Origin of the sequence: Dysgonomonas sp. Marseille-P4677, from assembly GCF_016652235.1 — a bacterium.
Lineage (GTDB): Bacteria > Bacteroidota > Bacteroidia > Bacteroidales > Dysgonomonadaceae > Dysgonomonas.
Genome location: NZ_JAEPKU010000003.1, coordinates 57,672 through 115,342, shown reverse-complemented (window position 1 = coordinate 115,342; position 57,671 = coordinate 57,672). Strand labels below are relative to the sequence as shown.

At 36.8% G+C, this 57,671-nt stretch carries 48 protein-coding genes and 1 tRNA gene (2 of these 49 cut by a window edge); 29 read left to right on the top strand and 20 right to left on the bottom strand.

Annotated elements, in window-relative coordinates; translation table 11 throughout:
- From JGH11_RS01875 to JGH11_RS01860, 4 genes are all read left to right on the top strand, one after another.
- A protein-coding gene (locus JGH11_RS01875; RefSeq protein ID WP_201109865.1) for a RagB/SusD family nutrient uptake outer membrane protein crosses the window boundary here: on the top strand, positions 1-1,364 show its 3' portion. The gene continues 202 nt to the left of window position 1, outside the view; 1,364 of the gene's 1,566 nt are visible here — the last part of the coding sequence; its start codon lies beyond the left edge, outside the window; the stop codon is at positions 1,362-1,364.
- Positions 1,365-1,436: 72 nt separating this feature from the next.
- Positions 1,437-3,611, top strand: coding sequence for an alpha-galactosidase (locus JGH11_RS01870; protein ID WP_201109864.1), 2,175 nt, complete (start codon positions 1,437-1,439; stop codon positions 3,609-3,611).
- A 90-nt stretch (positions 3,612-3,701) separates the two neighbouring features.
- A complete protein-coding gene (locus JGH11_RS01865) occupies positions 3,702-8,381 on the top strand; it encodes an FG-GAP-like repeat-containing protein (RefSeq protein ID WP_201109863.1) in 4,680 nt (1,559 codons plus the stop codon).
- A gap of 17 nt (positions 8,382-8,398) precedes the next feature.
- Positions 8,399-9,265, top strand: a complete 867-nt coding sequence (locus tag JGH11_RS01860; protein ID WP_201109862.1) for an outer membrane beta-barrel protein — start codon at positions 8,399-8,401, stop codon at positions 9,263-9,265.
- A gap of 84 nt (positions 9,266-9,349) precedes the next feature.
- On the opposite strand, the gene JGH11_RS01855 is transcribed toward JGH11_RS01860, so the two are convergent.
- Positions 9,350-10,948, bottom strand: a complete 1,599-nt coding sequence (locus JGH11_RS01855) for an ATP-binding cassette domain-containing protein (RefSeq protein ID WP_201109861.1) — start codon at positions 10,946-10,948, stop codon at positions 9,350-9,352.
- Positions 10,941-12,584, bottom strand: coding sequence for an ATP-binding cassette domain-containing protein (locus tag JGH11_RS01850; protein ID WP_201109860.1), 1,644 nt, complete (start codon positions 12,582-12,584; stop codon positions 10,941-10,943). The genes JGH11_RS01855 and JGH11_RS01850 overlap by 8 nt, the downstream gene beginning before the upstream one ends.
- Positions 12,585-12,869: 285 nt before the next feature.
- Here JGH11_RS01850 and JGH11_RS01845 point away from each other — a divergent pair, with 285 nt between their 5' ends.
- Positions 12,870-14,636 (top strand): alpha-L-rhamnosidase C-terminal domain-containing protein, encoded by a 1,767-nt coding sequence (locus JGH11_RS01845; protein ID WP_201109859.1) that lies wholly within the window; start codon positions 12,870-12,872, stop codon positions 14,634-14,636.
- A 185-nt stretch (positions 14,637-14,821) separates the two neighbouring features.
- Here JGH11_RS01845 and JGH11_RS01840 read toward each other — a convergent pair whose 3' ends face one another.
- The 6 genes from JGH11_RS01840 to JGH11_RS01815 all read right to left on the bottom strand — a co-directional run bounded on the left by JGH11_RS01840 (position 14,822) and on the right by JGH11_RS01815 (position 21,411).
- Complete coding sequence (locus JGH11_RS01840; RefSeq protein WP_201109858.1) at positions 14,822-15,355, bottom strand: DUF2179 domain-containing protein; 534 nt, start codon at positions 15,353-15,355, stop codon at positions 14,822-14,824.
- Positions 15,356-15,524: 169 nt separating this feature from the next.
- Entirely contained in the window at positions 15,525-16,334 is an 810-nt protein-coding gene (gene rhaD / locus JGH11_RS01835) for a rhamnulose-1-phosphate aldolase (protein ID WP_201109857.1), read from the bottom strand.
- Positions 16,335-16,392: 58 nt separating this feature from the next.
- On the bottom strand, positions 16,393-17,424 hold the full coding sequence (rhaT, locus tag JGH11_RS01830; RefSeq protein ID WP_201109856.1) for an L-rhamnose/proton symporter RhaT: 1,032 nt from the start codon (positions 17,422-17,424) through the stop codon (positions 16,393-16,395).
- Positions 17,425-17,526: 102 nt separating this feature from the next.
- Positions 17,527-18,786 (bottom strand): L-rhamnose isomerase, encoded by a 1,260-nt coding sequence (locus tag JGH11_RS01825; RefSeq protein WP_201109855.1) that lies wholly within the window; start codon positions 18,784-18,786, stop codon positions 17,527-17,529.
- Positions 18,787-18,807: 21 nt separating this feature from the next.
- Entirely contained in the window at positions 18,808-20,292 is a 1,485-nt protein-coding gene (locus JGH11_RS01820; RefSeq protein ID WP_201109854.1) for a rhamnulokinase family protein, read from the bottom strand.
- Positions 20,293-20,493: 201 nt separating this feature from the next.
- Positions 20,494-21,411 carry a helix-turn-helix domain-containing protein gene (locus tag JGH11_RS01815; protein ID WP_201109853.1) on the bottom strand — a complete coding sequence of 306 codons (918 nt, stop codon included), beginning with the start codon at positions 21,409-21,411 and terminating at the stop codon, positions 20,494-20,496.
- Between the two features lie 308 nt (positions 21,412-21,719).
- On the opposite strand from JGH11_RS01815, the gene gltX reads away from it, so the two are divergent.
- From gltX to trxA, 9 genes are all read left to right on the top strand, one after another.
- A complete protein-coding gene (gene gltX, locus JGH11_RS01810; RefSeq protein ID WP_201109852.1) occupies positions 21,720-23,240 on the top strand; it encodes a glutamate--tRNA ligase in 1,521 nt (506 codons plus the stop codon).
- Position 23,241: 1 nt separating this feature from the next.
- Positions 23,242-24,480, top strand: a complete 1,239-nt coding sequence (locus JGH11_RS01805; RefSeq protein ID WP_201109851.1) for a 3-deoxy-D-manno-octulosonic acid transferase — start codon at positions 23,242-23,244, stop codon at positions 24,478-24,480.
- A 75-nt stretch (positions 24,481-24,555) separates the two neighbouring features.
- Positions 24,556-26,643: an HD family phosphohydrolase gene (locus tag JGH11_RS01800; protein WP_201109850.1), complete on the top strand. Its 2,088-nt coding sequence runs from the start codon at positions 24,556-24,558 to the stop codon at positions 26,641-26,643.
- A gap of 30 nt (positions 26,644-26,673) precedes the next feature.
- On the top strand, positions 26,674-27,861 hold the full coding sequence (locus JGH11_RS01795) for an aminopeptidase C (RefSeq protein WP_201109849.1): 1,188 nt from the start codon (positions 26,674-26,676) through the stop codon (positions 27,859-27,861).
- A 1-nt stretch (position 27,862) separates the two neighbouring features.
- Positions 27,863-28,288, top strand: coding sequence for a Dabb family protein (locus JGH11_RS01790; protein ID WP_201109848.1), 426 nt, complete (start codon positions 27,863-27,865; stop codon positions 28,286-28,288).
- Positions 28,289-28,684: 396 nt separating this feature from the next.
- Positions 28,685-29,044 (top strand): MarR family winged helix-turn-helix transcriptional regulator, encoded by a 360-nt coding sequence (locus JGH11_RS01785; protein WP_201109847.1) that lies wholly within the window; start codon positions 28,685-28,687, stop codon positions 29,042-29,044.
- Positions 29,045-29,101: 57 nt separating this feature from the next.
- On the top strand, positions 29,102-31,543 hold the full coding sequence (locus JGH11_RS01780) for an FAD-dependent oxidoreductase (RefSeq protein ID WP_201109846.1): 2,442 nt from the start codon (positions 29,102-29,104) through the stop codon (positions 31,541-31,543).
- 63 nt (positions 31,544-31,606) lie between these two features.
- Positions 31,607-31,819 (top strand): hypothetical protein, encoded by a 213-nt coding sequence (locus tag JGH11_RS01775; protein WP_201109845.1) that lies wholly within the window; start codon positions 31,607-31,609, stop codon positions 31,817-31,819.
- Positions 31,820-31,975: 156 nt separating this feature from the next.
- Positions 31,976-32,449: a thioredoxin gene (trxA, locus tag JGH11_RS01770; protein ID WP_201109844.1), complete on the top strand. Its 474-nt coding sequence runs from the start codon at positions 31,976-31,978 to the stop codon at positions 32,447-32,449.
- A 95-nt stretch (positions 32,450-32,544) separates the two neighbouring features.
- Here trxA and JGH11_RS01765 read toward each other — a convergent pair whose 3' ends face one another.
- The 5 genes from JGH11_RS01765 to JGH11_RS01745 all read right to left on the bottom strand — a co-directional run bounded on the left by JGH11_RS01765 (position 32,545) and on the right by JGH11_RS01745 (position 38,333).
- Positions 32,545-34,125, bottom strand: coding sequence for a hypothetical protein (locus JGH11_RS01765; protein ID WP_201109843.1), 1,581 nt, complete (start codon positions 34,123-34,125; stop codon positions 32,545-32,547).
- Positions 34,126-34,142: 17 nt separating this feature from the next.
- Positions 34,143-34,838, bottom strand: a complete 696-nt coding sequence (locus tag JGH11_RS01760) for a hypothetical protein (protein WP_201109842.1) — start codon at positions 34,836-34,838, stop codon at positions 34,143-34,145.
- 263 nt (positions 34,839-35,101) lie between these two features.
- Positions 35,102-36,796: a glycoside hydrolase domain-containing protein gene (locus JGH11_RS01755; protein WP_236263825.1), complete on the bottom strand. Its 1,695-nt coding sequence runs from the start codon at positions 36,794-36,796 to the stop codon at positions 35,102-35,104.
- A gap of 288 nt (positions 36,797-37,084) precedes the next feature.
- On the bottom strand, positions 37,085-37,909 hold the full coding sequence (locus JGH11_RS01750) for an MBL fold metallo-hydrolase (RefSeq protein WP_201109841.1): 825 nt from the start codon (positions 37,907-37,909) through the stop codon (positions 37,085-37,087).
- Between the two features lie 91 nt (positions 37,910-38,000).
- Positions 38,001-38,333 carry a zinc ribbon domain-containing protein YjdM gene (locus tag JGH11_RS01745; protein WP_201109840.1) on the bottom strand — a complete coding sequence of 111 codons (333 nt, stop codon included), beginning with the start codon at positions 38,331-38,333 and terminating at the stop codon, positions 38,001-38,003.
- Between the two features lie 180 nt (positions 38,334-38,513).
- Here JGH11_RS01745 and guaA point away from each other — a divergent pair, with 180 nt between their 5' ends.
- The gene (gene guaA, locus JGH11_RS01740) at positions 38,514-40,034 is read left to right on the top strand and encodes a glutamine-hydrolyzing GMP synthase (RefSeq protein ID WP_201109839.1); all 1,521 of its coding nucleotides are present in this window, start codon (positions 38,514-38,516) and stop codon (positions 40,032-40,034) included.
- A 77-nt stretch (positions 40,035-40,111) separates the two neighbouring features.
- On the opposite strand, the gene JGH11_RS01735 is transcribed toward guaA, so the two are convergent.
- Positions 40,112-42,007: an amidophosphoribosyltransferase gene (locus tag JGH11_RS01735; protein WP_201109838.1), complete on the bottom strand. Its 1,896-nt coding sequence runs from the start codon at positions 42,005-42,007 to the stop codon at positions 40,112-40,114.
- A 286-nt stretch (positions 42,008-42,293) separates the two neighbouring features.
- Between JGH11_RS01735 and JGH11_RS01730 the strand changes: the two genes are divergently transcribed.
- Positions 42,294-43,898, top strand: coding sequence for a hypothetical protein (locus tag JGH11_RS01730; protein ID WP_201109837.1), 1,605 nt, complete (start codon positions 42,294-42,296; stop codon positions 43,896-43,898).
- A gap of 74 nt (positions 43,899-43,972) precedes the next feature.
- Here the strand turns inward: JGH11_RS01730 and JGH11_RS01725 are convergent, their stop codons facing one another.
- On the bottom strand, positions 43,973-45,718 hold the full coding sequence (locus JGH11_RS01725) for a DNA polymerase III subunit gamma/tau (protein ID WP_201109836.1): 1,746 nt from the start codon (positions 45,716-45,718) through the stop codon (positions 43,973-43,975).
- 135 nt (positions 45,719-45,853) lie between these two features.
- Here JGH11_RS01725 and JGH11_RS01720 point away from each other — a divergent pair, with 135 nt between their 5' ends.
- The 12 genes from JGH11_RS01720 to JGH11_RS01665 all read left to right on the top strand — a co-directional run bounded on the left by JGH11_RS01720 (position 45,854) and on the right by JGH11_RS01665 (position 54,389).
- The gene (locus JGH11_RS01720; protein ID WP_201109835.1) at positions 45,854-46,045 is read left to right on the top strand and encodes a CDGSH iron-sulfur domain-containing protein; all 192 of its coding nucleotides are present in this window, start codon (positions 45,854-45,856) and stop codon (positions 46,043-46,045) included.
- A gap of 107 nt (positions 46,046-46,152) precedes the next feature.
- A complete protein-coding gene (locus JGH11_RS01715) occupies positions 46,153-46,929 on the top strand; it encodes a hypothetical protein (RefSeq protein ID WP_201109834.1) in 777 nt (258 codons plus the stop codon).
- A gap of 292 nt (positions 46,930-47,221) precedes the next feature.
- Complete coding sequence (locus tag JGH11_RS01710) at positions 47,222-47,797, top strand: DUF5063 domain-containing protein (RefSeq protein WP_201109833.1); 576 nt, start codon at positions 47,222-47,224, stop codon at positions 47,795-47,797.
- Positions 47,791-48,375, top strand: a complete 585-nt coding sequence (locus tag JGH11_RS01705; RefSeq protein ID WP_201109832.1) for a 3'-5' exonuclease — start codon at positions 47,791-47,793, stop codon at positions 48,373-48,375. Before JGH11_RS01710 ends, JGH11_RS01705 begins: the two co-directional genes overlap by 7 nt.
- Before the next feature lie 4 nt (positions 48,376-48,379).
- Complete coding sequence (locus tag JGH11_RS01700; protein WP_201109831.1) at positions 48,380-49,291, top strand: DnaJ C-terminal domain-containing protein; 912 nt, start codon at positions 48,380-48,382, stop codon at positions 49,289-49,291.
- 18 nt (positions 49,292-49,309) lie between these two features.
- Positions 49,310-49,597 carry a chaperone modulator CbpM gene (locus tag JGH11_RS01695; protein WP_201109830.1) on the top strand — a complete coding sequence of 96 codons (288 nt, stop codon included), beginning with the start codon at positions 49,310-49,312 and terminating at the stop codon, positions 49,595-49,597.
- A 6-nt stretch (positions 49,598-49,603) separates the two neighbouring features.
- Positions 49,604-50,509 (top strand): class A beta-lactamase, subclass A2, encoded by a 906-nt coding sequence (bla, locus tag JGH11_RS01690; RefSeq protein ID WP_236263824.1) that lies wholly within the window; start codon positions 49,604-49,606, stop codon positions 50,507-50,509.
- Positions 50,510-50,548: 39 nt separating this feature from the next.
- Positions 50,549-51,589 (top strand): thiamine-phosphate kinase, encoded by a 1,041-nt coding sequence (gene thiL, locus JGH11_RS01685; RefSeq protein WP_201109828.1) that lies wholly within the window; start codon positions 50,549-50,551, stop codon positions 51,587-51,589.
- Between the two features lie 77 nt (positions 51,590-51,666).
- Positions 51,667-51,739: transfer RNA gene (locus tag JGH11_RS01680), tRNA-Phe, on the top strand.
- Positions 51,740-51,979: 240 nt separating this feature from the next.
- The gene (locus tag JGH11_RS01675; protein WP_201109827.1) at positions 51,980-53,221 is read left to right on the top strand and encodes a site-specific integrase; all 1,242 of its coding nucleotides are present in this window, start codon (positions 51,980-51,982) and stop codon (positions 53,219-53,221) included.
- A complete protein-coding gene (locus tag JGH11_RS01670) occupies positions 53,218-53,619 on the top strand; it encodes a hypothetical protein (protein ID WP_201109826.1) in 402 nt (133 codons plus the stop codon). Before JGH11_RS01675 ends, JGH11_RS01670 begins: the two co-directional genes overlap by 4 nt.
- Before the next feature lie 236 nt (positions 53,620-53,855).
- Complete coding sequence (locus JGH11_RS01665) at positions 53,856-54,389, top strand: dihydrofolate reductase family protein (RefSeq protein ID WP_201109825.1); 534 nt, start codon at positions 53,856-53,858, stop codon at positions 54,387-54,389.
- A 74-nt stretch (positions 54,390-54,463) separates the two neighbouring features.
- Here the strand turns inward: JGH11_RS01665 and JGH11_RS01660 are convergent, their stop codons facing one another.
- Both JGH11_RS01660 and JGH11_RS01655 read right to left on the bottom strand, forming a co-directional pair.
- Entirely contained in the window at positions 54,464-54,808 is a 345-nt protein-coding gene (locus tag JGH11_RS01660; RefSeq protein WP_201109824.1) for an iron chaperone, read from the bottom strand.
- A gap of 43 nt (positions 54,809-54,851) precedes the next feature.
- A complete protein-coding gene (locus JGH11_RS01655) occupies positions 54,852-55,325 on the bottom strand; it encodes a VOC family protein (protein WP_201109823.1) in 474 nt (157 codons plus the stop codon).
- A 436-nt stretch (positions 55,326-55,761) separates the two neighbouring features.
- Between JGH11_RS01655 and JGH11_RS01650 the strand changes: the two genes are divergently transcribed.
- Positions 55,762-56,169 carry a hypothetical protein gene (locus JGH11_RS01650; protein ID WP_201109822.1) on the top strand — a complete coding sequence of 136 codons (408 nt, stop codon included), beginning with the start codon at positions 55,762-55,764 and terminating at the stop codon, positions 56,167-56,169.
- A 171-nt stretch (positions 56,170-56,340) separates the two neighbouring features.
- Here the strand turns inward: JGH11_RS01650 and JGH11_RS01645 are convergent, their stop codons facing one another.
- The 3 genes from JGH11_RS01645 to traN all read right to left on the bottom strand — a co-directional run.
- Complete coding sequence (locus JGH11_RS01645; protein WP_236263823.1) at positions 56,341-56,760, bottom strand: DUF3872 domain-containing protein; 420 nt, start codon at positions 56,758-56,760, stop codon at positions 56,341-56,343.
- A gap of 61 nt (positions 56,761-56,821) precedes the next feature.
- A complete protein-coding gene (locus tag JGH11_RS01640) occupies positions 56,822-57,376 on the bottom strand; it encodes a conjugal transfer protein TraO (protein ID WP_236263826.1) in 555 nt (184 codons plus the stop codon).
- An 89-nt stretch (positions 57,377-57,465) separates the two neighbouring features.
- Positions 57,466-57,671 carry the final stretch of a conjugative transposon protein TraN gene (gene traN / locus JGH11_RS01635; RefSeq protein ID WP_201109819.1) on the bottom strand. The gene runs 784 nt beyond the window's last position, so 206 of the gene's 990 nt are visible here — the last part of the coding sequence; the start codon falls outside the window, past its right edge; the stop codon is at positions 57,466-57,468.

Here is a 57,671-nt window from a genome sequence, read left to right as displayed (position 1 = left end):
TGATGGGAACTGACGAAGTACAGCAAGGTGCTTTTCAAATGAAGGATAATGCGCAACGGGGTAGTTTTGACCGTTTCGATGGGAATCTAAATGCTGACCTAAATATTGTTTCATCACAATGGGATGCAAGATGGCCGATGATAAATGAAGCCGCCAAAGTTATTCGGGGAATAGAATACAATTATGATTTGACAGAAGGTTCTAAAGCTGCGGAAATCTATGGAGAAGCCAGCTTTCTGAGGGCTTTTTTCACCTTCGAAATGACTATGTATTGGGGTGAAATTCCTATTAAAGATAAGTCCCGGGAAGCGGAACTAGGGGATGGACGTCAACCTTTGACCGATATTTGGAATTTTATAATCGCCGATTTGAATAATGCGGCTAAATTTCTTCCCGAAAGTAATGGAGTCGGACGAGCTAATAAATGGGCTGCATGGGCTACTTTAGGTAAAGTTTACATGTCGGCTCCGGAAGAAACCGGGTTGCGTGATTTTGGAAAGGCGATAGATTGCTTTGAACAAATGATGGATAAATATACGCTGGTAAATTTTGCCGATCTTTTTGACTACAATAAACCAAATACGGCAGAATCAATTTTAGCTCTCCAGTACAATAATGTTTATCCAAGCAATAATAAGATTCAATTTCAGGTTGGATCAAGAGCAGTTCAGTCATTTTTTGGAGATGGATGTTACTTTTCCGGATACGACAAGATAGTTCCTACAGAATTTGCATATGAGACTGTAGCCAATGAAGGACTATGGGAAGATGGAGATTTGCGTAAAAACGAAAGTATCCGCTACGATTTTACTTATAACGGTGTGACCCCCGACTATAGCAATATCCTATGGGAGGGCCTTGGAGCCGATCACGATGAATTAAAGCCTCATATTAAAAAATATGAAGATTATCGTACCGATAATAAATCAGGAAATGGGATCAATAATATGTGGTATTCAGGGAAAAACATACATATACTTCGCCTTGGTGACATAAAATTATGCTATGCCGAGTGCTTGAGTGAAACAGGGCGCGTAGCAGATGCAGCGAATGTTGTAAACGAAGTGCGAGCCAGAGCTTGGGGCGGAACTCTCCCTTCCGATAAAGCGTGGAGCAGTATGTCGAAAGACGAATTTAGAAATAGAGTGATGGACGAACGCATCCGTGAATTATTTGCAGAGTATTGGCGCCGTATAGATCTCATTCGGACAGGAAAGTATGTAGAACTGGTGAAAAAACGTAATAGGTGGACTCGCGAATCGAATAAAATACAATCATATCATATGAGATTGCCAATTCCGACTTCCGAAATTGAAAGGAATCCCGATATGACAAAAGAGAATCAAAACCCAGGATATAATTAATAATAAAAAACAAGTTTAGTTATCTCATTATTCGTCATTAGATTATCTAATGACGAGTAAAAATAATAGAATATGAAAAAGATATTTGTACTTATAATCGCGATTTTTGGAATAATAACAATAAAGGCCGAGCCTATAACAATTAAAATATCAACAAATGAAACTGATTTAGTTTTGCAAACCGCCGATAACGGACGGTTATTTCAACTTTACTTAGGAGAGAAACTCAAAAAAACGGAAGAGTATTCTAATGTTTCTTTACGTTCCCAGACGAATGGCATGAGTTGGGAGGTATATCCGGTTTCAGGATCGGATACTTATTTCGAACCGGCTTTTGCGATTCAGCATAATGATGGAAATCTTACAACTATATTAAAGTATGTGTCACATTCCAGAGAGCAGATAGATAGTAATGTTGATCTGACAACAATAATTCTGAAGGATGAGTTATATCCGGTTGAAGTAAAATTGTTTTATAAAGCTTTTCATGACGAGAATATTATTAAGTCTTGGACCGAAATTAAGCATCAAGAAAAAAAGGCTGTAACCTTAAATCAATTCGCATCATCGATGCTCTATCTTCGCAATTCGAGCTACCACTTAACAGAATATGCCGGAGATTGGGCTAAAGAGGTACGTGAAAGTTCGATAGATTTAAATTTCGGCAAAAAAATTATTGATACCAAATTAGGCGCTAGAGCTAACATGTTTACTCCTCCTTTTTTTACATTAGGACTAGATCAGAATGCAAAAGAAAATGAAGGAACCGTATTGATGGGAACATTGAGTTGGACAGGGAATTTTCGATTTACGTTCGAAGTAGATAACTTAAATAATCTTCGGGTGATATCTGGAATTAATCCTGATGCGTCACACTATCAACTTGAGCCAAATGAAGTATTCAAAACTCCGGAATTTGTATTCACTCTGAGTCAAAAAGGAAAAGGTCAAGGGAGCCGTAATATACAGAAATGGGCGCGTAAATATCAGCTTAAAGATGGCCAAAAAGGGCGAATGACTTTATTGAATAACTGGGAAGCTACATACTTTGATTTTGATGAGCCTAAGCTAACAGCTCTGATGCAAGAAGCTAAAGATTTGGGTGTTGATATGTTTTTGTTGGACGATGGTTGGTTTGCGAATAAATATCCAAGAAACAGCGATACACAAGGACTTGGCGATTGGGATGTGAATATGAAGAAGCTTCCAAACGGAGTGCACAATCTGGTAGATGTTGCAAATAAGACAGGTGTAAAATTTGGAATCTGGATAGAACCGGAAATGATAAGCCCTAAAAGCGAATTATTCGATAAGCATCCCGATTGGGTCATCATGCTTCCAAACAGAGAACCATACTATTTTAGGAATCAGCTTGTTCTAGACCTAAGCAACCCTAAGGTACAGGATTATGTTTTTAATATTATTGATAAATTAATGACAGAAAATCCGGACATAGCATATTTTAAGTGGGATTGTAACAGCCCAATAACAAATATCTATTCTCCTTATCTGAAAAGTAAACAGAACAACCTGTATATAGAATATGTAAAAAGCTTGTATAGCGTATTAGACAGAATAAAAGCCAAATACCCTGATCTACCGATGATGCTATGTTCAGGAGGAGGAGGTCGTTCCGATTATAATGCCCTGCAATATTTTACTGAATTCTGGTGTAGTGACAATACCGATCCTATCGAACGCATATTTATTCAATGGGGATATTCTCATTTCTTTCCCGCAAAAGCTATGGCGGCACATGTGACAAGCTGGAATAAAAATACAAGTGTAAAATTCAGGGTAGATGTTGCCATGATGTGTAAAATGGGATTTGATATAAACATTAAAGAATTGGGTGAGAATGATCAAATCTTTTGTAAAAATGCTGTTCAGAATTACAATAAAATAAAGAAAGTAGTATTTGACGGTGATCTTTACCGTTTAATATCGCCATATGAAAACAATCACGCCTCAGTAATGTATGTAAACGGAGAAAAAAACAAAGCTGTAGTATATGCGTATGATATATACCCTAGATATGGAGAGGACTTATTTCCAGTCAAATTGCAAGGACTCGATAATAACAAAATGTACAAAGTAAAAGAGATAAACTTGATGCCAAACCAAAAATCCCAATTGCCTTGTAACGAAAATTTATATTCAGGAGATTATCTTATGAAAATAGGTCTTGACATACTATCAACCAATCGTTTGACAAGTAGAATTATAGAAATAGAAGCGGTTAACTAAAAATAATATAATGATTTTGTATAAGCAAAATTTAAATATGAACATTCAGATTAAGTTTATACACTCATTAAGTATATAAATCACAATATTATGAGAATATTAAAAATAAAGAAAAACCTGATAGCATTCAGCTTATCTCTAGTATCATTTCTAGGGCTTAATGCACAGACCGGTTTCCCGGGTTTTACAGATGTAACGCCCAATGAAATACCTCAAGTTTTTAGAGGTAATTTTGTATGGGGAGACTATAATAATGACGGATTATTAGACCTCGTATCATTAGGTCGCGATCAGAGTTGGAATCAGCATGGGATATTAATGACTAATTCCGCCTCTGGTTTTAATAATATTACCGATTTACAAACATTGGGGTTGCAAGTGTCCGGTGTTTATAATACAGCATTTGCGTGGATAGATTATAACAACGATGGGAATCTAGATCTTATTTATATGGGAACTGTAGGAGGTTTCGGCTCTAACGACATGTTTATTCACTTGTATAAGAATAAAGGATCTAATGGGTCTTATAAATTTGAGTTAGTGAATAATACCGGCCTTGGTGCTGTGTACCCGGGAGAAGAAGGACAATATGCGGGTGTGATTACAGTAGGCGATTATAATAATGATGGATATCAGGATGTTCTGTTGACAGGAGAGGTTGATGGAGAAAGATACGTATCTCTTTATAAGAACAATGGCGGAAATGGAACGTTTACCCGCCAAACAACACTTGTTGATGGAGAAGACTTTGATAAGCTAAGTAGCGGGGGAACTGTTTTTGCTGATTTTAACAATGATGGTTACTTAGATATATTAGCTAATGGTTGGTACAACGGGGTTAATGATGCATATTCCTTTATGTATATAAACAATGGAGATGGAACTTTTAGTAAATCTAATTGGTCTCAGAGTATAGCACAATCAGGTCATACGCAAAAGGGACAGACTTTTGTGGGCGATCTTAATGGAGACGGATTCCTTGATATTATAACTAATGGGGAACGGAATGATGGTGGATCTTGGACAAAAAATACAGATGTATTCTTCTACCAGTCTCATTCGGGAACAACAATTAACTACGAACAGAAGAAAGGCGCAGATGTAGGCATCATACCGTTGGTAAAGGGAGGTGGAGATATGGCGGACCTTAATTCTGATGGTAAAATGGACTTTGTACTAGCAGGCGAAGGTAGTGTGAGTGGAACATATATTTATTTGAATAAAGGAGACAAAACATTTGAGGGGCAATCAAACAAAATTACAACTGTGCGATCTGGAGCGGTAGTAAGCATTGCAGATGCCGACAATGATGGTTTTCCGGATATAACAGTTATGGGAGGATGGCCTCCATCACTCAAAATATGGAAAAATAATAAAGATTTTCCTCAAAATACAAAGCCTCAGGCTCCAGCCAATCTCAAGTCTAAATTTTCGGGAGGTAGGTACGTATTTTCTTGGGATGTGGCAACTGATGCTGAAACCCCATCTATATCCCTTCGTTATAATCTATATATAAAAAAATCGAATGGAGAGTTGATTTCTGTTCTTCCTGTAGACATATCGACAGGTAAGCTCAAAATATCTGATATTTCGGGTGCTATAAATACGACATCCTATACTATAAATCTTCCGCACGACAATTACCAGTGGGGTGTACAAACCATAGATCAAGGTAAGCTTACCAGTGAGTTTGCAACTTCTACAACAGCAGATGATTCCAATGTCGCTTTTTCATATAATAATTGGGATGTTGTATACGACAAAGATACACATACGCTAGAATATCTCAACAAAGGGAAGTCTATTCTTCAAGGTGTATATGTAGAGGCAAAAGAGGATAATAGAGTCCTAAAAAGTAATAGTTACAATACTCCTTCACTTGAGGAAGAAAGTATTACAGACGATTTTGGAACGGGAAAAAAATATACTTTGACCTACGACGGACAAACCGAAATGCCTAATATAGAGCAGGTATTCTATTTCTATGATAGCAAAGATTATTTTCTGACTGAAGCTTTTATTAAATCGGAAAATAATATTTCAAGCAATTATATAGCTCCTGTAGTTACTAATACTCGTAACTCGTTTTTACAACAAAGCTCAAGCAATAGGATATTAACTATTCCATTCGACAATGATGGTTTTGTGCGATATGGCGCATATGCCTTAAATATAGATTCGTTGTCATTTGAAGTTACGGCAATATATAATGGTGAACAACGTAATGGATTAGTTATTGGATCGGTAGAGCATGATACTTGGAAAACCGGGGTACGCTTCTCTGCTTCCGATAACAGATACATTGATAAGTTATCTTGTTTTGGGGGAATTACTCATAAGCTGACACGTGATATAGGTACAACAAAAACAGAGCATGGTAAAATAAAAGGTAAGTCATTGAAATCACCTAAAGTGATGATCGGCTATTTCGAAGATTGGAGAAAAGGTCTCGAACAATTTGGAGAAGCGAATGCTATTATAGCACCTCCTCGTAAATGGGAAAAAGGAACTCCGTTTGGATGGAATAGTTGGGCCGGAATGGAAACGAATGTAAACTATGAAGGGGTTACCGACATCTCTGATTTTATAAAAGAACAGTTGAAGCCTAAAAGTTTTGACAGCAATACTGTATTCATAGGTCTCGACTCTTGGTGGGATATGAATTTTAATGAGCAGCAACTCATAGACTTTGTAAAACATTGTGAAGCAAATGGGCAGGAAGCTGGTATTTACTGGACTCCGTTTTCGGATTGGGGTGCAGACGGAGAAAGATCTCTTGACGGCACTAACGGGCAATATAAATACAAGGATGTTTATCTGTATTCAAATGGAGCTCCAATAAAAATAGAATCCAGAGCCTTAGACCCAACACATCCGGGGACTAAAATGTATATGCAGTATCAGATTAACAGATTTAAAACTTGGGGATTCAAATATATAAAACTCGACTTTATCAATAATGGAACTCTTGAGGCCGATTCTTTTTACGATTCTAATGTAACAACTGGAGTACAAGCCTACAATTATGGCATGAAGTATCTGACAGAGCTCTGCGGAGATGATATGTTTTTAGCATTATCTATAGCACCGGGATTCCCGGCGCAATATGGAAATTCGAGACGTATAAGCTGCGATACATGGGGCCAAATGTCGGAACACGATTCTCATACCGGTTATATGCTTAACAGTTTATCTTTCGGATGGTGGCTCGACAGAGTATATTCATTTAATGACGCCGATCATTTGATATTTCATGATCGTGATTCCAGGAATCTGTATAGTGAAGGAGAGAACCGGGCCAGAATAACTTCCGGGGCTATTACCGGATTATATATGCTGGGAGATAACATGAGCCTTAAAGGTACATATAAAGGCTCTCAGGCTATACGTGACAGAGATCTTAAGATTGCTACAAATGCAGATATTAATGCTATCGCTAAAATCGGAAAATCATTCTATCCGGTCGAAGGTTACAAAGCTGAGGACTATGACAAATCTGAGAATTTATTTACGTATAGCGACGCAACTTATACTTATCTCGTTGTATTCAATTTCAATAGTACTGGAACGTTATCAGGATCTGTCTCTCTAAACAGACTGGGTGTCGCGGCAGATTTGGTGAAAGGAATAAAAGAACTATGGACCGGAGAATCTGTTTCATTAGATGGAAGTTCCATTTCTTATTCTGTTCCAAGTAAAGACGCAAGAGTATATAGAATCGAAAAAGAAGTAGAGGTAATTACTGTTCCCAAAATAGTGCAACAACCGATATCGACGGAAGTATTTGTCGGAGATGATGCTACATTTAATATCGAAGCTACAGGAGGATCTCTTTCCTATCAGTGGTATAAAGACAAGATTAAATTAGCTAATGAAACATCAATATACCTGAATATCAATGATGCTTCTTCAGCTAATGCGGGCCAGTATTATTGCATAGTTTCAAATACTGAAGGAGAAGTCTCAAGTGACACTATCACCTTGAAAGTGTATACTGATGAAGTAAAAATAAAATCAATAACTGTCAATAATGTCATTCTGGATGATATTAGTACTGTATATGCCATGTGTGGAACGAATGACGTCAGTATAACAATAGAGACGGAAGATAATGGTTCGAAGATATTTTACAAGGGAGAAGAGGTCTCAAACAATACAATCTTAGAGTCGATAGGCCGTCCCGGTATACAAGATATTCCGTTTTCAATAAAATCGGATATTGATCCTGACATGGAAAAATCATATGTAATTAAAATTGAGAAGTATTTTGATTTTTCTCAATTAGTAGTTATAAGATGGAATAATACTATGATAGCTAACAATAATAGTTCTACTAATGGAGGGTTTAAGTTTTCGGATTACAAATGGTATAAGGATGGCTTGCTGGTTGGGAATAAGGCTAGTTATTCGGCCGGTCCTCGCAGAGATATGCTGTTAAGTGAGGATTCGGAGTATTATCTTCAAGTGACAACGACTGATGGTAAAAACTTGCGCACATGTGCTTCTCGGGTTACTCTCTCTAAATCTGAAATTAAAATGTATCCAAATCCTGTAGAGGCAAACGGAACAATAACTATAGAAATAGATGCGGATGAAGATTTAATTAAAAATGCAAAAATTGAGATCTTTAGCTTGAATGGAATGCCGATTAACAGTCGCAATATTGAGGGGAAATATAATTCGGTGAGAATGCCGGCAGCTCCGGGTTCTTATATAGTAAGAGTCGTTTCAAGCGGACTTACAGACAGTTCAACTATTATTGTAAAATAATAAAACAAGTATATAACATGTTTAATAAATATATAATAATGATGGCGATAGGCATATCTGCCTATGCTATTGCTCCTGCACAAAGTCTATCTAACCATGAGATTTCGGTATGGGGAAGTGGAGGCTTATCAACGCTGAAGAGTGATCTGAATGTAGGTGATTCAGAGAATAAAGCAGGGGGAGCCTTTGGTATTGGTTACAATTATCATATCAACGAAAATTGGAGCTTGCTCTCAGGTCTGGAAATGGCTTTTTATCATGGAGAATCTTCTATTAGTGAGTTCACAGATTCATATAATGCAAACGATGGGGAATTTGATTTTATTTATCATACATCCGCAAATAAATATAGAGAAGATCAGAAATCAGCATTTCTTAATATCCCCATAATGGCACAATTTCAAAACCATGCTTTTAACAGCACCAAGTATTATATAGCAGGAGGATTTAAGATAGGTATCCCTGTATCTAAAAAGATGACAGTGGAGAATGTCGATTTCGATAACTATGGATATTATCCGGAATGGGAGAATCCGATACAGGACGACCCTTATTTCATGGGATTTGGTTCATTCAAAAGTCAGAACAAAAAAGGGAACCTTGACTTAAATCTTGTATATATATTATCTCTGGAAACGGGTTTCAGGTGGCCTTTATCTGATAATATGAATCTTTATACCGGTATTTATTGCGATTATGGATTGAATGATATAAAGAAGAACGGAGAACGTCTTATTCAATATAATACAGCTCTTCCTGAAGATTATATCCATAACAGTATGTTGAATTCTTTTTATACGATCGATAATAATGAAGTGGAAATAACAAATAAAGTAAATTTATTTGCTGTTGGTCTAAAATTGAGACTTTCTTTCGGAATATAAGATTGTTATACAATAAATCTTTCATAAAAAGTAGCAGGCTGTTTCGATACGGAAACAGCCTGTTCTATTTTTAAATGCTCATTTTTAAATTCTTACGACTTTATCTGCTACACATTCAAAATCTTTCAGATGAGTGGCCATCAGAATAGAAATATCAGGATACAAGCGTTTGATATTTTGAAAAATGGCAATAGCATTTTCAGAACTAATTCCCGCTGTAGGTTCATCTACTACTAATAACTGTGGTTTTTTGAGTAGAGCCTGTGCCAGCAATAACTTTTTCCGTTGTCCACCACTTAATGTTTCACCGTTTTCTCCTAGCCAGCTATTCAAACCATCGGGAAGAGACAAACGCCAGCTCGTCAGATCAACGGTGTCTAATACTTGTTCAATCGCTTCGTCAGGGTATCCTTCGAAGTTTTCACGTAATGTTCCGGTTAGCAAATAGGCTTTTTGTGTGACGTAGATACACTCAGGTACAGGTAGATGTAAGAGTTCTGAATCCTCATTCCATATCAATAAGCCATTTTGGCGATATTCGGGATAAAAGAGACTATTCAGTAAAGTAGTTTTTCCTTTTCCTGTTTCTCCGAAAAGTGCAATCCATTCTCCTTTTTTTATCTCTAACGACATCTCAGAGGTGAGTACGGATGTCTCAGGTATTTTGGCACTCAGGTTCTTTAAGCTTAAGTTTTCCAGGGTGGAATGAATCTCCACTGTTTCTACAGGTTGTTCTCCTTGCTTTATAATAGTGTCAACATCTTTTATTTGATGGGCTACCGCACTTTTTTCCGATTTTCCTGAAAAAAGCATTTCTGCCAGTTCTGCTTGTGCCATGATACCGAAGAAAATACCGATTGCTGTCGGAGCATCTATACCATGATGACGTGAACTCCAAAGCAAAAATGCAGCAATATAACTAAATCCGAGTCCGGCAATAAATTGGAGCCAGAATGAATTAGTTTGCAGTTTATCTTCCAGTTGCTCAAGCTGCAACAATCTTTGCTCATACTGTTCGATAGCTTTCTCTTCCAAATTGTATTTCGATATTTCTATCCGGCCTCTAAAGCTTTGTATCAGTGCCTGATTATTATCCTCACGATGTATTTTTAATTCTCCATAGAGTTTTCTGTTTTTTTGAAAAATTAATTGAGGTACAATAAACAGGAGAATGGAGGACGAAATTAAAAATTCTATAGCTATAGCCTTCGAAAATACAGTGAGAAAGAAAAAGTAGATACTGAGAGAAAGTATTAGCGCAGTAAATGGCAAAATCCATAAAAGAATGTGATTTAATATTTGATCAATGCCATGCGTACTATTCTCAAGTAGTGTTGAGTTATTATTAACTTGCTTTTTAAAATAAGGAAATTTGGCTACCGATTGGAATATTCTCAATTGTAGGCTTTGTTGAGCGTCTAGCGTGGTTTTGTGGTTTTCCAAACGTTCGAAATACCTCATAGCAGTACGAAGGAATGCCATTAAACGGATAATGGCAGACGGAACTAAATACGAAAATGTGGTATTTGCAGTAATAAATACTACACTACAAATAGCCAAAAACCATCCCGAAATAGCAGGTAGTGCAATAAATGCTATAGTCCAGAGCAGTAATAGCAAAAAGCCTCGTAACCATTTGCCAGCTAAAGGCTGTAATATATATATTGTAATAAATTTATTCATAACTCATCTGTTCCCCCCAATTTAAATTAACAATTGTATCGGCAACATTGTCGAACATCTTTTCGTGAGAGGCGACAATAACTAATCTATCTTCAGCCAATTTCATAATTTGTGGTAAAATAATTTCAATAGTATCAACATCCAGATTCGCTGTAGGCTCATCCAGAATAGCTATTGGCCTTGGGTGTAGCATCATCCGTGCAAGTGTGACTAATTGTTTTTCTCCACCCGAGAGTTGTTTTCCATTGTGACTTAGTGTAGTTTGCCAACCGTCCTCTTTTTTAGCAAGAATTTTGTCCAGAAACTCAGGATGTTGACTGGACTTATCTTCTTTCTCAAGAAAAACGTTGTATTGCAATGTTCCGTCAAAAATGAATGGAAATTGATTCATGTAAGAAGAATTGGCTCTCAACCATTGTTGAGACCATTTATTTTCTTTTCCATTCACAGAAACTACTCCTTCTTGAACAGACAAACTTCCGGTGCATATTTTTAATAAAGTAGATTTCCCTGATCCCGAAATACCCTTTACCAATACCAGTCCTTTCAGAGGTAGTTTAAGATCGATATTGTGAAGAACTTTTACGGGTGAATCAGGATAAGCGAAATTCAGGTTGTTGATTTCAAAATTGATAAGTCCCTCATTTATATCAGTCGGAGTGCTATCAATATTTTCATTTAGTATAGGCATCAGTAGTTTTGCCGACGCCACAGCTTTGTTTCTATCATGGTAAGCACTCACAAATTTTCGCAAGTAAAAGAAGAAATAAGGGGCTAGTGTGAGCAAAAATAATGCAGTCCGAAAATTGTAACCCTTCCCATAGCTAGGTCCGGACATGATTCCCAGAAGGCTCATCCCCAGATATATTGCAACAATGGCAATACAGATTGTGACAAAAAGTTCCAGTACTGCCGACGATAGTATAGCTACCCTCATTACATTGGTAGTAGCTTTGTTTAATTCTTTGCTTTTTTCGGACAGAAAACGATATTGAGGTTTGAAGTTATCTAAATTGATTATTTCGGCAATAGTCTGAAGACGATTGTAAAATACTGCTGAATATCTTAAAAAGAGATTGATATGCTTTTTATGTAGGGCTTCAGCCCCTATGCCGATAACGATCATTTGCATCGGGATAACAATTAACGAGACCAAAAGGGCTATAGCCACCCATTTTTCCATCCAAAAACTAACTATCAACAACATACCACTAACTAGAACTGATGCTATTGCATATGGGATAAAAAAAGCATAGAAGGGTTTGAGGTCTTCACTAATTCTGGTAACATAGAGAGTGCCTGCTACAGAATCTAATTGGCTGTTATTTAATAATATTGGATAAAGTTTTTTTTTGACTTTGGAAACAATAATATTTCCTGCCTTATAATTAAATTGTGATGCAAAATGGGCAAAAATATATCTACCTGTAAGGAAGGCTAATGCATATAGTAATACATTAGATTGAAGCAGTCCGTTGTTGAGCCACGAAGCTGCAAATTCCGACAGATACCAGCAAAAAATAACAAAGCATCCCGCGCTTAAAATAGTAAGTAAAGAAGCTGAAATATATGCACCTTTCGCTTCAGCTATTTTTTTACTCAGCCATCGGGAAGCACTTTCCTGATTTGAACTCATTGATTATATGTGATTTTGATTTTCATTTTTTTTCAAATGAAAATAGGTGGGTACTATGTGAACAAAGTGGTTTTACTCTATTATCAACAAAGATAATTATTTCTCTAAAATAACCATAGATGCAGAGCAGTAATCAATAGTAGGATTATATATTTATTTGCAATCATTGGATTCAGTCAAAATGCCATTTTGTAAAGTATTTAAATCAAAATCATCAATTAAGATATATGCTTAGATAAGTATCTTTGTATAAATTGCTATATCTGTATGCAAAACTCTTAAAATATGAATATTAAAAGATTCATCCTATTCTTTATCATTCTTGGAAATATTTTCTTTGGAACAAGCTATGCCCAATCTATTCGTCATATAGAAGAGACTTCTTATAATAATCCATGGCAAAAAGATGAGATGATCGTAAGTTATATTACTCCGTCGAGAATAATGTGGACTTCAGATACTTCCGGGAGAAATGTGAGGGCAGTAGAACGTTTATTAAAACCATTCTCCGGACAGGTGGCTGTTAATTCCGAAGAAATATGCGTTTTAAGTACTAAAGATGGAGGTTCTGCATCTATACTTCTTGATTTTGGGAAAGAATTTCAGGGAGGAATACAAATTGCAGCTGCAATAAGGGGGACGCAAGCACCTATAAGAGTTAGAATAAGGCTAGGGGAATCTGTAAGTGAAGCTATGAGCGATGTAGATACATCTTCTGCTACTAATGACCATGCTATGAGGGATTTTATTACTTATATTCCATGGCTGGGCACTATGGAAATAGGTGAGTCCGGTTTTAGGTTTGCACGTATAGACCTTATTGATAAAGATGTAGATTTACCTCTGGCTGCAGTTAGAGCGGCTTTTAGATATAGGGACATTCCATACTTGGGCTCATTTAAGTCGAGCGACGAACGATTAAACAATATCTGGCAAATGGGAGCTTATACGGTTCATCTAAATATGCAAAATTATTTGTGGGATGGGATTAAGCGTGACCGTTTGGTCTGGCTGGGCGATCTCCATCCGGAAGTAATGACGGTGAATAGTGTTTTTGGCGATCAAAATGTAGTGAAAAAGAGTCTTGATTTTGCACGTGACAATACTCCTCTGCCCGGATGGATGAATGGTATGTGCTCGTATTCTTTGTGGTGGATTATTATACATTGTGATTTATATAATTACCAAGGCGATTACAATTATCTTAAACAACAGTATCCTTACCTTGAAGGTTTAGTAGAGCAGGTTATCAGAAATATAGATGGAAATAAAGAGAACTTGCACGGCGGCACTCGATTTTTAGATTGGCCTACGTCCGAAAATCCAGATGTAATTCATGCAGGTCTACAGGCCATGACCATCTTGAGCCTTGAGGCAGCCACAGAGATAGCGGGATGGCTTGATGACAAAAATCTGGCAAATACATGTAATGAAGCTGTGAAAAGATTGCGAGAATATGTTCCTAATCATAAAAATAATAAACAAGCAGCATCCTTGCTCGCTTTAGCGGGAATATTGAATGTTCAAGATGCGGAGAAGGTTGTTTCTAAAAATGGAGCTAATGGATTTTCTACGTTTTATGGTTACTATATGCTTGAATCGTTAGCTAAAGCAGGAAAATATGACAAAGCGATGGAAATTATTTCGGATTATTGGGGTGGAATGCTTGATCTGGGAGCCACGACCTTTTGGGAAGATCTTACATTCAGCGATTTGGAGAAAGCATCACGTATAGATGAATTTGTTCCTGTTGGAAAATATGATATACATGCCGATGGTGGAGCCTATTGTTATAAAGGATTAAGGCATAGCTTTTGTCATGGCTGGGCATCAGGACCAACACCGTGGCTTAGTCGCTATGTGCTTGGTATATACCCGCTAGAACCTGGATTTAAAAAGGTGGAAATCAAGCCGCATTTGGGAAATCTGAAGTGGGTTGAAGGAACTTTTCCTACACCTCATGGTATGATAAAAGTGAAACATGAGAAACTTGCAGATGGAACTATAAAGACTGATGTTGATGCTCCTGAGGGTATGCAAATTGTTAGGTGAGTTTCATAATAATTCTAGCGACTATTGTTGATTTGTAAAGGAGTAATAAATGCCTAAAATCCGGTTACAAAGACTAATGTGCTAAATTTGGAATCATTAGTAAATAAACAGTAACTGAACTCCTTCTTGGCCTTTAAACAAAATAGATTTCTGACTGGCTGTGCTTCGGTTGTTTAATTTGTTTTTCAATGTTTAGATGCAAAAATTCCTTTTTTCTTATACCTAATATCCTCTACAAGATAAAATACATCGGGATCGAAAGAAGATATGATATTTATGACTTCGTTCAACGATTTTCGATTAATGACTATTTCTACAATATGAACGGCGGATATGGCTCCTTCTCCTTTTATAAAAGTAGCACCAATGTTTATCTTATTAAGGGCTTTTATTAATTCAGTCCCTTCTTTCTTCGTGTATACACGTAGAAGTTGGTATCCGAATGCTATTTTATTCTCTACAAGTATTCCAACGTAGTTACCTGCTGCGTAACCTGCTGCATATGCTAAATACGAAACAATACTATTGGTTTGAGCAAATATCTGCGATATTATTACTACCCAAATAAATACTTCCACAAATCCAACAAGGGGTGCCTTGTATCTTTCTCCTTTCGAGACAAAGATAATACGTAAGGTTCCTAGTGTAACATCACAAATGCGACCTAAAAATATTACTATAGGCAATAACCATGGATAGAGATCAAAAATATCAAACATAATTCTTAGCTTTATATATGATTATAAAATAAAATACCGCCCTTATAGATTATAAGGAATGTGTTCCATTCTGTCATAAAGTTACGAATGATATTCGTGGTTAGCAAAAACCGACTGCTTTTTGCTTCATAATTCTATAATATTAGGCTCTTTTGTTGAAAAATAATATCTATTTAGGCAAGTTAAACGCAATTTTTAAGGCTTCCATATCTTTCATTGATGTTCCTTCAGGTTCAAATCCCATTGATTTAGCGGTTAGATAAATTTGCGCTGATTTGGAGAGGGTATCGATCATATCGAATGCCTCCATTATATTTTCAGCTACAGCGCAGATTCCATGCTTTTCCCACATTACCACATCATATTCTGCCAGCATCTCTACTGTAGCATCTGCCAATTCAATTGAACTTGGCATCTTGTAAGGAATGATTCCTAAACCTTTGGGGCAAAAGGCTCTTGTTTCGGGAATCATGCTCCACAATAGATAAGTTAGCTTATCCTTTTCAAGAAAAGCCGGATTGTGAGTCATTGCGATCAGATCAATAGGGTGGGTATGCAAGGCTGCTTTATAGCCTGAACCAATCTCGATCTGATAATTGTGCATAGACAAGTGAGATGGCAACTCAGACGTTGGGGCTACAGGGTTGTCAGCTATTATTACATAGCTGCTGCAATCATCCAGAATCCTAATTACAGCACCGTTATCCATTGGCCATCGTGCAAGATCACGCATACGTTTGTTTGTCCCTTTGCAAAAGAAATAACAATCTTTTAGATGAGGCAGGGGTTTACCTATTTGTATTACTTTACTTATGGGTTTAAGATTCTTTATTTCGTCGTCTGCAAGGTCAGTGATATTTATAGTTATATTACCTCCGTTACGTTCTGCCCATCCTTTTTGCCATAAATACCCTGCAACTTCAGCTACTTCATTTATCCGTTTAGTTAGTTCAGGGCGATTATCTAATATTGATTTCATATTATGTTTATAATTGATGTTGTGTACTCATTTTAAATAAGCTATTATTCGGATTACATTAATCTTGAGCCATAGCTACAACGATAATAGATGAAATAAGAACGATTAATCCGACTATCAGTACAGTGATAGTCGATTTATTTACTCCTTTCCATTCTTTTAGGATTATTCCCCATACATTGCTAAATAATACGTTCAATGACATTAGTATACTCCACGAAAAAGCCAGTAAAATAGGGCTCTCGGTTAGAAAACTTTTGCCCATTTCCAATCCGAAGAATTGAGAGTACCAAAGTACTCCGGCCAGAGCACAAAACAAAATATTATTAATTAATATTTTCTTAGGAACAGATAGATATTCTTTACCTGTCTTGTTCTTTATGTTCTGTTGAATGCAGTAAGTAGCATTAGTCATAAAGCCTCCTAATGTTACTAGAAAGATGACCGGTAATCCGGCAAAAAGAGGTTCTACACCTTTGCTAAGAGCCGCTTCTTTGATGGGTATTCCGGCTTCAAGTCCAAGTGCAAAACAGGCACTCATAATCCCGGCAAGTAGTGCAACTAGTAGACCTTTGGTTAGGGCAAAATCTTTAACAGCTGCTTTTTTCTCTTCGTCACTCATATTCTTAGAGCGGAGGCTGCCTGCATAGCCGATAATGGCAATACCAGCAAGGGTTATGCAAACTCCGATAAGCAACATCACTCCTTCGCCGTGTAGCAAGTCCTTTCCATATAGTAATGCAGGAAACAATGTACCGAAAGCAGCACAAGTGCCTAAAGCAATACTCTGTCCTAATGCTACGCCGAGGTATCTCATACTCAATCCGAAGGTAAGGCCACCAACGCCCCAAAGTATCCCAAATATAATAGCTTTGATAGCTCCCCCCGAAGCCCAGAGATCAAGGAGATTTTGTCCGTCGGGTATGGCAAGTAAGGCTCCTAATAAGGGAAATACCAGCCAGGCGAAGATTCCTTGCACTAGCCAGAAAGACTCCCACGACCAATCTTTTATTTTTTTTATAGGTACATAAGAACTCGATTGTCCGAGACTTCCGATGGCGATGATCAATAAGCCTAGAATTGTATTCATAGTTGTTTTTATAAATAAAAAGTAAACAAATAACTTGCAACAAGCTCCTTTTTAAAGAATAATTGAGGGTTCTGCTCTTGTTGTAAGCATATCTGTATCTGCTTATCGTTTGGAAGTTACATTTCTCTCGTATTGTTGTATTTCTCCGATATAATCATCACCGATTGCTACGTCGTTTTTCAGACAGAAGTAATCCCATACTGCATTCCATGGCAAAACTTTAGATTCTTCCAATAAGGCGAGCCGTTCGAAATATAGACCGTTTGCTTCATATTCTCGTAGTTGACCCAGAGGTTCCAGCAATGCTTGTAAAAATGCTTTTTGAGTGGCGCGGATACCTATTACATAAGCGCCTATACGATTGATAGATGCATCGAAGAAGTCGAGCCCTATGTGCACCTTCTCAAGAGCATCGGCGCGTACCACTTCTTTTGCAAGTTCTAAAGTTTCATCGTTAAGAATGACTATATGATCTGAATCCCAACGTACAGGGCGGCTTACATGCAACATGATTTCAGGTGTAAATAAGAGCAGGGAAGATATTTTATCCGCCACACTTTCCGATAAATGGAAATGACCCATATCGAGTGTAACCATTTTTTGTTTCTTCGCACCATATCCTAAATAGAAGTCGTGTGAACCTACTGTATAACTTTCAAGGGCTATGCCAAATAGCTTAGACTCTATACAGTCCTTCATGTTTTTATACTCTTTAGCGAATATCTCGTCCAAAGATTTTTCCAGTAAGGAGCGATATTTATAGCGATTCACGGTCAAATCCTTCATTCCGTCATGTATCCAAATATTCATGATGCATGGATCATTTTGGAATTTACCCATTTCTTCGGAAATGGCACGGCAACGTTTTGTATGTTCAATCCAAAAATCACGGATAGATTTATCCGGATTAGCTAACGTAAGATCACCGCTTTTAGAATGGCCGAATGATGTAGAATTAAAGTCTAGCTTAATTCCCTTTTCTTTACCCCACTGCATCCAACTTGTAAAATGAGAAGCTTCAACCTGATCTCGATCGACAACTTTATCGCCAAAGTCACCATATATTTCATGCAGATTCAAGCGATGTTTCTTTCCTCCCACCAATGTCAATACTTTCTCTATATCTGTACGAAGTTCATTTATGTTGCGGGCTTTTCCGGGATAATTTCCTGTAGCTTGTATTCCTCCACCTCCGAGGTTTCCGAGATTTTCAAATCCTGTAACGTCATCAGCCTGCCAACAATGGATGGATATTGCCAGATTATCTAATTTTTCTAGAGTAGTATCTACATCTACCCCAACACTGGCATAACGCTCCTTTGCTATTTCGTACGATTTTTGGACGAGTTCTCTTTTATTCATGGTTTTATTGATTAAAGATTGTTATTTGATGTATTGTATAAATCTGTTATAAGCTCCTTGCCACAAAAGAGTATCTTGTGGATAGAAAGTTTCGGTTGTTATCGAATTATTTATTATTTGTCGTATCTCATGTAATGAGCTAACCAGTCCGAGCCCTTTTGCCTGGATCATTACATTACCTATTGCGGTTGCTTCTCTTGGCCCTGCAACGACGGGAATTCCGATTGAGTTGGCTGTTGCTTGATTTAAGAGATTGTTTTGTGAACCTCCTCCAATTACATGCAATTTCTCTATCTTGAATGGAGCCATCTTTTGCAAACATTCTAATACATATCTGTATTTGAGAGCTAGGCTATCGAAAATACAACGTATAAATTCAGCATCACTATAAGGGGCTTTTTGATCTGTTACTCTACAAAAAGAGATAATTGAATCAATCATACTATCGGGATTGGCAAAAGAGGAATGATCGGGATCAATCAATGATTGGAATCCTTCAACAGATTCGGACATAGCTACAATTTCAGGATAGGTGTAGATTTTCCCAGTGTTTTCCCATTCTTTCCTACACTGCTCCAGTAACCACATCCCTGTAATGTTTTTTAAAAAACGTGTTGTTCCTTCTACTCCTCCTTCGTTCGTAAAATTCATATCGAATGAATCAATATTTATAATAGGTTCTTTGACCTCTATGCCCATCAGCGACCATGTACCCGAGCTTAAATATGCAAAGTTCTCATCTTGGGCAGGTACTGCCACAACTGCAGATGCTGTATCATGACCTGCCACAGCTATGACTGGAACCTTTTTAATGTCACACTCCTTTGCTACACTATCTAACAGGCAACCGACAACTTGTCCGGGCATTACGATTGACTGTATAATGGAAGGATCAACATTTATAGCTTCAAGTAATTTACTCTCCGTTTTTTTTGTTTTGGGATTTAGTAATTGTGATGTAGAGGCAATTGTATATTCACAGATTTTTTTACCTGTAAGCATATAGGACAATGCATCGGGCATAAATAATAAATCTTTTGCTGAGTTTAATGCAGCAAAGTTTTCCTTTTTTGCTGCAAATATTTGAAATAAACTATTGAAATTCATTATTTGTATGCCGGTCAGATTATATACCTCCTCTTTTGATATAATCTTAAAGTATTCTTCGGGTATTCCATTTGTATATGGATCACGATAAGATCGAGGTTGACTCAGTAAAGTGCCGTCTCCTCCAAGAAAAACAAAGTCGACTCCCCATGTATCTATACCGATTGCATCTATATTAACTCCGATGGATGAGGCTGCTTTTAGTCCGTTTTTTAATTCGTCAAAAAGAGCCAATATATCCCAATAGTATTTATCATGTATTCGAATTATTTTGTTTGGGAAACGGGTTAGTTCTTTTAATTCCAGTTTGTTGTTGGAAAGGGTCGCCAGAATAGAACGTCCGCTTGTCGCACCTAAGTCAAAAGCGAAAAAGTGATGGGTGTGCTTGGAGGTATTCATTGTAGATTTAATTTGAAGTAAAATTAACTACCTCAAAAGAAAACCCATTTATGCATTTGATATAAATACTACAAAATATGATACTGATTATTTTGTTAGACTTCTATGTCTGTTTTGGCGGGAATAAGAATAACATGCTTTATAAGACGAAAGCGATATTACAATATGGTTTTTATTAGCGTAATTATAAGTTGTTAGGTATTATCCTATCCTATCTTTTATTATTATATTTTTACCTTGTGTTATTACCCGATATGTCATTGGTGTTACTTTTGTCTTCTTTTTAAATAAAGTGCAAAAGTAATTGGGATTATCAAAGCCCAGCTTATCGGCAATCTCGATATTAGATAAGTCGGAGTTGGTTAATAATTCTTTGCTCTTTTGGATCTTCATTTCATTGATATACTGCATAGGAGAAAAACCGGTATATTGCTTGAAAATCTTTCTAAACCAAGAATAACTAATGTTTAGTCTTGATGCTAGTTCGTTGGGAGAAATATTAGTATATATATTTTCTGTAATAATTAGTTTGGATTTATTTATAAGCTTGACGATTCTCATTTCTTCAAAAGATGAAGATTTATTATATGAATAAGCATAACCTAATAAATAGTCGACTGTTCCGGCCAAAAATTGTTGAAACCCTGCTTTTTGTTCCTTTGCTGTAACAATAGCCTGTAAAAACATATTAACTAGTTCGTCTTGGAGTCCGACATTTAATATAGGTTTTTGCTTACTAAAGAAATTTGAATCAATACGTTTGTCCATATTCTTACCGCTAAAGCCAATCCAATATTCATTCCATCCCGTAGATTTATCCGGTTTATATGCATGCCATTCACCCGGATAGAGGAGGAACATCTTTCCTTCAGAAATAGTTTGGCTTTTGCAACTGGCCGAAACAAATTCGCCTTGACCTTGAGTAATATATAATAGCTGATACTCATCTAATATTCTGCCCTTGTCTGTGTTGAATAAGTATCGTGTAGGATGATTCTGTGGAGGATATACTTCCTCTGGCTCAATGTGTTGAAACCCTACAGTATTTACAGTTAATCCCCACTCTATATCCCGTTCATTCGTAATTAGGTATTTTATGTGAATGGCATCTTTTTTCATGATATTATTACTAAAAGCTTCTGGTTCTATTGTTGATTTAAAGTTTACTTTACATCTTATTATGTTATGGTTGCAGAACTCCGATTCCTTTGTAATTGTCCTTCAGGCATTGCATTTGGATGACAGAAAATAAAGAGTTGGCTAGTAAAGGTATTAAATATATTAAGAAAATGTATTTCAGGGGCATTAAATTATTATTTGAAGCATATATCTGTCGTAATTACTAGAGTTTCTTTTTTCGATGTTATATACTTACTATTTTACAATATTTTATATACTTTTGTAGCCTTATTCAATTAACGAAAAGTATGTCTCAAAAAGTAAGAGTACGCTTTGCTCCGAGTCCTACAGGGCCGTTGCATATAGGGGGCGTGCGTACAGCCTTGTATAATTACCTGTTTGCTAAAAAACATGGTGGAGATTTTATCCTTCGCATAGAAGATACCGACTCGCAACGATTTGTTCCCGGGGCAGAAGAATATATAATAGAAGCATTTACATGGCTAGGCCTCCAGTTCGATGAGGGGACTCATATAGGAGGACCATATGCTCCTTATCGTCAGTCTGATAGGAAGGATATATATAAGAAATATGTAGAAATACTCTTAGACAAAGGCGCAGCCTATATAGCATTCGATACACCGGCTGAGTTGGAAGCTAAACGTGCTGAAATATCTAATTTTCAATATGATGCATCTACTCGTAATGGAATGCGTAACTCGTTAACATTGAGCAAAGAAGTTGTTGATAATCTGATAAAAGACGGAAATCAATACGTGGTACGTTTCAAGATTGAGGCTAATCAGGAAGTTGTAGTTAATGACCTTATCAGAGGAGAGGTTAAATACAATTCGTCGGTTTTAGATGATAAGGTATTATATAAGTCTGCAGATAATCTACCGACTTATCATCTTGCTAATATAGTAGATGACCATTTGATGGAAATTACACATGTTATTCGCGGTGAAGAGTGGCTACCCTCGGCCCCATTACATGTACTACTATATAGAGCATTTGGATGGGAAGATACTATGCCACAATTTTCTCATTTACCGTTATTACTTAAACCGGAAGGAAACGGAAAATTAAGTAAGCGTGATGGCGATCGCCTTGGCTTTCCGGTATTTCCTTTGGAATGGAAAGATCCGAAAACGGGGGAAATATCATCAGGTTACCGTGAGAGTGGCTATTTACCCGAAGCTGTTATTAATTTTCTGGCTCTTTTGGGGTGGAATCCAGGCAATGATCAGGAAATTATGTCAAAAGACGAGCTTATTCAGCTTTTCTCACTTGAAAAGTGTAGTAAAAGCGGAGCTAAGTTTGATTATGAAAAAGGAAAATGGTTCAATCATCAATATATACAATTAAGTTCAAATGCTGAAATAGCAAATATTTTCTATCCTATGCTTGAAGAAAAAAGTGTAGATGTGAATATTGAATATGTAGAAACGGTTGTCGGGCTTGTTAAAGAGCGTGTAAATTTTGTAAAAGAATTGTGGGATCAATCCTTCTTCTTCTTTCAATCTCCTTCTTCGTATGATGAAAAGGTGGTGAAAAAGCGTTGGAAAGAGGATTCTCCTGCTTTAATGTCAGAACTGATTGATGTCTTAAAGGGTATTGAAGACTTTTCTGCTCATAATCAGGAAGAGATAGTTAAAGCTTGGATTGAGAGTAAAAACTATCATCTCGGAAATATAATGAATGCTTTTCGGTTGGCTATTGTTGGAGAATCGAAAGGGCCTCATATGTTTGATATAACAGCTACTATAGGTAAAGAGGCTACTCTTTCTCGTCTCGAGAAGGCTATTAGGGAAATTAAATTGTCGTAAGATGGTGCTTTATAATTTGGGCATATACTTGTATGCGTTTATTGTCCGCATTATTTCCCCTTTCCATAAGAAAGCGCGAAAAATGATAATTGGGCATAAGCAGACCTATAAAATATTAAAAAAGGAAGTTGATCCGCAGGCTAAATATATTTGGTTTCATGCCGCCTCACTAGGTGAGTTTGAACAAGGAAGGCCCATTATTGAAGAAGTGAAGCGTAGACATCCGGAGTATAAAATATTACTGACTTTTTTTTCTCCGTCGGGATATGAGATAAGGAAAGATTATCCTTTAGCAGATATTGTTTGCTATTTGCCTTTTGACAAGAAACGCAATGTGAAAAAGTTTCTGAAGTTAGTACGGCCTTCAATAGCTATATTTATCAAATATGAATTTTGGTATAACTTTGTAAATAAGTTAAATAAAGAGGGTGTACCAATTTATATGGTTTCGGCCATATTTCGGCCATCCCAGATGTTCTTTAAATGGTATGGGGGAGATATGAGAAAACTTCTCAAGAAATACACCTCGATATGTGTACAAGATGAGCGTTCTGCAGAGCTACTCAAGAGTATTGATGTTACTAGAGTCGAGGTTTGTGGTGATACCCGCTTCGACAGAGTGATAGCTATTCGCGAAAAGGCTAAGCCTTTAGCTATTGTCGACACTTTTGCTAAAAAGGCTGTATCAGAAGGTGAGAAGATATTTATAGCGGGAAGTAGTTGGCCAAAAGATGAGGATGTTATCATACCTTATTTTAATATAACCACTGATTTGAAGCTGATTATCGCTCCGCACGAAATCAATGAGGCTCATTTAAAATATATAGAAAGTAATCTGCAAAGGCCATATATTCGTTACTCGAAGGCTATACCAGAGATGATGGCAGACTATGATTGTCTTATTATTGATTGTATGGGTATTCTGTCATCAGCATATCGATATGGGCAGGTCGCTTATATTGGAGGAGGGTTTGGTGTGGGTATCCACAATGTTCTTGAAGCGGCTGTGTACAATATACCTGTCATTTTTGGACCGAATTTTAAGAAGTTTAGGGAGGCTCAACAGTTAATAGAAACAGGAGGGGGATATTCTATTCCTGATTCTGAATCTTTCAGAGGTTTAATGGACGAATTCCTTCAATATCAGGATACATTATCAGCCGCAGGAAAACATGCCGGAGATTATGTACGTTCCAATAGTGGAGTCGTAGGAAGAGTCATGGATGTTCTCAAGCTTTAATTCTATCCCTTTTAGCATCTATTTTTCTTCTAATAAAAAATATTCTTGTAGATTTGTATTCTAAACCATAGTGTTATGGCGCAAATAGATAAGATAATTATAGGAAAGATTAAGATTCCTACCCCAGTATTTTTTATAGTAACAATCTTAATCATTATGTATTTTTTGCCTCGTGAAGGCAAATATAAATATACATATACTGAGAATAAGCCCTGGCAATATGGATTATTGACTGCTCCGTTCAATTTCCATATTCATAAGTCAGATGAACAGGTAAAACTCGAAAAGGATAGCATTTTAAGATCCTATCAGCCATATTATCAGGTTGATCAAGAAATATCAAAAAAAGCAATTTCACAATTTACACAAGATGCATCTGCTAAAAGTGTACCTCCTGATTACATTAGTTATGTGACCCGAAAATTGAATGAGGTATATAAAGCCGGAGTAATATCAGCTGAAGATTATGATAAGGTTCAGCAACTAAATAAAAAGCAGATACAGCTTCGGAATGATAATAATATCGCATCTACGCGACATTTGGCATCTTTCTATACGCCCAAACAGGCTTATGAGAAGATTATGAGTGATGCGCCTTCACATGTGAATATAGCTCATCTAAAAGCGATAAATATCAATGATTATCTGAATCCCAATATTCAGTATGATGAAAAAATGTCATCAAATATGAAGGAGGAGCTGCTTAAGCAAGTTGCTTTGTATGAAGGTGAAGTACAATCGGGAGAAAAAATCATAGATCGCGGTGAAATTGTAGATTCGCATACCAAAAATATACTCGATTCTTATAATACAGAAGTGGAAAGCAAAGTGGGTACAAAATCTAAACCAGGCTGGCTTATATTCGGAGAATTAATTATGATAACACTATTAATGATGACATTGATGGTTTATCTTAAGTTTTACCGATTACATGAATATCGGAATAAAAAGAGTATAATTTTTATACTTATTATGGTTGGGATTTTCCCAATCATAACGGGATTAATGTCAGATACTAAGATGTTTAGCCTTATGTATCTAATACCATTTGCTATCCCGACAATTCTTATCAGGACCTTTATAGATTCTCGCACAGCTATGACCACTCATCTGATAACTGTGTTTATTTGTGCATTGATGCTTCCATTGGCTCAGATGCCTCAGTTTATTGTAATGCAGATTTTGGTAGGATACATGTGTATATTTAGCTTAAGAAATTTATCGGAACGTTCTCAATTAGTTTATTGCTCACTATTTATCCTTCTCACTTATATCGTTACCTATACTGCTTGGATACTGTGTACAGAGGGTAATCCGTCGCTCATTTTTGAAAATAGCAGATTGTATATTTATTTCTGCATAAACTTTGTTTTTGTGTCATTTGCCTATCTGTTAGTTTATGTTTGCGAACGTGTATTCGGTTTTATCTCGGAAGTAAGTATGATTGAATTATCGAATACCAACAGACCTCTATTACAAGAATTATCAGAAGTAGCTCCTGGTACATTTCAACACTCCATGCAAGTATCTACTTTGGTCGTGTCTGCAGCACAGCGTATAGGAGCCAATGCAGCCCTTGTGCGTACAGGAGCATTATATCATGATATAGGGAAAATGGTAAATCCTATATTTTTTACTGAGAATCAGGTTGAAGGAATTGATCCTCATGCCGGATTGTCAGAGAAAGAAAGTGCTCAAATCATTATCGGCCATGTTGAAGAAGGAGTTAAAATAGCAAAGAAGCACAATCTTCCCCAACAAATTATTGATTTTATAGAAACACACCACGGAAAAGGTAAAGCTAAATATTTTTATAATTCGTACGTTAACTGCCATCCGGATGAAGAGGTTGATATTAATGATTTTACCTATCCGGGACCGAATCCTTTTACTCGAGAAACCGCCTTGTTAATGATGGCAGATACAGTAGAAGCTGCTTCCAGAAGTCTGAAGGATAATAGTAAAGAGGCGATAACAGAACTTGTAAACCGTTTGATAGACTCACAAGTAAGCGATGGCTTATTCAAGAGTGCTCCTATAACATTTAAGGATATTGAACTTACAAAAGAAGTTTTCAGCGAGAAACTGATAAGTATGCGTCATATGCGAGTTGCGTATCCCGAACTTAAAAAGCAGAAAGATGAGACACTGATTGAAGAATAGATATATACCATAATAAAACAAAAACATAAGATGAAGAAATTATTTGTATTGTCAGCATTTGTGTTGATGACACTCGGAGCTTCTGCTCAAGAGTCCTCCAAGGGCTATCAGTTTTCAGTAGTGAAAGAGAATCCGATTACCTCTATTAAGAATCAAGGGAATAGTGGCACGTGTTGGAGCTTTTCAGGTCTAGGCTTTTTAGAATCGGAGGTAATCCGTATGGGTAAAGGGGAGCATGATCTGTCCGAAATGTATATTGTTCGTCGCAATTATGCGGATAAGGCGTCTAAATATGTACGCGTGGGCGGTAATCTTAATTTTGCCCAAGGGGGTTCGTTTGCTGATGTTGTTGAAACGTTAAATGAATATGGAGTTCTTCCTAACGAGGTTTATACTGGCCTTAACTATGGTGAAACTATGCACAAGCATGGTGAGGTAGAAGCAGGATTAGCCGGATATGTGAAGGGCATCAATGAAAATAAGAATAAACGCATTTCGCCTGTATGGGCTCAGGGTTTGAATGGCATCTTAGATGCATATTTCGGAATTGTTCCTCAAAGTTTCCAATATGAAGGGAAAACTTATACAGCTGAGTCTCTTCGCCAATCTTTGGGTTTAGATGCAAATAATTATATATCAATAACATCATTCACTCATCATCCATTTTATGTTCCTTTTGCATTGGAAATCCCTGACAACTGGCGATGGGCTATGTCTTATAATTTACCAATCGATGAGATGATACGAGTGTGCGATAATGCTATTAACAACGGATATACTATTGCATGGGCTTCCGATGTTAGTGAAATAGGTTTTACTCGTAATGGGTTAGCTGTTATACCCGATGAGGATGCTCCGGAAAATGTAGGTTCTGATCAGGCTCATTGGTTAGGCTTATCTCAGAATGAAAAAAATAACCGTATTAGAGCGAAAGTAGAACAAGGGCCGGTTAAAGAAAAAACAATTACTCAAGAAATGCGCCAGATTGCGTTTGACAATCAGGAGACAACAGATGATCATGGTATGCAAATTTATGGTATAGCAAAAGATCAGGATGGAAATAAGTATTACATAGTAAAGAACTCATGGGGAGAAGCCGGTGCATATAAAGGTATCTGGTATGCTTCGGAAGCTTTTGTGAAATATAAAACTACAAGTATAATGATTCACAAAGACGCCCTACCTAAAGATATTGCTAAAAAATTAGGTTTAAAATAATATGGATATAAGGATTATAGGCTTATTATTTATTTCTTGTTTGTTCTTTTCCTGCAATCGTTCAGGAGACGATTCTCAAAAGAATCAGGTAGAAATATCAAAGGACTCGTCAGTCCGTTTAGAGAAGGGGAATATTAAACATACAGTTATGTTTAATTTGCAGTATGATTCTGATTCATCCGAGGCTAAGACTTTTCTACAAGATGGACAGCGAATTCTGAGTGCCCTTCCTATGGTAAAGAATTTCGAAGTATTTCGTCAGGTAAGTAGTAAGAATGGATATCAATTCTATTTTTCAATGATTTTTGAAGATCAGACAGCCTATCAGGCATATAACGAACATCCGGAACACGTGAGATTTGTAAAAGAACGTTGGGAAAAGGAAGTTACCGATTTTCTTGAAGCCGATTTTGTTAATGTTGAATGACTGATATAATTGTCTTAATATAAAAAAGGATGAATCTTAGATTCATCCTTTTTCTTTCCAAATCAATCAATATTACTTCTTGCGTGAAGTACAACCTTTACCATTTACCAAATAAAGATTTCATTCGTTGTTTCCAATTCTGAAATAGCGAATTGTTGTGTGTAAACAGATAGTATATAATAATAGAATTTTGTTTTGCATTTATAGTTATTATTTTTTTCTTGATGTAAAGTACCTTGTTTTTTGTTTCTCATCTGTTGCGTCAATATTAAGACTTTGGGCTGTATTTGTTTAGTTTTGGTTAATATCGACAAACTAAAAAAAGTATAATATATTTTGTTTTTATCAATAAAATAATTTACTTTGCAAATATTTAATAGTAGCAAATATTTATACATGGAACCAATTTGTCAATTAAAAGATATATATAAGATATTATACAACTTTGAAAAAGAGTTTTCAGAGAAGAATGGTATTACTATCAATGAAGGTATGCTTCTTTGTTGCCTTAAGGATGGAAAACCTAGAGCTGCAACTGAGTTATGTGATTTTGTCGGGCTATCTAATTCCCGTGTATCCCGTGTAATAAATACTGTAGAGGCTAAAGGTTATATTATGCGTGAAATGGGGATAAAAGATAAGCGCCAAATGATATTTACCCTTACAGAACAAGGTAAACAAAAGACAAAAGAGATGCAGATGCAAGGTATGGATTTATCAGCTCTAGCTCAGCAAATCTCAAAAATATTGGGATAAGTATTCCTTTTATTTTTCTTATTTAATTGCTAATAACAAATATTTATAATATAAATTATGAAAATACTTATAATAGGAGGAGTTGCCGGAGGCGCAACAACTGCTGCAAGGCTAAGAAGAGCGGATGAAAGTGCTGAGATAGTTTTATTTGAACGGGGCGAATATATTTCATATGCCAATTGTGGCTTGCCTTATCATATAGGAGGTGCTATTAGTGAACGAGATAGGCTTTTCGTTCAGACTGTTAATGGTTTTATTAATCGATTTAATATTGATATAAGGGTGCAGTCGGAAGTGGTTGACATCGACACACAAAATAAGACTGTAACAGTAAGAAATATTTCGATAGATGAAACTTATACTGAAAGTTATGATAGGTTGATCATATCCACCGGTGCAGAACCGATTAAACCTCCACTTATCGGGATAGAAGATAAACGCATATTTTCATTGCGCAATGTTCCTGATATGGATAAAATAAAGACTTATATAGATAATAATAAGCCTAAATCGGCAGTAGTTATTGGTGGTGGATTTATAGGTTTAGAGATGGTAGAAAATCTACATGATGCAGGTATAAAAGTTTCTGTTGTGGAGAAGAGCAATCAGGTAATGGCTCCGATTGACTTTGCAATGGCTGCAATTGTTCACCAGCAACTAAAGCAAAAAGGAGTCAATCTTTATTTGGGAGAAAGCGTTATCAGATTCGAATCGGAAGATAACCAGATAAAAATAAAAACAGAGAACAGTGGTGAACTGAAAGCTGATATGGTTATTCTAAGTATTGGAGTACGTCCTGAAGTAGGGCTGGCAAAAAAGGCAAAGCTAGAACTCGGGGCTTTGGGTGGAATCAAAGTAGACGATTATATGACTACATCTGATAAGAATGTATATGCTTTGGGAGACGCGGTTGAAGTATTTAATCCGGTTATAGGTAAACATTCGTTGATCCCTCTTGCCGGACCTGCAAATAAACAGGCTCGTATTGTAGCTGATAATATTATAGGAGGAAATAAATACAAGTATACCGGAACAATAGGTACTTCTATTGCAAAAGTTTTTGATCTTACAGTAGCAGCTGCTGGAGCGTCTTCCAAATTGCTTGACAGAGAAAATATTCCTCACATTGCATCATATACACATGGAAGTTCACATGCCGGATATTATCCGAATGCTTTACCTTTATCAATAAAAATAAACTTTTCACCGACGGATGGCAAGCTCTTAGGTGCACAGATTGTTGGCTTCGACGGAGTAGATAAACGTATAGACCTCTTTGCTCAAGTAATAAAGAAGGGAGGTACGATCTATGACCTCCAAGAAATAGAACATGCTTATGCCCCTCCATATTCATCTGCAAAAGATCCCGTAAATATAGCCGGATTTGTAGCAGACAATATCCTAAATGGAAAAGTAAATGTTATTCAGTGGAATCAATTGAATGATTTTGAAAAATCGAAAGTTCTTCTAATAGATGTTCGTACACCTGAAGAGCATGAGTTTGGTAATATAGAAGGTTCTGTAAATATACCTGTCGATGATATACGCAAACGTTTAGCCGAAATATCGAAAGACAAAACTATAATTGTTTACTGCGCAGTAGGGCTTCGAGGATATACTGCTTCTAGAATATTGATGCAACATGGTTATAAGAATGTTTATAATCTTTCGGGAGGATATAAAACTTACTCTTGTGCTTCTGAGAATGATAGTCCTGCGGTTGCATGCGAAACTTCCATTGAGGATGATGGTGTAGTGAAGCAATTTACAAATGTTAAAACAATAGCTATAGATGCATGTGGCCTGCAATGCCCCGGGCCTATAATGCAACTGAAAAAGAATTATGACCAAATCGAATACGGCGATCGTCTGGAAATAAAGGTAACAGATCAGGCTTTTAGCGAAGATCTTAATGGTTGGTCTCGTATGGTAGGAGCTAAAGTATTGGGGATAAATAACTCGGGAGGTGTAATAACGGCGACTATAGAAAAGCAGGCAAAAACAAATGCTGAAAAAGGTATTGCAGGTGGAGATAATAAGACGTTAGTGGTATTTAGTGATGATTTGGATAGGGCATTGGCCTCCTTTGTTATTGCTAATGGTGCTGCAGCTTCAGGTAAAAAAGTTAGTATATTCTTTACTTTCTGGGGGTTGAATGTTATTAAGAAGACAAAGAAGCCATCAGTAGAAAAAGATCTTATGGGCAAAATGTTCGGTTTTATGCTCCCGTCTAGTAGTAAGAACCTTAGTTTATCCAAGATGAATATGGGAGGCTTAGGCAGTAAAATGATGCGGATGATAATGAAGAATAAGAATATAGATAGCCTCGAAAATCTTATGCAACAAGCCAAAGATAATGGAGTCGAATTTATAGCCTGTTCTATGTCGATGGATGTGATGGGAATAAAAAAAGAAGAGCTAATGGATGACATTACGATTGGAGGTGTAGCGGCTTATCTCGATAGAGCAGAAAACGCAAATGTGAATCTGTTTATTTAATCAGCTTATGCTAAATATGGTTGTATTTATTTGATAATATTATATTTACGTTATCTTTGAACAATGGAAAAATTATTAACTATACTTAAGCGAAACTGGACATATCTTGTTGGTGCAATCTCCGGAGGTATAACAGGTTATTTATACTGGTACTTTATCGGATGTAGTAGTGGTACATGTCCTATTACAGCATCACCTGTAAATAGTATCGCTTGGGGAGTAATTATGGGTGGATTATTATTTAGCCTATTTAAGAAAGGGGCTAATAATGAATAGGATAACAATATCTAAATTCCATTTATCTAATCTCATTAAAGGCATAATATTTGTAATGCTATTAATGTCCGTTTTTTCATCTTGCTGTGTAAGTGGTTATTGCCAGACAGGTGCCAGACAAATTTCTAAAGAAGAAATTAAAGAATAAAAGAAAATATGAAACAAATTTCACTCGTTTTGCTTATTGCATTATTTGCATTCGTTTCTTGCAACGGACAGACAAATAAAGGTCAATCAACAGAATCAATTAAAAAAGAGAATAAAATGAAAACAATACATTTAAATAAAATAGACTTTCTCAAAAAAGTAGCTAACTATGAAACAACTCCGGGTGAGTTTAAATATCTTGGAGATAAGCCTGCCCTGATAGATTTCTATGCCGATTGGTGCGGGCCATGTAAAGCAATTGCTCCGGTATTGGAAGAACTGGCTGCTGAATATGAAGGAGAAATCTATATTTATAAGATAAATACAGAGGAAGAACAAGAGTTAGCTGCTTTATTTGGTATAAGAAGTATTCCTAGTTTATTATTTGTGCCAATGGGGGGAGAACAACCACAAATGGCACAGGGTGCTATACCAAAAACGAATTTGAAAGAAGCGATAGATAAGGTGCTTTTGAAAAAATAAAAATTGAAGCTCAAGGTATTGGATCTTGAGCTTTCTATTTTATTTCCCTTCAATAAAAAAGTTCGAGGGAGTGATGTGTATTTTTTTCGAAGTATTTACTTGATAGTAGGCTGTATAAATCTATTGGAAATTACATGTGTATTTATAGCCTTTTCAACCACAACAGTTATTGATGCCGGAAGAGAACGATAGGCCTCATCGGCATACGGCAGTTCTCCATTTTTGCCTGCTTTTATTGAATAGTTGATTGTTGCTGTTCCGATAAAGGAAGGCAATGATGTGAAAGTGACTAACCCTGTTGTTGGATTATATTTCCATACTCCAACGCCCGGTTCATTATATTCATATGGTGTTGTAGAAACTACATTGTCGTTATTTATAAACTTAAATGTAGATTTGTCCAGATTAATACTATTTCCTTCTTGATTCTGAGATACAATGTCTGTATATCCGAGATCATTTGTCAGTGCATCTATTGTAGTTGAAATACCTGAATAAGTTTGTACAAAATCATTGTATGCCTCAGCTGCTCTCGGTAATGTTATTTTGACCATTCGGATGTAATGATAATTAGTATAAGCTCCTGTAGAGGCTGAAAATCCAAATTTAAGAAATTGGGGTATTGAAGCATCTATATTGTATGTAGCACTGTATGCAGCATAATTTGTTGATCCCCAATAGTCGCCATAAGGAACAATCGTATTTTCAATATAATTTACACTAGTTCTGTAATGATAATTATCTATCACGGTTGTTATAGTCGAACCATGTTGGATTTGCACAGTTATAAGGAATCCCCCATCAATATGAGGATACATCTTTATAATGGCTTTTCTATAATTCGAGTTTAATGGATCTGTTGTATAGCCACTACTTCCAAGTTCAAAGTTCCCGGAATAACCTGAAAAAGTGGAGTAAGTTCCATCAGTATTTAATATTATTCCCTTCCTATTATTCAAAAGAGATCCGGATGTTGTTTGTGTGATTAGCACAGGGTAACCCGTATAGCCATCACTAAGTCCTGAAGTATTTTCCATAGATATGGCAGAATTAATTACCTTTCCTTTAGCTCCCCTCAGTGTGACATGACTTTTATAATTAATTGATGAAAAAGCAGACGATGTCCAATTTATACCATTCACTAGTGCCTCTCCTTGATATCTCCTTTGTTTAAAATTACCATAGTTGTCGAAGGAGATTCCCAAATATGCACCGGAGAGTCCTTTGTTTCTATAACCGGGGTGGTCGTCAGTCGCTCTATTATAAGAGTAGCCTAAACCGGCACCAACCGCTCCAATGGTAGGGTTGGCTACAGAAGCATCGAAAAGGAAAAAAGTAAAACCATCGGCTCCTCCATTTCCTCCATACATAGAATATTCAAATTCGATCTGTATACCATTGACAGAACTGAATTGTCTGTTATTGACAAAAACTGCTCCAAATTGTTGGGTTTTAGCCTCAGTTAATCTTAGTCCATTGAGTGTGAATGTGGCACTATTAGAATAGTTTACATTACCTGGAACGGGTAATGATATATCTATTGGTTTTGTTTGTTTGTCAAAACGTTCTTCGTAAGGAAAATCTCCATACAATTGCCCCTTTATATTACATATAACAAAAAATGTAAAGACAAGAAGCAAGAAGGATTTCTTCCTGCTTATCAGAATATTACACATAACTTATCTCTGATTTATTATTTTATTAAAAATACAATATTTATGTATGAATAGCTTGAAGCTGCATTGATGATCGTGTATGTCATTATGCCATTAGCTGAAATAGATACATTAGAGAAGACTGTGGCATCATAATCTGTTACATAATAATATAAGTCAGTAGCATTCGCATAAAAAGGAATACTAGCGGGAGCTCCTTCACTTATCGATTTTGGTGAACTAAATTGATTCTTGTATAAGGTATATAAATCGAGTGTTTTTGTTCCTGGTTCAGTAGTATTAATTGGTATCGAAGGCATATAGAAAAAATCTCTAGTGTCTCTATAGCCTGCTGATTTTTTCCATTTAGAACCATTCCATGTGTAAACTCCTTGAGTTAGGTTTTGATTCTCTTGTACATTTATGTTATAAACGACCAAGCCTTTGTGACTGATCTTTAGTGTTTCATAGTCTTCTTCGTCTGTGGAAACGAGAGGGGCCAGGCTGTGAATGTTTAATAAGCCTACACGTGGCAATAGGAGACCTTTAGATGCAGTGATCTCATTTTCTGAAGTGGAGAGCTCTTTTAAGTCTAGTATTGCCGCTTTTCCCGGAGGAATGTTTGAGCCAATAGTTATCTGTGCATCTATAGTTGTTACAAAGAAATAAAAGATAATAACAAATGATGTTGTTCTGAAGAAACAAAGCTTCTTCTTAATCTCTTTCTGGATCATAGTTGTAGTTTGAAGTTTTCCCTGTTTTTAATTCAAAATGACCGCAAAATTAGATAATTCTAAGAGCATTTAGAGATATTAGCTATAGATAATTTCAATGATTTATTCCTTTTGTCTATACATAGGATTATTTGTTTCAGTTGTATAATTTACTAGGTGCTGGATGACTTCTTTTACCGCTTTAGGTTATAGTATGGTAGTTGTTAAAAAAGGGTGTGCTTACAATAATTGTGCACACCCTTTTTTCTATTTCAGAATGAAAATTATTCCGATAATTCTTCAATTAGAGCTTTTGCTGTGTGGATCATCCCTATTGGATTCTCAGGTGTAATTGTATTGAATTTGGAAACTTCACTGTCTAATCTGTTTAGTTTATTCAGAGCTTCGTCTGACTTCGCTTCATTTAATTCATTTCTTAGAATACGAATTTTCTCAATATCCTGAATGCCTTCTATCAGCCGTTCAAATCGAATAGAACTACGGGCCTCGGGATAAACGATATATGTATCTCCAGCCGGCCATGTTCTAAAGCGTGAATCGGTTAATGGATTTTCAACCCATGAATTATAAGCCCAACGTAAAAACCCATCATAGCCGGCAGCTGTGGCATACCATGCACTATAAACAGCTTCTATTGGTTCGGAGCAGGTGAACATATTTGGAAATTTGTCTGCACAGCACACATAGAAAGTTGTAACATAGCCTTTCTCCTGACGATATTGGATATCAGTAGAGTCTACTTTTGCATTTGCTGAGACACTCATATCTTGTATAAACGGATATTTTTTATAACTTTTATGATTATCGGCCAACGAGATTCCAAGTTCCGGAGCAACTTTCTGGAGCAACTTGATTGTAGCAGACATCATTTCCGGTGATCGCTCATCCATTGCAATATTGGTTATATCTATCCATCCTTTTTCTGTGAGATGTTTTTTGAAATCTAATAGAAATGGAGTCCACATATCTTCGAATATTTTAGTACCCGGGTCGGCTTTCACATTGATTAGTTCTCCACTTTTGCTGTCTTTATAATGAATTTCATTGTTCCATGGAACGAGAGAGTAACAGTTGATCATTTTTGTAATACCTACCTCTTGTATCATAAAGCTAATCCATTTATCGAAAACGGTGTAGTCGTATATCCAAGTTCCATCGTCATTTTTTGTCCATAGGATCATATCTTCATAGCGATCGAAGCATTGGTTATTCCATGGGTCTTTGTTCAATGTGGCTGTTATCACTTTTTGTCCGGCGTTGGCTAGCATTTTCATCAATGGTTTCATAGCTTCAAAATGCTCATCACTCCATAACTTAAGATTTTGTGCTCGCGCTACTGCCGAAGGATGTTGCCATAAATCCAAGTGATATGGCCATTCAGATGCAGGAGGTAAAGTTTTATTCTGTACTTTGAGTTCTATTTCCATTTCATGAGATTCTTTTCCTTCAGCGAATATTTTCAGTTTACTTTTGTAAGTACCTGCAATGGCAGATTCAGGAATATTGATAGATAGCCACACAGGGCGTACTGTTTTTGCTGAGATATCGAAGCAAGTAAGATTGTCGAGCATGTCGGGAACCAGTGAAGCAGGGAAATTCTCAGGTTTACGATGTCCGCAACCTTCACCGAATATATCAGTCATGACATACCGAACAAAACGTGCTTGTGCAATATTGGCAGGGAGAGTTGCAGTTGGTGATTCAAAATCTCCAAATTCGCATTCTATTTGTTTAATATCTTCAACACTCCATAGGAGAAGTTGTGCCGATAATCTTTCTCCTTTCCATCCTGTCAGCTTGGTCGATAATGTTTCTTTTAGATTGGGATATACTGATTTTGTATATCTGGTATCGATATTTACCAATGATGCTTGTAGTCCTGATGGAGCTTTACTCCAGTCGGAAAGTGTATCGGAGGTGGGGTCGGGCAGTTCTTCAAAAGTTTCACAGGTTTTCATAGGTCTTTGTTCTTTGCATCCACCAAATAAAAGAAATGAAATACCTACACAAATAAGGATCAAAAAATAAATATAGTTCTTTTTCATGGGCATAAAGGGTAAGAAGGTTATACAATTAAGGCATGCTTTTAAAGGATTAAAGATACTAAAAAAACATACTTTCAAATTATTTATTAGTAATGAACTATTTAGTTTTCTTTATTTAAGACTAGCCCATGCCAGTTGAGTGACTCGCAATCTGTCATGAAATAATTTTTCTCGATCTAGCAATAAGGTGAGAAATGAAAGTTAAAATTCTCTCAACCCCGAAACTTTATATCTGCTTAATGCTTCGAGTCGAACATTTTTACCAACATCTATACCATTTGAAAGTAAGGCTTGTTCAACAGTCTTAAATGCTAGTTCAGGGTGATTATTGTCCTGACTTAAGTGACAGAGCCAGATGTTTTTCAAATTGTCATTATATATGCTCGCAATAAATTCAGCTGATAAACGGTTGCTTAAGTGTCCGGAACCGTTAGCGATACGCTCTTTCAAGTGATAAGGATATCTGCCGGCTTGCAACATATATTCGTCATAATTTGCCTCAATGACAAGATGGTTTGCTTTGGAAGCGTACTCTCTAATCTTATCTGTAATACGACCTATATCGGTAATGAGAACGAATGTTTGATCTTCCAGTTTTATGTGGTAGCCTACATTTTCAATACTGTCGTGTGGAACATCGAATGCTGTGATTTCAAAGTCATTTATAGAAAAAAGTATTTCTTTTTCTATAACTCTTTTCGATTGAAATAAGTTTGCTTGTACACCTTTATTTCGTTGAATACCCTGATGTACTGTTTCGGTTGCATAAATAGGTATATTATATTTGTCTCCCAAGCAACCTACGGTTTTTATATGGTCGGCATGGTCGTGCGTGACAAGTACAGCCTTTATTTTTTCGAAAGCTATACCGTATTCTCTTAAAGCCTTTTGTATATTTCGTATGCCTATCCCGGCATCGATAAGAATACCGTGTTCGTTAGTTCCTAAATAATAGCAGTTCCCACTGCTACCACTACCAAAGCTGAAAAATTTATATTTGCGCTGAGTGAATAAATCGTATTGCATAATGTACAAAGGTAAAGAGTATACTCAATAAAAAAGGTGTCCAAAACGTTAAAGTTATGAACACCCTGATTTGTATTTTAGTTCTGATTTTTCAACCTTTCTTAAGGAAACAAGTTTTAAGAACAATGCTGGAGCCATCTATCTTGCAGTCTACCTCTGTTGGTTCTTCAGTTAGACGGATACTTTTTACTTTAGTACCTCGTTTGATCACCATAGATGATCCCTTTACTTTAAGATCTTTTATTACAGTTACGGCATCACCATCAAATAGCTCAGCGCCATTACTGTCTTTAGGTGTAGTATCTTCTGTTTCTGTACTAGCTTCGCCTGTCCATTCGTGAAAACAATCTGGGCATACATATGATGTGCCATCGAAGTATGTGTTTGCCATTTTGCATACAGGACAATTCGGAGTTCCTTCCATTTTTTGTTAATTTATTAAGTGTTAAATGTACAAAGATAAGGTAAATAGAGGCTGCATGCAAATTAGAGCTAAAAGAGTGGCTCAATTCGTGTTAAATGCACTGATCCGATAAACAAAATATCAAAAAAATGACGTACCTTTGTGCGCATTAAAAAATAAAAATCTTACTTGTTATTTAATATGCAAGAGAAAATCATTATCCTTGACTTCGGGTCACAGACCACACAACTTATTGGTCGCAGAGTGAGAGAGTTAAATACTTACTGCGAAATAGTTCCTTACAATAAATTTCCTTATGGCGATGAATCTGTAAAAGGTGTTATCCTTTCAGGTAGTCCTTTTTCGGTAAATGATGCTGATGCTTTTAAGCCGGATCTTAGCCAGATAAGAGGTAAGTATCCTGTATTGGGTATATGCTATGGTGCGCAGTATATTGCATATTCATCGGGAGGTAAGGTCGAAAAGAGTGATTCTCGCGAATATGGACGAGCGCATTTAGCAAAGGTAAATGCAGGGGAGCCACTATTTGATGGAATAGCTATCGGCTCGCAAGTATGGATGTCTCATGGGGATACAATAACTAATCTTCCAAATAGTTTTGAGATAATCGCAAGTACAGCTGATGTTGCTATAGGAGGGTATAAAGTAGAAGGAGAGCCTACCTGGGCGGTTCAATTTCATCCGGAAGTTTATCACACAACTGATGGAACACGCTTGTTGAGTAACTTCTTAAATATATGTAAAGTAAAACGTGACTGGTCGCCAGCGTCATTTATAGATACTACAGTAGCTGAGCTTAAGGAGGAGATAGGAGATGATAAAGTTATTCTTGCTCTTTCCGGTGGGGTCGATTCTTCTGTTACTGCTGTATTGTTGAATAGGGCAATAGGCAAAAATCTTACCTGTGTGTTTGTAGATCACGGTTTACTGCGAAAAAACGAATTTCAAAATGTACTGTCTGACTATGAGCATCTAGGTCTTAATGTTATAGGAGTTAATGCAAAAGAGCGTTTTTATACGCAATTGGCAGGTGTCTCAGATCCAGAAGGAAAAAGGAAGATTATAGGTAAAGGCTTCATTGATGTATTTGATGAAGAAGCCCATAAACTAAAGGATATAAAATGGCTTGGGCAGGGTACAATTTATCCTGATATTATAGAATCCTTGTCAATCACAGGTCATGTAATAAAATCTCATCATAATGTAGGTGGATTACCCGAAAAAATGCATTTGAAGTTAGTTGAACCTTTGCGCTTGCTGTTTAAAGATGAAGTGAGACGCGTAGGGTTAGAGTTAGGTATGAAAGAGTCATTGATCAAGCGGCACCCGTTCCCAGGGCCGGGCCTTGGTATTCGTGTTCTTGGTGATATTACTGCCGAAAAGGTAGAAATATTACAAAATGCTGACGATATCTATACACGTATGCTCAAAGAGCACGACTTGTATGATAAAGTGTGGCAAGCGGGAGCAATATTATTACCGATTCGATCGGTAGGCGTAATGGGTGATGAGCGTACTTACGAAAGTACTATAGCTTTACGTGCTGTTACTTCGGTAGATGGAATGACGGCTGATTGGGCGCATCTTCCATATGAATTTTTGGCTAAGGTGTCGAATGAAATTATCAATAAGGTGAAAGGTGTAAATCGCGTAGTTTATGACATTTCATCTAAACCACCTGCAACGATAGAGTGGGAGTAATTCATTGAATTTATATTATAAAAAAATAAGCTGTTCATCATGAACAGCTTATTTTTTATCTTTATATAAGTATTGTCCTAATACGATCTTTTATCAATACCTTCCATATAGTTTAGGAAAGCTGTATTTACCATTCTATTGCCTCCAGGAGTCGGATAGTCTCCCGAGAAATACCAGTCGCCTTTATGATTCGGGGTGGCTTTATGTAAGTTTTCTATGGTTTGGAAAACGATCTCAATTTTAGCTTTAGTTCCCGGAGGAGTGAGCATCTCAGCCATTTTAGAAGAAATTTCCTCATCGCTGAAAGGAGCGTATATTTCCTTTACATAATTAACTATCTCTTCTTTTGGCTTGTTTTTCTGAGCCAGCGATTTTTTGTATACTTCATCAATTACCGATTGCATACCCCTTTCTTTGAGTAACTCTATTGCAGCTCTGAATGCGGCGAACTCACTCATTCGAGACATGTCTATTCCATAACAATCGGGATAACGTATTTGTGGTGAAGAGGATACGATTACTATTTTTTTCGGATGTAAGCGATCTAATATTTTTATTATGCTTTGTTTAAGTGTCGTACCACGAACAATACTATCATCTATTACCACAAGGTTATCCTCGTAAGGGCGAACCGAGTTGTATGTAATGTCATATACGTGGGCTGCTAAATCGTTGCGCTGTCCATCTTGTGCTATGAAGGTACGTAGTTTTATGTCTTTTATAACTACTTTTTCGGTCCGCACCCGCATTGATAAAACCTTTTGCAGGTCTTCTTCTGATATAGATACTCCTTTATCTGTTATTTTCTTTAATTTCACATTGTTCATGTGCTTGTTTAGAGCTTCAGACATTCCGAAGAAAGCGACTTCGGCGGTATTTGGAATAAAAGAAAATACAGTGTGCTGTATATCCGAGTCAATGGCCTTGAGTATAGACGGAAGTAGCAGTTTTCCAAGATCTTTTCGTTCGTTATATATATCGGCATCTGATCCGCGTGAAAAATATATGCGTTCGAAAGAACAAGGCGATATATTTTTAGGTTCTTGGATCTGAGAGAATAAAATTGATCCGTCTTTTTTAACTATAATAGCTTGTCCTGGGTTTAACTCTTTAATCTCTTCTACATTTAGATTTAAAGCAGTTTGGATAACAGGTCGTTCGGATGCAACAACTACGATTTCTTCATCGTGATAATAGAATGCCGGACGAATACCCCATGGATCTCTATAGACAAATCCATCACCACAGCCGATTAGACCTCCTATTGTATATCCTCCATCCCAGTTTTCACTGGCTTTGTTCAGCATGAAGTGTATATCGAGATTCTTCTCGATGAGGTTGTTCAACTCCTCTCCTTTCACTTTTCTGTCTTTACCAAACTTATCAAACTGATATTGTATTTCCCTATCCAAATGATGCCCTAGCGATTCCAATAAAACGAAAGTATCAGCATAATTGCGTGGGTGTTGTCCTTGCACTACTAATTGTTTGAAGATCTCATCCAGATTCGTCATATTGAAGTTTCCTGCAATTGCGAGGTTGCGTGAACGCCAGTTGCTTCGTCTCAAGAAAGGGTGTACATAAGATATGCCGTCTTTTCCGGTTGTGCTATATCGCAAATGTCCAAGAAAAAGCTCTCCTGCAAATGGAAGTTCTTCACTGGCATATATGGGATCATTTAATTTTTGTTTGTCAACCCTTTCGTAGTTTTTATATATATTGGAGAATATTTCCGAAATAGCACTTGAGCCTGTGGCTCGTTCTCTGTAGATAAATTCATTGCCGGGAAGTGATTCTAATTTTACTACAGCTAACCCTGCACCTTCTTGCCCACGGTTGTGCTGCTTCTCCATTAATAAATATAATTTATTCAGTCCGTATTGCCAGCTTCCATACTTTTTCTGATAGTAATCCAGTGGCTTCAATAAGCGTATCATAACGATACCACACTCATGCTTCAAAGGTTCTGTCATATAAAGAACTCCTATTGGAAATTATTAAGAATACCTATTCTTTTCAGTTTACAAAACAAAGATAATAGGATTTTTACTTTTATCCTAAAAATGAAAGTTAACAAAGATGATTTCTCTTGTATGGCTTTTGCTTACTATGTTCGAAGAGTTTTAGACCTGTAAGAGCTGTAATATATTGATAACCTTTTATTTGTTAAAAAGAGATTGGAAGGTGTTGTTTGAAGAAATAATTCTATCTTTGTATAAACATTAGATACAGGACAAAAACATTTACAAACTATTCTCTATGAAACAACATTTCATAAGTATAAGCTTATTATACTTTTTTTTGGCACTTTTCGTATTGCCCTCCCACTCACAAGTTACAATTGGTTCTAATCTTCCTGCAAATAAAGGGAGCTTATTAGATTTAAAAGAAGATGATAATGTTGGCGTTAATGCCAAGAGAGGTCTTCTATCTGCGCGGGTAGAACTTAAGGCTGTTGATTTATTAGACCCATGTGTACCCTCAGCCAATTCAACAGACAAAGAAAAACATGTAGGTCTGTTAGTTTATAATCTTACTGATAGTCTTGATATAGGTCTGTGTCCCGGATTGCATGTATGGGATGGAGCCCAATGGATCAGACTTCCTGAGCCATGTGCTAAGCCAATCATTCCAATCGATCCTAGCTTACTAAACTCACCAAACTGCTATATTGTTAAGCCGGGTACTGTATCGGAAGAAATTCCTATAGCAAAGGCTTATTTGGTTAGTGAACAAAGATCTGATTTGCCCGACTTGGATAAGACAGCGCCGGTATCCATATCGTTGCTTTGGCAGGATAAGCAGAGCCTTATAAGTAATATAGAACTTGTAGGAGGAGATCAGGGGGCATATTCGAAAATTAAAGTTACAGCTAGTAATAATACTGGTAATGCTGTGGTTGCAGTACGCGTAGGAGGTAATATAATTTGGTCATGGCATATATGGGTGACAGACTATGATCCTGATGCGAAAGTGAATGGAACTACATATCCGCATAATAATGGATATGCTAGCTATGAATTTATGGATAGAAATCTGGGTGCATTAAATACATCGGCTACAGACGATAGCTCTATGGGACTGATGTATCAATGGGGGCGGAAAGATCCGTTCGTGTCAGCACCTAATTTCTTTAATGGGGAAGCACCAAAAGCTATATATTCTCAAAATAATACGCAATTGACAGAAGGTCCTTCGGGGACAGGTATTAAATATGAACAAACTAGTGTAGCGAACAATTTAGCAAACTCAATTTCAAACCCGACATCATTTTATTACGGTCCGTTGTCGAGTACTGGTGCACCTTTCGATTGGATGACATCGGATGAATCAGGTGCTTCGGGAGATAATAATTTATGGGGAGCAGTGGATGGTACAAAATCACCTTTCGATCCTTGTCCTAAAGGGTGGAAAATGCCGGCTTATAGCACAGCGGGTAAATCCCCATGGGTTTTGTATGAAGCCGTCGATGATGGTTGGGGTTGGGGAGATGCGACTGTTCCATCCGAAGTTGTTTTTGGAGATACAGGTTTTACCTTGCAAAACAAATCTGGAGCAGGGGAGTTGGGCTTTTATCCTTATGCCAGATTCCGACGTGATAGAAGTTATGAAGAACCTTGCGGCCCTGTTGGCTCCGGTTCAGAAATATCCGTACCGGGAGGAGAGTTTTATTATCAATGCATGGGCAATGCAGCTGCGCGATTTGTTTATTATTGGACTGCAAATGCAGGTGATTCTTCTTTGTCTGGTAAAGCAGAGTATATGCAGAAACAAGCTGATTCCATGGCTCCTGGTTCAACAAATTTTAACAACCAATCGAGAGGAAAGGCTATGGGGGCTCAGGTGCGTTGTGTAAAAGAGTAGAAACTAATATATGTAAAAAGAGCCGAATACTAATTATAGCATTCGGCTCTTTTTGTAATATATAGATATTACTTTTATGATAGTTCTAATCCAAACTCATCTTTTAGTTTTCGTAGGCTTTCATTTTCTTCTATCATCAAATTGAATTTTTCAGACGGAGTAAAGGCCAGCTTTTTCTCATTGTCTTCACTAATCCGTATTTGCATTCTTAAATTTGTATTACGAAGCTGTGCCCTTAACCTAGTGAGGATGTCCATCGTATATTCCATTAGACGTTGTTCTTGAACAGGGTTGTTTACTACCACTTCAAATAACGTATTTTCTATAAGATTGGGGAGGCAATTAAGCATCGTGTTTTTTAGATGGTGTTCTTCTACTAATCCTTCTGCATAGGCCTTCCATTCGTTGATAAGTTGTAGTGGCGAGAATCTTTCGTTAAGCACTACTGTATCAACCGTAGCTTTTTCCTCTACTTGTTCTTTCTTTTGCCCAAAAGCAGAAATGGATACACCCAATCCACCGGGCATTGAAGGTTTAGGTTGGCTAGTGGTGTTGATAGCAGAAGGCGGGCTTGCAGAGCTGGTTTTTGCTGCTACAGGCGGACGTCCTCCTGGAGATGGCGCTTGCGCTGGCTGTGGATTCGATATTGGCGCTTGCTTTACTTCTTGCTTAGAAAATATCGGATCAATTACCTGCTTTTTTTTTTGATCTTCCAAACCTGCTTGAGGGGAAGATAGTTGACAGAGTTTAATAATCGTCAGATCGGAAAGCAGTCGTTTGTTTCGACTAAGTCTGTAGTTCAAATCGCTTTCGTTGACTGTATCAATGGCTTTATAAAGGAACTCATTACTGCACTTTTTAGCCGTTTCTATATATCTTTCGCGTATAGATGCCCCTACTTCAAAGAGCTCGGCTGTTTTGGGGTCTTTACATAATAGGAGATCTCTAAAATGAGAAGCTATTCCGGTGATAATATTGTTTCCGTCAAATCCTTTACTCAATATTTCGTTCAAAATAAGCAGTCCTTCAGGAACATTATTTGCTAGAATGCAATCTGTCAGTCTGAAATAATACTCGTAGTCGAGAACATTGAGATTTTCTATTACAGCTTTGTATGTGACATTTCCACCTGTAAAGCTTACCACTTGATCAAAGATGGATAATGCATCTCGCATCCCTCCATCAGCTTTTTGTGCTAATACATTAAGGGCTTCGGGTTCAGTTGTAACGTTTTCCTGCGAAGCTACATATTGTAAATGTTCTACAGTGTCTTTTATTGTGATACGGCTGAAGTCATATATTTGACAACGAGAAAGGATTGTTGGCAAAATCTTATGTTTCTCGGTTGTAGCTAAAACAAAGATCGCGTGATGAGGTGGTTCTTCCAATGTTTTTAGGAATGCATTGAATGCTGCTTGTGACAGCATATGTACCTCATCTATGATATATACTTTGTATTTCCCGATTTGAGGTGGTATTCGAACTTGCTCTATCAGAGAGCGAATATCATCTACCGAATTGTTAGAAGCGGCATCGAGTTCATGTATATTGAATGACCGTTGCTCGTTGAAGGCCACACATGATTCGCACTGATTACAAGCTTCACCATCAGTTGCAGGAGAAAGACAGTTTATAGTTTTAGCAAAAATACGTGCACAAGTGGTTTTCCCTACTCCTCTAGGACCACAAAATAAGTAAGCATGGGCAAGCTTTCCCGATGCAATTGCATTTTTTAGAGTTGTAGTTAATGATCTTTGTCCTACAACCGAATTGAAGGTCGCAGGGCGATACTTACGTGCCGAAACTATATAGTTATCCATTCTTGAGGTTCTCCTTTAACTATACAAAGCTATGAAAAAAAATGGAAAGAAAAAATGAGATATTATTCGCTAAATCTTTAACAAAATTGTAATTTTATAGAAGCATAACTATGCAAAAATTAAAAACTATCAAACATGGAAAAGAATTCTTTATTAAAAGTCAAAGTTGTCCCTAATGCACCATTATTGGTAGAGGGAACTGTAGAGCTAATTCTGTCCGATGGAACTACAGTAGTGAAAGAAAATCCACATCTTTGCCGTTGTGGAGCCTCCGGTAATAAACCTTACTGTGATGGTTCGCATACGAAAATCGGATTTAGAGGCTAATTCCTCGTTTGGTGTAAGGTGAAGGTCCTGTATGAAGAGTAGAACCTTCACCTTATTTTTTAATTTAAACAGAACTACTCAAAAATTGTAAATAAAAAACTACACATATGCCGAGATCTAAAAGAAAGGGCCTTCAAAATGACGTCGGGTCATCTATAGAGAAGTATAGGATCAAAGAGAAAATGTCTGGATACATTGCAATAGGGACACTTGTATTGATTATTTTAGTGTTATTGCTCACGTTATGTTTGCCATTAAGAGAATGGTGTTCATATAATTTATTACACCGCCCGTTCTATCTTCTTTTTTCGGGTTGTTTTTATGTGTCATATTTTATGGATTTCCTCAAGATTGCACTTTTATTCCTTTTAATAGGTTTTATGGCGGGAGGTGCCTTTTGGGTGATTGTATCTGAAATACTTAAAATTAATTTTACAGGACTGAAACGGACAATCGCTTTAGTTATAGCAGTTCTTCTAATTCTTATATTATTTACTTTTGGAAAATCTTACGTGGAGGATTTCGATTTGGTATTTCGAGGAAAATATGATGTTGAAGAATCTTATTTGTTTAAAATAAAAAAGGATATTTCTAAAAGCCGCAAAAAACCTCATTGGGATGTTTGGGCCGATTATAAATTATATACAAACACTGTCGCTGAGCGATATTCCGAATTGGAAGTAAAGTGGTATTTTAAGTGTGTGGCGGAAAGCTCAGAGAAAACGTTTTATATTTATGAATTCCTCAATTTGGATGTTTGTCAATATAATGATTTAAAAAAAGATCTTATAGAAAAGAATAGCTCTGATAGCATCCCGATGAAAGTTTATTATCTGCCTCATACCAGGCAGGTCTTGCGATATGAATTGCAGGACTTGAAATGAAGCCTATTCTCTAAGAAAATTCGATTGTTTTATCTTTATTGATATAGCTTCCTCATGTTAAAGGTTCAAAAGAGTTGTCTTTTTAATATTATAAAAGTGTCACTTTTGTCACCTTTTAGTTAAAACTTTTGAGGGGAGATGGCGGTTTATTATAGTAGTGCTTTATTGTCATTTTGATATTTATTTTTTTAATAAATGAATGGTAACCTTTTTATCTTAGAAAATAAACTTCTAAATTTGTTTCTATAAGTAAGGAAAAGGTCGTAAAATAGCTAAACTATAGTATTAAATTATGTCAGATCAGTTGAAAGAAATAGTTTATTCGAAAGACTCTATCGAATTTGTTACCGTTGCGGTACAATATTGTGCTTTTCTTGAGAATATGGAAGAAATTGCAGAGTCTGAATTAACAGATAAATTAACAAAGATATTACCTCTTTTATATTTAAAAGCATCACTTGTGCCTGAAACAGAGATGGTAGGCGATGAGGATCAGGAGATAAGTGTAACAGAAGATATCTATAATTATATAAATTCTAAGTTGTATAATGTATTCTTGGCAAAGGATACTTATCTTGAAGTTTTTCTCCAAGATATGAAATACAGCGAAACTCCTATTGCAGCGAGTATAAGTGAAGACTTAACTGATATTTATCAAGATTTAAAAAACTTTATAACCATATTTGAGCGTGGCATCACAGAAGATATGAATGACTCGATGTATGTCTGTATGGAAAATTTTAAAGCATATTGGGGTCAAAAGCTTGTAAATGTTTTGCGAGCATTACATTCGGTGAAATATTCTGTAGATCCGGATGAAGTAGGAAGCGAGGATGCCGAAACGACAGATGTGGACGAACTATGGTAAATACGATTTCGAAAGAGGAGCTGTCCGAATTCCCCATGGAGAGATTTGAGGGACGGATAATTGTAATACAAACACAGAGCGAAGCAGAGAAGGCAGTCGCTTATCTGGAAAAACAAAAAGCGGTAGGGTTCGATACCGAAACACGACCGGCTTTTCATAAAGGAGTATCGCATCAGATTGCTTTGATGCAGTTGTCGACAGAAGACACATGCTTTTTATTTCGACTAAATCTGATTGGTTTTCCGGATTGTTTGGCTAATTTTCTTGTTAATCCCTCAATAAAGAAGGTAGGACTTTCGCTCAAAGATGATTTTTCTGCTATCCATAAGCGAAAAGCAATTGTTCCTATAAATTTTATAGAGCTTCAATCTTTTGTGAAAGATTATGGTATAGAGGATAATGGCTTACAGCGTATTTATGGTATACTTTTTGAGAAAAGAATATCGAAAGGGCAGAGGTTGTCTAATTGGGAAGCTAATGTATTGTCGGATGCACAAAAGATGTATGCTGCCATAGATGCATGGGCTTGTCTAAAGATATTCAATGAGTTGAAAAATAGAGAAAAGGTAAAAAAGTAAAAATATGGCATTTATAGACTATTATAGCATATTGGGAGTTTCTAAAACTGCCAGTGCCGATGAGATTAAAAAATCTTATCGGAAGCTTGCGCGTAAATATCATCCTGATATAAATCCAAATGATGAAGAGGCAAAACGTAAATTTCAACAAATAAATGAAGCTAACGAAGTCTTGTCTGATCCGGAGAAAAGAAAGAAATATGATGCCTATGGTGAGAATTGGAAACATGCTGAGGAGTATGAGAAAGCCCAACAGCAACAATCCCGTAATGGAGGATTTGCCGATTTTAGTAGCTTTGGAGGAAGCTCTTATAATTTCGGTGGAGATGATGAGGGTGGGTTCTCCGATTTCTTTGAGTCGTTATTTGGGGGGAGGAAGTCAGCCTCAGGAGGCCGATATAGCAGAGGTTTTAGAGGACAGGATTATACTTCTGAATTGCATCTAAGCCTTCGGGATGCTTCTGAAATGCATAAGCGCACACTTACATTAGACGGAAAAAATCTACGTATTACTATTCCGGCAGGAGTGTCTGACGGGCAGGTTATAAAGCTGGCGGGTCAGGGAGCGCCCGGCAGGAACGGAGGCCCTAATGGAGACTTATATATTACATTTGTGATAGAGGAAGATTCTAAGTTTAAGCGTGTAGGTGATGATCTATATACAACAGCTAATTTAAATTTATATACAGCCGTGCTTGGAGGAAAAGAAACAGTCGATACATTTACCGGAAAAGTGAAGTTGAATGTAGAAGCAGGCACTCAGAATGGAACTAAAGTTAGACTTAGAGGTAAGGGTTTTCCTGTATATAAGAAAGAGGGGCAATTTGGCGATCTAATTATTACATACGTGGTGGAGATCCCAACTAATTTGAATCAAGAACAAAAAGAGTTGTTCGAAAGGTTAGCAAAGTCTTAATGAATAAAGATCAACAGTATGACATCAGAATTAATAATTATACAAGAATATTGTATTCAGAATCAGGTTGAGCCGGACTTTATTATACAACTTGAAAACGAAGGACTGATACAAGTAAGTGTTGTCGAAGAAGAACGCTATATACATATTTCTCAATTAAAGAATTTAGATCAATATGTGCGTTGGTATTACGACTTATCTATTAATGTGGAGGGAATAGATGTTATCCAGAATTTGTTGGATAAGATTGATGAGATGCAAAATGAAATTCATCGGTTGAAAGAACAAATTCGATTAATTGACTAAGTGTATATGATACGTATTTTGTTATTTCTTAGCATATTGGTAATAGCATTTATTAATACTTTTTCTCAAGGGAATAGACTTCGAGAAGATATAAATCGGATAATAAAGGACAAGCACGCTACAGTGGGTGTTGCTCTGATTGTAGATGGTAAAGATACATTGTCTGTAAATAATAACTTTCATTATCCGACTCAGAGTGTGTATAAATTTTATTTAGCATTAGCTGTATTAGACTATATGGATAAGAATGATCTTTCTTTAGATCATAAATTATTTATTAAGAAAAGTGATTTATTACCAAATACACATAGCCCCTTGAGAGATGACTATCCTCAAGGAGAAGTATATATGTCTATTGCTGATATTTTGAAATATACTATATCTAAGAGCGATAATAATGGCTGTGATATTTTGTTCCGATTTTTAGGAGGTCCCTCTGTTGTTGATCAATATATAAGAAGCATGGGTATAGCAGATTTCTCAATTGCTAAGACTGAAGAGGAAATGCATACAACGTGGGATATACAATATCTCAACTGGTCTACACCTTATACTGCGGCATTGGTATTAGAGAAATTCAGGACGGGTAATATTCTATCTGGTTCTTTCCACGATTTTTTATGGAATACTATGGTGGATACGACAACAGGACTGGGTAAGATAAAGGCAGGACTGCCAAAAGATGTTTGTTTGGCTCATAAAACAGGAGCTTCATTTCGTAATGCTGATGGATTGAATGCGGCCGAAAACGATATGGGTATTGTCCGATTACCTGATGGGAGATATTACTCTTTGGTTGTTTTTGTAGCAGATTCGATGGAAAATCAAAAGACAAACACAGGTATAATAGCGGATATATCGAAGGCCGTGTATGAATATCTTACAGGCAAGGTTAATCAAACTATAAAGTAAATATGCCTAACTTTACAGGCAATTATTATAATATATAAAATGCAAAGAACAGAAATAGCAAGCTTAGGTGAATTCGGGCTGATAGATCACCTGACAAAAGATATAAAATTAAATAACTCCAGTTCTGAAAAAGGAGTAGGTGATGATGCTGCCGTATTATCTTATGGAAATAAGAAGACATTAGTTACTACGGATCTTCTGTTAGAAGGTGTTCATTTCGACTTGATGTATGTACCCATGAAGCATTTGGGTTATAAGTCTGCCATTGTCAATTTTTCAGACATATATGCTATGAATGGTCAGCCGAAACAGATTACTGTTTCGTTAGGTATATCGAAGCGCTTCTCGGTTGAGGATCTTGACACTTTTTATGAGGGTGTATATCTGGCATGTCAAGAATATGGAGTAGACTTGGTTGGTGGCGATACTTCTGCTTCTTTAACAGGCTTAACGATAAGTATTACTTGCTTGGGAGAAGGAGAAGATAGTAAGATCGCTTATCGTAATGGAGCTAAAGAGACCGACCTTATTTGTGTTTCGGGAGATCTTGGTGCAGCCTTTATGGGGCTTCAACTCCTTGAACGAGAAAAAGCAATGTATGATGGGAAAGAAGACTTTCAACCGGATTTCACTGGGAAAGAGTATTTACTAGAACGACAACTGAAGCCAGAAGCTCGTAAGGATATTGTAAAGTTCCTGGCAGAAGAGAATATTGTACCAACTTCGATGATTGATATTTCGGATGGATTATCGTCTGAATTGAAGCATATTTGTAAGCAGAGTAAAGTCGGATGTCATATTTATGAGGAACGTATTCCTATCGATTATCAGACAGCTATGATGGCTGAACAATTTAATATGAATGTAACTACTGTTGCTATGAATGGAGGAGAGGACTATGAGCTATTATTCACTGTTCCTCTATATTTACATGATTCTGTATCAAAGATAAAAGGAGTTCATGTGATTGGACATGTAACGAAGGAGGGGCTAGGGCTGGTTCTTGAAACCCGTGATGGAGCCGAGATAGAATTAAAAGCTCAGGGTTGGGATTCGATAGGGACGGATAATAAAAAGTAGATGAATTTAATAAATTTGTAGCGATATTTTTGGATAATCTAAAATATGTCCTATCTTTGCACTCGCAATAAGGCAATGGTGCCATAGCTCAGTTGGTAGAGCAAAGGACTGAAAATCCTTGTGTCCCCGGTTCGATTCCTGGTGGCACCACGAAAGATCAAGGAAAAACAAGTTAAAGCAGTGAAATTCAGAGAGTTTCACTGTTTTTGTTTTAAAGGCAGTTAAGCAAAATATAGCAAAGTACAACGAATGCGAGTGTGTTATTCGTTGTACTTTTTTTCTTCTCAGAAATGTACAACTATTGTGATTATTTATCTCTGAATATCAACAATTTGCGTAGTATTTCTTCGACTCGGAAATGGTAATTTCACAACCTAAAAATGAAGTCGTATGAAGAAAGAAAGTTTCAGTGTACTTTTCTTTATTGCAAAGAAAAGACTGCTAAAAAATGGAGAAGCACCGGTTTATTTGAGGATTACAGTGAATGGGATTCCCGTTGAAACCAGAATTAAAAGAAGTGTACTCCCTTCTTTATGGAATCAGGCCAAAGAATGTTCCCGTGGAAGAGATCGGGCTTCTTTGGAATTGAACGAGTATATTCAATCATTGAATTTGAAGCTAAGGAATATTCACAAAGAATTTTTACTGGAAGAACTGCCCATTAATTCCAAACTACTGATGGATCGCTTGTTTGGGCTCTATGAGGAAAAAGGGAAAATGCTTCTCAATGTATTCAATGAGCATAATGAAAAATGCAGACAGTTAATCGGAATCGATTATGTGGATATCACGGTAAGGCGTTATGTTAATTGTGCAAAATATCTGCGAGAACTTATCCAGCAAAAGTTTGGGAAGGAAGATATTGCCTTGAAAGAATTTACGGGAGAGATTGTCCGGAATTTTGAATTTTACCTCAAAATAGAAAAGGGCTGCCAGCACAATACAATCATCCGCTATATGAAATGCCTGAAAAAAATTACCAATCTCGGCCTTGCCAATGAATGGATCACCAAAGACCCTTTCTATGGAATCAAATTCAAACAGGATGAAGTCATCAAAGAATTCCTGACAAAAGATGAACTGGAAACTGTAGCTACTAAGGAATTTGATATTCCCCGTCTGGATTTAGTAAGAGATGTATTTGTCTTTTGCGCCTTTACCGGACTCGCTTTTATTGATGCGGCCAACCTGAAACCGGAACACATCATCAAAGACAATGAAGGATGTCTTTGGGTTCGTATAGCCCGGCAAAAAACAAATAACATGTGTAATATCCCTTTGCTGGATATTCCGCAACAGATCCTGAATAAGTATAAAGATCATCCTCTTTGCCAAAAGAGAAATGTACTGATTCCCGTTCCAAGCAATCAAAAGATGAATAGTTACCTGAAGGAAATCGCTGATTTCTGTGGAATTAAGAAAAATATTACGACTCATTGTGCCAGACATACAGCGGCAACCGTTGTTTTCCTCGCTAATGGAGTCAGCCTTGAAAATGTGGCTAAAATGCTCGGGCATTCCGATACCCGTATGACGAAACATTACGCGAAAGTTTTGGATTCAAGTATCAAACGGGACATGGAGAAAGTTAAGATGGAATTTTCATTTTCAAAAACAGAGGAGGCAATATGAATACAGAAGGAAGAGGCAAACTTGCCGTAGAAATAGATTCAAAGAATAAGTTTCAGGTTGTATTTTCCCCTATTAACGGAACAGTCTGGAAAAACAGGAATGAGCTGTGCGAATTATTTGGATGTTATCTGAAAGATATCAATAAATCCCTGAAAATCATATTTGAGAAAAACATATTAAGGATTGAAGATACCTGTCGTTACCATACAATAGCCGGTGCAAAACGTATAGATCATGACATTTCAGAAGTTAATTTATCTGTCATACTGGCTTTGTCATTCTATATAGAAACCCAACATTCTAAAATACTGAGGGAGTGGTTCCTGATTCGGTGTTTGAATTATCCTCATTTTGAATTACCATCATTTGATATAAACCAAAATTATCAACTGAATTAATTAAGAATTAAGATAATAAAGAGGGTGTTCACTGACAAGAAGAGGAATACCCTCTTTTTATTTTTAATATTGTTCCTCCTTTCTATTACTTTGTTAAATCGGAAACAGATGCAATGTTCATGCTATACTATTATAGTGTGGACTCGTCTGTTTCAGTTGTTAGGGTGTCAGCACCTCGTGATGAAGCTTGTGAGTTCCACGCTTTTTTATTTATTTTATATCTAAATACGAAAAATATGAGAAAAATAAAACTATACATTGCATCATCTATTGATGGATATATAGCTGATTTGGACGGAGGTCTGGATTGGTTGTCGAAATATCCGATAACCCCTGAATTCAATTACGGTTATGACATATTTTTCGAGTCTGTCGATTCTGTAATTATGGGAGGCAGAACCTATCGGGATATTTTGAACATGGATGTGATTTATCCTTATGAGAGTAAAACATCATATGTGATAACACGAAATAAGATAAGCAGTCTTAAAGAAAATATCCGTTTCATTACCAATAATGTAATTGAAACAATTTCGGATTTGAAAGAGAAAGAAGGTAAAGATATTTGGCTGGTTGGAGGTGGAGAAATAATCTCCATGTTACTAAGCCATGATCTGATTGATGAAATGATAATCACATATATTCCAACAATACTTGGTGATGGCATTCCCTTATTTCTCAAGTCAAAGAAAGATTCAAATTGGAAACTTATAAACAGTCAGTCTTACGATAATAGTGTGTTGACGGTTGAGTATCAGCAAATAGTCTGACTGAATATTTTTCCAATTATTATATATAAACTCCCAAGCTATAGCCAAGTTTGGGAATTTCTTGTTAATTCTACTCATTTCCTGTTATTCTCTGCCAGTTTGAATTTAATGATCCTCTCAATCAATTCATAAGGTATTGGGCGGTTGAGCGGAAATTGTACAGAACCCTTACCTTGTTTGTATCCCGACAACTCATCTTTAAATTCGGTATGTGCCTCCGGTGTTGCATACAAGCCTATATGGTTTTTGAATGCTCCAAAATAGATCAGCGGTTTTTTATTCGTCTTATAACCGGGCATGCCATAAGCAATTTGTTCTTCCGCCTCGGGAGCAAGATTCTTTATCAGGTCTCTTATTTTGAGTAAAATTTCCTGAACTTCGTCGGGGAAATTTTGAATATATTTGTCTATCTCTGTCATTTCATAAGTACCTAAATGATTGTATATAAAAGCCCAATCTTAATCAAGCATTTATCAGTTTTTCCACATCTAATTTTCTCATTTGCATAAATGCCTTCATTACCCGTTCGGCTTTTACCGGGTCTTTCATCAGATCGGTGAAGATGGCGGGAACTATCTGCCACGAAAGTCCGTATTTGTCTTTCAGCCAGCCGCAGTAGCTTTCCTCGCCACCATCGGCCGTAAGGGTATCCCAGTAGTAGTCAATTTCTTGTTGCGTATCGCAATATACCTGAAACGAGACTGATTCGTTGAAACGGAACTCAGGACCGCCATTGAGCGCAGTGAATGTCTGTCCGTTGATTTCAAATTCTACAGTCAGCACTGTTCCCTCAGGCTGATTGTGTACCTCGAAACCTTCCTTGCCATAATATGTGATGCCGTTTATCTTCGAATTCTTGAACACAGATATATAAAAACGGGCGGCTTCTTCTGCATTGCCATCGAACCACAGGCAAGGAGTTATCTGATATTTCATAATGATTTTTCGTTTAGTTCCACATAATATTTAACCTGTCTAATATAGCTTGTCATACCTTGAATAAAGATACGGGATAAGTTCCTTCTATATTGCTCATAAAATGGTGTTCTAAGTTGATACTAACATATTTATTTAAACAGAAAAAGGAATATTTCTGTTTATCCGAAAGAGTTAATATATAGTTAGTTATTGTTGATAATGTATAAAATATCGAAGGGTAAATATAGATATTAAAATAGGATAAGCATATTTTTTGTATGTGTAACAAATCAAATTTTCTCCCTGACAAAAAAATATTTTCATACGGAAGAAAAATAATTTTCATGCGCATGTAATTTTATCATTAACATTCTGAAAAGCGATTTCTTCCCCAAAAAGTAGCTAAAATCATCCGGCAGATATTACCTTTGATAAAAGTTTATTTCATAAAATCATGGCTGAAGTATTTTACGACATGACCCATCTGACGACAGCAGAACTTCGGGAGCTGTTTACTTCCTACCGTAAATTCGGCTGGATAGATTATGAATATGAAATAACAGATGAAAACAATCCTCCGATACAAGCCCTTTCGGAAGCTGAAATTATTCTGAACATTCAAGCCGGAAATGAAAAAAACTATTTTGTTTTCATGCTCAAACATGAAGATGAGGAAGATGGGGTAATGATAGGTTTCGGACTGACTTACCATGAAGATTTCTCGGTATATCTGCATCTTCCAACCGAATACCTGAAAGAACTTATTGAAAAATATGCCCTGAAAAGTAAAGCGACGAATGTTGAGGAAATGACCATAGAGCAGTTCTTGATAGAACAGTCCAAAGATATGTCCATGAACTAAAAAAGATAAGTCCCGCTTTTGTATTAGGCGAAACTTATCTTAAATGTTTATTCAATTTCTTCTCCCCACAGCTCAATATCTGTTTTAGCACCAAGACAGGCTATATATGCACAGGTATTGACAGAGATAGCGAACAGGATGTAACACAGAATAAATGTCATATTGCTGTAATTATTCTTCATTCAGGGCTTCACCAGTTTGCTTCTCCCCGTCCGCTTGTTCATTGTTGAAGGTAAAAGAAAGAGGATATTCCTTCCCTAAATTATCGAAAAAGACCACTTCAATATTGTGCGCATCTTCTGAATGGGAACGGAAGTACAATCTGAAAGTTCTGTTTTTCAGTCTGTAAGTATCATTCGGCAGAAACGGACTTTCACCGTCCATCCACAACTCCCCTTTTCCATCATATTGGAAATAGCGGAGAAAATACTGCGTATCATCATACTCCCCTTCACGGTGCAGCGTACAACGTATTTCGGCAACTTCATTTACTTGCAGCCTTTTCGGGACAGGCAGATGGGTAACCGTAAATTCATAATCCTGACGGATATTAATATCATCGCTACAGGCACACGCTATTGCAGCAAGCAATAGCGTAAATAGTATGTAAGAAAAATATTTTCTCATCTTTTTATTCTTTTTTGTCAGACAACTAATTAATGATGAATTTCAATCCTGTTCCGATCTGTGTGTGGAAAAGGTTGATGGAAGAACCGCCCAGTATCCGTTCCCGAACATGAAGCAGCAGCACGATCCGGTCAGAGAGGTATGTTTCAATCTCAAACGTTACTGCACCGCCGTATAGAAAGCTGTCATCGCTCGTGATGGTTGAGCCGTCAAACAGCAGGGATCTGCCCCAATTCACCGTTTCATACCCTGCCATGGCAGAAGCTCCGACAGAGAAAAAGAATGTTTTTCCCGGATTGCTCAGAAATTTATAGTAATATCCTCCATCCAGTGTAAATTGGACTGCGGGTATCAACTCTGTTTTATACTGATGGGATTTTTGAAGATATTCACCACCAAATACCCAGCGGTTACCGTTTTCGGTATAGGAGGCAAGGGCTATTCCTCCGGAAAAGGCCTGTTTGTCGCCTTTTTCCAAATGGAATCCGTCTACTGCACTTGCCGTAAACTGTACCCCTTTCTGTCCCGGCAGGCAGCGTTGGGCATGTGCCTGCCCGATGAGGGCAAGGTACACAATCATCAATAAGACTGTCCGTTTACATAAAATATTCCCGTTAGGCAGGACACAAAACCTGTTTCGTTCCTGCTCTTTCTTATCTGATTTCTTCATTAGTGGACTTTTAATTCGTTGATTTGTCGGGCACGGATCAGGTCTGCATTCTCGATGGTAAAGGCCTGATTGCGTCCGCCATTCTTTTCAAAAACCTCAATTATAAGTAGCTTGTCGGCGGGAATTGTGATTTTATCCAATGCAAAAACTGTTCGCTCTGTCTGATTGGCACCTACCATTGTCATAAAATTGAAGGCACGAAGCG

Bases quoted from the DNA above. Each gene is read 5' to 3' on its own strand.
- JGH11_RS01870 (WP_201109864.1), top strand. From the start codon at position 1,437: ATGAAAAAGATATTTGTACTTATAATCGCGATTTTTGGAATAATAACA.
- JGH11_RS01865 (WP_201109863.1), top strand. From the start codon at position 3,702: ATGAGAATATTAAAAATAAAGAAAAACCTGATAGCATTCAGCTTATCT.
- JGH11_RS01860 (WP_201109862.1), top strand. From the start codon at position 8,399: ATGTTTAATAAATATATAATAATGATGGCGATAGGCATATCTGCCTAT.
- JGH11_RS01855 (WP_201109861.1), bottom strand. From the start codon at position 10,948: ATGAATAAATTTATTACAATATATATATTACAGCCTTTAGCTGGCAAA.
- JGH11_RS01850 (WP_201109860.1), bottom strand. From the start codon at position 12,584: ATGAGTTCAAATCAGGAAAGTGCTTCCCGATGGCTGAGTAAAAAAATA.
- JGH11_RS01845 (WP_201109859.1), top strand. From the start codon at position 12,870: ATGAATATTAAAAGATTCATCCTATTCTTTATCATTCTTGGAAATATT.
- JGH11_RS01840 (WP_201109858.1), bottom strand. From the start codon at position 15,355: ATGTTTGATATTTTTGATCTCTATCCATGGTTATTGCCTATAGTAATA.
- rhaD (WP_201109857.1), bottom strand. From the start codon at position 16,334: ATGAAATCAATATTAGATAATCGCCCTGAACTAACTAAACGGATAAAT.
- rhaT (WP_201109856.1), bottom strand. From the start codon at position 17,424: ATGAATACAATTCTAGGCTTATTGATCATCGCCATCGGAAGTCTCGGA.
- JGH11_RS01825 (WP_201109855.1), bottom strand. From the start codon at position 18,786: ATGAATAAAAGAGAACTCGTCCAAAAATCGTACGAAATAGCAAAGGAG.
- JGH11_RS01820 (WP_201109854.1), bottom strand. From the start codon at position 20,292: ATGAATACCTCCAAGCACACCCATCACTTTTTCGCTTTTGACTTAGGT.
- JGH11_RS01815 (WP_201109853.1), bottom strand. From the start codon at position 21,411: ATGAAAAAAGATGCCATTCACATAAAATACCTAATTACGAATGAACGG.
- gltX (WP_201109852.1), top strand. From the start codon at position 21,720: ATGTCTCAAAAAGTAAGAGTACGCTTTGCTCCGAGTCCTACAGGGCCG.
- JGH11_RS01805 (WP_201109851.1), top strand. From the start codon at position 23,242: ATGGTGCTTTATAATTTGGGCATATACTTGTATGCGTTTATTGTCCGC.
- JGH11_RS01800 (WP_201109850.1), top strand. From the start codon at position 24,556: ATGGCGCAAATAGATAAGATAATTATAGGAAAGATTAAGATTCCTACC.
- JGH11_RS01795 (WP_201109849.1), top strand. From the start codon at position 26,674: ATGAAGAAATTATTTGTATTGTCAGCATTTGTGTTGATGACACTCGGA.
- JGH11_RS01790 (WP_201109848.1), top strand. From the start codon at position 27,863: ATGGATATAAGGATTATAGGCTTATTATTTATTTCTTGTTTGTTCTTT.
- JGH11_RS01785 (WP_201109847.1), top strand. From the start codon at position 28,685: ATGGAACCAATTTGTCAATTAAAAGATATATATAAGATATTATACAAC.
- JGH11_RS01780 (WP_201109846.1), top strand. From the start codon at position 29,102: ATGAAAATACTTATAATAGGAGGAGTTGCCGGAGGCGCAACAACTGCT.
- JGH11_RS01775 (WP_201109845.1), top strand. From the start codon at position 31,607: ATGGAAAAATTATTAACTATACTTAAGCGAAACTGGACATATCTTGTT.
- trxA (WP_201109844.1), top strand. From the start codon at position 31,976: ATGAAACAAATTTCACTCGTTTTGCTTATTGCATTATTTGCATTCGTT.
- JGH11_RS01765 (WP_201109843.1), bottom strand. From the start codon at position 34,125: ATGTGTAATATTCTGATAAGCAGGAAGAAATCCTTCTTGCTTCTTGTC.
- JGH11_RS01760 (WP_201109842.1), bottom strand. From the start codon at position 34,838: ATGATCCAGAAAGAGATTAAGAAGAAGCTTTGTTTCTTCAGAACAACA.
- JGH11_RS01755 (WP_236263825.1), bottom strand. From the start codon at position 36,796: ATGAAAACCTGTGAAACTTTTGAAGAACTGCCCGACCCCACCTCCGAT.
- JGH11_RS01750 (WP_201109841.1), bottom strand. From the start codon at position 37,909: ATGCAATACGATTTATTCACTCAGCGCAAATATAAATTTTTCAGCTTT.
- JGH11_RS01745 (WP_201109840.1), bottom strand. From the start codon at position 38,333: ATGGAAGGAACTCCGAATTGTCCTGTATGCAAAATGGCAAACACATAC.
- guaA (WP_201109839.1), top strand. From the start codon at position 38,514: ATGCAAGAGAAAATCATTATCCTTGACTTCGGGTCACAGACCACACAA.
- JGH11_RS01735 (WP_201109838.1), bottom strand. From the start codon at position 42,007: ATGACAGAACCTTTGAAGCATGAGTGTGGTATCGTTATGATACGCTTA.
- JGH11_RS01730 (WP_201109837.1), top strand. From the start codon at position 42,294: ATGAAACAACATTTCATAAGTATAAGCTTATTATACTTTTTTTTGGCA.
- JGH11_RS01725 (WP_201109836.1), bottom strand. From the start codon at position 45,718: ATGGATAACTATATAGTTTCGGCACGTAAGTATCGCCCTGCGACCTTC.
- JGH11_RS01720 (WP_201109835.1), top strand. From the start codon at position 45,854: ATGGAAAAGAATTCTTTATTAAAAGTCAAAGTTGTCCCTAATGCACCA.
- JGH11_RS01715 (WP_201109834.1), top strand. From the start codon at position 46,153: ATGCCGAGATCTAAAAGAAAGGGCCTTCAAAATGACGTCGGGTCATCT.
- JGH11_RS01710 (WP_201109833.1), top strand. From the start codon at position 47,222: ATGTCAGATCAGTTGAAAGAAATAGTTTATTCGAAAGACTCTATCGAA.
- JGH11_RS01705 (WP_201109832.1), top strand. From the start codon at position 47,791: ATGGTAAATACGATTTCGAAAGAGGAGCTGTCCGAATTCCCCATGGAG.
- JGH11_RS01700 (WP_201109831.1), top strand. From the start codon at position 48,380: ATGGCATTTATAGACTATTATAGCATATTGGGAGTTTCTAAAACTGCC.
- JGH11_RS01695 (WP_201109830.1), top strand. From the start codon at position 49,310: ATGACATCAGAATTAATAATTATACAAGAATATTGTATTCAGAATCAG.
- bla (WP_236263824.1), top strand. From the start codon at position 49,604: ATGATACGTATTTTGTTATTTCTTAGCATATTGGTAATAGCATTTATT.
- thiL (WP_201109828.1), top strand. From the start codon at position 50,549: ATGCAAAGAACAGAAATAGCAAGCTTAGGTGAATTCGGGCTGATAGAT.
- JGH11_RS01675 (WP_201109827.1), top strand. From the start codon at position 51,980: ATGAAGAAAGAAAGTTTCAGTGTACTTTTCTTTATTGCAAAGAAAAGA.
- JGH11_RS01670 (WP_201109826.1), top strand. From the start codon at position 53,218: ATGAATACAGAAGGAAGAGGCAAACTTGCCGTAGAAATAGATTCAAAG.
- JGH11_RS01665 (WP_201109825.1), top strand. From the start codon at position 53,856: ATGAGAAAAATAAAACTATACATTGCATCATCTATTGATGGATATATA.
- JGH11_RS01660 (WP_201109824.1), bottom strand. From the start codon at position 54,808: ATGACAGAGATAGACAAATATATTCAAAATTTCCCCGACGAAGTTCAG.
- JGH11_RS01655 (WP_201109823.1), bottom strand. From the start codon at position 55,325: ATGAAATATCAGATAACTCCTTGCCTGTGGTTCGATGGCAATGCAGAA.
- JGH11_RS01650 (WP_201109822.1), top strand. From the start codon at position 55,762: ATGGCTGAAGTATTTTACGACATGACCCATCTGACGACAGCAGAACTT.
- JGH11_RS01640 (WP_236263826.1), bottom strand. From the start codon at position 57,376: ATGATTGTGTACCTTGCCCTCATCGGGCAGGCACATGCCCAACGCTGC.